Genomic DNA, 57,082 nt, shown 5'->3' on the forward strand with positions numbered 1-57,082 from the left:
CGGCGGGCCTGTGCGACGCCTCCCTCGGCACCGACGGCGCCGGGTCGATCCGGATCCCGGCCGCGTTCTGCGGCGTCGTCGGCTACAAGCCGTCCTACGGCCGCATCCCGTACTTCCCCATCGGCGCCGACCGGCTCGCCCACCAGGGCCCCCTCGCCCGCACCGTCGCCGACGCCGCGCTGCTGAAAAAGGCCCTCGAGGGCCCGCACCCGACCGACCCCGACTCCGGCCTCGGCTCCCTCGACGCGCCACGCACCGGGCAGGTCCTCAGGATCGGCTGGATCGAGTACGAGGGCACCGGCGACGAGGTCCGCCGCGTCACCGAACAGGCCCGCCTCGCCCTGGCCGGCCAGGGCCACGCCATCGAGGACCTCGAGGTGCGCTGCACCCGCGTCTACCCCGCGCTCGTCGACATCCACGCCGCGTCCGAGGCGGCCGGAGCCCGCCCCCAGGACGACGAGTGGGCCGACCCCGGCCGCCTGGAGGTGATCCGCCACGGACGCACCCTCAGCGGCGCCGACGTGATCCGCGCCGAGGAGGTCCGCCAGAGCCTGCGCACCACGCTGCGCACGGTCATGGACCACTACGACATCCTCGCCATGGCCACCGTCCCCATCGAGCCGTTCGCCGCCGACGACATCGGCCCGTCCTGGGCGGCCGACCCCCGGGACCTGCAGTGGCTGGCCTGGGCGCCCGCCTCGTACCCCTTCAACATGACCGGCCAGCCCGCCCTGTCCCTGCCCGCCGGACTCACCCGCTCCGGCCTGCCCGTGGGCCTGCAACTGGTCGGCCCCGTCGGCGCCGACGACCTGGTCGTCTCGCTCGCCGGGCGCCTGGAGTCCGACCTCGGCACGCTGCCGCCACCGACCGTGCGGCCCCTCGAACCCGCAGGCGCCCCCGCTCACCCACGCCCGTAGAAAGGACGTCCCCATGTACGCCAGGTCATGGTCCTCGCCCGCAGCACAGGGCAGCGTCGGGCGGCCCTCGTTCGTGGCCGACCACAGCCTGTGGGACCAGGCCCGGCTCGCCGCCGCCGAGCGGATCGAGGCGGCCCTCGCCGACCTCGACCTCGTCCGCCTCGTCTTCGGCGACCCGCACGGCCTGGCCCGCTCCAAGACCCTCACCGCCCAGGCCTTTCGCACCGTGCTGCGCAACGGCATGAACTTCAGCCCCGGACCGTTCCTCTTCGACACCGGGCACGCCGTCGCCGTCGACTTCCTCGGCGACCACGGCATCGGCGTCGACGAGATCACCGGCGCCGGGAACTTCATCCTGGTACCCGACCCGCTCACCTTCCAGCAACTGCCCGGCGGCGACACCCGCACCGCCTGGGTGATCGGCGACGAATACCTGCGCGACGGCACCCCGCACCCGCTCTCCTCACGGGCCGTGCTGCGCCGCACCGCCGACCGCTACACCGCACACGGCCTCGCGCCCGTCCTCGGCCTCGAAGTCGAGTGGTACCTCACCCGGCGCCTGGACGACGCGCCCGGCAACACCGGCAACGGCTTCGGCCTGCAGGGCCGGGCGCCGCGCGTGACCGCCCTGAACGCCGGCTACCAGTTCAACCTCGACGCCCACTACGACACCCTCGCCCCCCTCACCGACCCGCTCGCCCTGCACCTGCTCCGCCTCGGCCTGCCCCTCAGATCGATGGAGCACGAATCCGGGCCCGGCCAGGTCGAGACGACCTTCAGCCCGATGTCCGCCCTGGACGCCGCCGACGCGATGCTGCTCTTCCGCACGGTCACCAAGAGCTGGTGCGCCCGCCGCGGCCACCACGCCTCCTTCATGTCGCAGCCGCTCATCGACGCCGCCGACCCCAGCGGCTGGCACCTCAACCAGTCGGTCACCGACCTCGCCTCGGGCAGCAACCTGTTCGGCGCCGAGGGCCCGTCCGGCGGCCTCTCCCCGCACGGCAAGGCCTACGCCGAGGGACTCCTTGCATGGGCACGCGAACTTTTCCTGCTCTCGGTGCCCACCGTCAACGGCTACCGGCGGCTCGCCGCCGAGCACACCCTCGCCCCCACCCGGCTCGGCTGCAGCCAGGAGGACCGCACCGCCATGCTCCGCGTCGTCGGCCACGGCGCCGGGGCACACATCGAGAACCGCATCGGCGAACCGTGCGCCAACCCGTACCTCACCATCGCCGCCCAGCTGTTCGCGGGACTGGAGGGCCTCACCACCCAGGCCGCGCCCGCGGACACCGCCGCCACCCCCGCGACCGGCGGCGCCCCCCTCGTACCCCAGCAGCTGCGCGAGGCCCTCGACGCCTTCCGCGCCGGCCGCGCCGCCCAACTGCTCGGCGAGCCGCTCACCGCCTGCCTCACCAAGCTCAAGGAGAGCGAACTGCGCCGCTACGAGGCATGGAGCCTGCAGGCCGCACCCCCGCCCGGACAGGTCACCGAGTGGGAGCAGCGTGAGTACTTCGCCGCCTACTGAGCCCCACCGAACCCCGCTGCCCCCCGGTCCCGACCGACTGACGAAGGCCTCGCATGATTCCCCGATACACGCTGCCCGAGATGGCCGGCCTCTTCTCCGACCGGTCCCGCTACGCCACCTGGGTCCGGGTGGAGATCCTCGCCTCCGAGGCGCAGGCCGCCCTCGGCCACGTCCCCCACGAGGCGGTGCGCGACATGCGCCGGGCCCGCGTCCCGGACCCGCAGCGGGTCGCCGAGATCGAACGGGAACGCGACCACGAGGTGCTCTCCTTCCTCGCCGCCTACTGCGAGGACATCCCCGAGACCTCCGCACGCTGGGTGCACCTCGGCATGACCAGCTACGACCTCGTCGACACCGCACTCGGCCATACCCTGGCCCGCGCCACCGACCTGCTCACCGCCGCTGCCCGGCGGCTGCGCCGCGTCCTGACCGAACGGGCCCTGGAACACTGGGACACCGCGATGGTGGGCCGCACCCACGGCGTGCACGCCGAACCCACCACCTTCGGACACAAACTCGCCGGACACGCCTTCGCCGCCGACCGCTCGCTGCGACGGCTCGCCGCGGCCCGCGAAGCCGTCGCCGTCGGCACCGTCTCCGGCTCCGTCGGCACGTACGCGCTGATCGACCCGCGCGTCGAGGAGCACGTCTGCGCCGCACTCGGCCTGGGCGTCGAGCCCGCGCCCAGCCAGGTCGTCGCCCGCGACCGGCACGCCCAGCTCCTCCAGGCCGTGGCCACGCTGGGCGCCTGCGTGGAACAGATCGCCCTGGAACTGCGGCTCCTCCAGCGCACCGAGGTCCGCGAGGTCGAGGAGCAGCGCACCACCGCCTACCAGGGCTCCAGCGCCATGCCGCACAAGCGCAACCCCACCACCAGCGAACGCCTGTGCGGACTCGCCCGCCTCCTGCGCGGCTACGCCGACACCGCCGTGGAGAACGTGGCCCTCTGGCACGAACGCGACCTCGCCCACCAGAGCGTGGAACGGGTGATCCTGCCCGACAGCCTCGCCGTCGGCCACTTCCAGGTGACGAAGGCCGCCGACCTGGTGGCCACCCTCACCGTCGACGCGGACCGCATGCGCGCACACATCGACCACACCGACGGCCTCGTCCACAGCTCCTCCGTCCTCGCCGAACTCCTCGGCAACGGCATGGAACGCGAGCACGCCTACCGCAGCGTGCAGGCCGCCGCCGACCACACCCTCGCGACGGGCGAGCACTTCGGCGCCTCCCTCGCCAAGGAAGGCATCGACCTGGCAGGACTCGGCCCCGAGCGCTTCCTCGTCCACCACGATGTGATCCGCACCCGATTGGAGAAGCTGCATGAGCTTCAAGATTGACCGCGTCGAGGGCGCCGCGCTCGACCTGGACGAGGTCCTCGGCGTCTACCACGCCTCCGGCCTCGGCGAGCGGCGCCCGGTCGAGGACCGGGAACGGTTCGCGGCCATGGTCCAGCACGCCAACCTCGTCCTCGCCGCCCGCGACGAGCACGGCGCGCTCCTCGGCATCGTGCGAGCCGTCTCCGACTTCTCCTACGTCACCTACGTCTCGGACATCGCGGTCGTACGGGACCGCCAGCGCTCCGGCATCGGCCGCGCCCTGATCGACGCCACGCGCGACCAGGCACCGGCCGCGAAACTCGTGCTCCTGTCCGCGCCCGCCGCCGCCGGCTACTACCCGCACATCGGGTTCACCCGCCACGACTCGGCATGGGTGCTCAACCCGTAGGACCCGCAACCGGGTGAGCAGGGCTGTACCGGCCCTCGACCGCGCGTGCCTAGATTCCCTGTCAGGGCGGGCCCCGGCCCCGCGGGGCCCGCGTCCGTGCCGCACCGCCGCCGCACGCGCTCCGCGCGCACCGCACAGGACCCCCCGGGGGAGGCATGACCCACACACCGGCACAGGCGCTCCTCGACATCGGCACGCCCGCCGCACCCGCCCCGGCCGTCCCACGGCCCGCAGGGGACGGCGAGCCGGCGGCCACCGGCCCCGGCGCGGCCGTCTCCATGCCCTCCGGACGCCGCTTCCTCGTCGTCGACGCCGACGCCGGCTGCGCCGACTCCCTGGTCACCCAGCTGCGCCGGCACGGCCACGAGGCCTTCGGCGTCAGACGGGGCGGGGCCGCGCTGCGCGCCCACGAGGACGCCGACCTGGTCCTGCTCGACCTCGAACTGCCCGACCTGGACGGCCTGGAGGTCTGCCGCGCCATCCGCTCCGTCAGCCGCGTGCCCGTCATCATCGTCACCGCCCGCGCCTCCGAACTGGACTGCGTCCTCGGCCTGCAGGCGGGCGCCGACGACTACATCGCCAAGCCGTACGGCCTGCGCGAACTGATGGCCCGCATCGAGGCCGTGATGCGCCGCGCCCAGTGGCAGCCCGCCGCCCGCGAGATCCGGCACGGCCGCCTGCACATCGACGTCGGCTCCCGCGAGGTCCTGGTCGGCGGCGAGGAAGTCGCCCTGACCCGCAAGGAGTTCGACCTGCTCTGCCTGCTCGCCTCGCACCCGGACACGGTCATCCCGCGCAAACAGCTCCTCCAGCAGGTCTGGGGCGACTCCTGGTCACGCCGCACCGTCGACACCCACGTCAGCAGCCTGCGCGGCAAACTGGGCGACAGCGGCTGGATCGTGACCGTCCGGGGCGTGGGCTTCATGCTGGGGAACCCTTAGCGAGTGTTTTCGACCCCGGGCACGGGGCGCGTACCACTCGTCCCGCGCCGCGGATGATCCCGGGACTTCCTGGCCGCGAAACAGCCCCGACTGACGAATCGAACCTCGCGGAGCGCCCGGCCGAGCGCCCGGCCACAGCCAGTTGACCACTTGTGCTGCAACGGCCCTGGAATCCGCCTGAGGGCGGGGCTTCGCGGGGGCGTGGGCAGCGGGCCAACGGCCGCTGCGGGCGAACTTCCCGGGACGAACCTCCATGCGGTACTGAACTTCCTGCACAGCGGCGCGGGCTTCCTGCCGGCAGCTGTACAGGGTGGCCTCGCGCCGGCCGGCCCGCCCGCTCATGATCCGGTCCCGCGTCCCATGATCCGGTCGGTGCTCAGGTTCGCAGCCCACTCGACGTACTCCTCCAGGGTCTGGCCCTCCTCACGGGCCGCGGCCTCCAGGGCCTGCCTGTACTGGGGGAGGATGTTGCCGATGCGCACCCGCCACCGGAAGAGGTCCCCGGTGCTCATTCAGGGCCGGCCTTCTGGTCCGCGGACCCCGCCCCCGCGTACCGCGCCCGTGCGCCCGTGGGCGCGAGCCCGGACCGAGCCCGGACCGAGCCCGGACCGAGCCCGGTCCGAGGCGTCCTCGAGCCGCTTTCGAGCCGATCTCAGGTGCCCCGATCGAATCTGGGTGAGGCGTGATCACAAGACGCGCCACTTCCGTAGCCGTTTCGCACCCACTGGGGAGACGAACATGCAGATCCGCTCGCGTCTGACCAAGGCCGGCATGCTGGGCGCCGCCGCCGCGGCCGCCCTCGCCTTCTCCGCGGCCCCGGCCTCCGCGGCCCCGGCGGTGACCGCCTCGCCCAGCACCGGCCTGGCCGACGGCCAGGCCGTGACCGTGACCGGCACCGGCTACCCCGCGGGTACCGAGATCGCCGTGTCGCAGTGCAGGGAGAACACCACGTGCACCGACACCCTGGCGACGGCCACCGTCGGCGCCGACGGCAGCTTCACCGCCCGCTACACCGTGAAGAAGGCGTTCACGGCCACCGACTGGAACACCGGTTCCACCGTGACCGTGGACTGCGCCGTGCAGCAGTGCCGGCTGGTCGCCTACCACGAGGCCACCGGCCCGGTCGGCACCGACATCTCCTTCGGCTGAGGGCAGGCTCGTCCCCCGGGGCCCGGCACCGGCCGGGCCCCGCAGGGGGGCGCCGCCTCGGGACCCGACTGCCCGAGGGGCATCCAGGCCGACGGCGGACGCGGCGGGGTGCCCTTCCCGGCGCGGCGCCGCGCGGCCGCCCGCGCCCGCCGGGGTCCCTCCCCACGCCGCCCGCCGCCGGCTCGCGGGGGGTGATCGCCGCGCCCACCGGAGCGCCGGCCTCAGCCCGCCGCTTGCCTGATGAGCGCGCTGATGCGCTTCTCCTCGGCGGCGGACAGCCTCGTCAGCGCGTAGGCGGTCGGCCACATGGCGCCGTCGTCGAGCGCCGCCTGGTCACTGAAGCCGAGCGTGGCGTACTTCGACTTGAACTTCTGCGCGCTCTGGAAGAAGCAGAGAACCTTGCCGTTCTTGGCGTACGCGGGCATCCCGTACCAGAGCCTCGGCGTGAGGTCCGGGGCGCTGGCCTTGACGATGTCGTGGATCCGCTCGGCGAGAACCCGGTCCGCCTCCGGCATCTCGGCGATCTTCGCGAGCACTTCGCCCTCCGCATCCGCCTTGGCCCCGCGCGGGCTGCGCCGCGTCGCCTTCAGCTCCTTGGCGCGCTCCTTCATCGCCTCCCGTTCATCGGCGGTGAACCCGTCGTACTTCTCGGTGGCCGTGCCGGAGCTCTCGGCGGACGACTGCGTGCGCTTCATGGCAGTTTTCCTCTCTTGCGGTTGTTGACCGTGGCCATCGCGTGCGGGGACGTTCCCGAACGGCGGTCAGGACGACGTGGAGGTCACGGACGCGGCCTCCCAGGCGAAGCCGTCCGGGTCGGTGAAGGACCCGGCGGCGCTGCCCAGCACGATCCGGTGCGATCCGGTGCCGTCGGCGGGGACACCGACGTCCTTGGCCAGGCCGCGGCGCTTGTACAGCGCCAGCTTGACGGGACTCGACTCGTCGGCGGCGAATTCGACGTACTTGCCGCCGAAGCTCTTCGCCACGGCCAGGCCCTGCTGGACGTAGAACTGCTTGCTGGCCTTCACGTCCTCGACTCCCAGCAGGAGCACGAGCTCGCCGATCTCCCGGGTGGCCGGGCCGGTGTCCTTCTTCGACGAGGTCGCGACCTTCCAGATCGTCCCGTCCGGGGCCTGTACGACGCCGCCGTGGCCCCACAGGGACTTCGAGACCGGCTTCAGCGACGTGGCACCGGCCTCGAGGGCGGAGTCGATGAAGAGGCTGACGTCGGCCGGCTGGGAGACGGTGATCGAGAGGGTGAACCCGCGGAAACCGGTCGTCGGCGCGTCGCCGGCCCGCAGGCGTAACCGGGAGCCCAGCCCGAAGGCGGCGGTGTAGAAGCGTTCGGCGGCCGTGGGGTCGGCCACCTCGAGGGTGACGGATGTGAGGGAAGTCATGACGATCACGGTAGCCGCGGGGTCGTCGCCGTGACTTCTTCAATCCTGCTCGATGCCGGAGCCGGCTTCCTCACGTACCACGGCAGCCCCGCCCCGGCGACCGCCGCGCGGCGCCGGTAGGCGCTGGGCGACATGCCGGCCAGCTCCGTGAAGCGGGTGCTCAGGACGGCCGGCGACGAGCAGCCGACCGCGCGGCAGACCTCGGTCTCGCTGAGGCCGCCGTGCCGCAGCAGCGCCATCGCGCGCTCGACGCGACGTGCCGTCAGATAGGCGTAGGGCGACGCGCCGTAGGCGAGACGGAACTGCCGGCCGAGGTGCCCGGGCGGCATGCCCGCGTCGCGGGCGAGCGCCTCGACGTCCAGCGGCCGCGCGTACTCGCGGTCGATCCGGTCGCGGACCCGGCGCAGACGCGCGAGGTCGCGCAGGCGCTGCGCGGCGATCTGCGCACGCCTCCACGCGGGATGACACATGGAAGACCCCTCTCGTGCGATGTCGGGAGAACCTCGCCGCGTGCCGGGAGCGAAAGCGGGCGGACCGGCCGCCGAACGGCTCAGCGCAGCTCCCGGACGCGGACCAGGTTGCCCGCGGGATCGCGGAACGCGCAGTCGCGGACGCCGTAGGGCTGGAGCATGGGCTCCTGGACGACCTCGACGTCGGCGGCCTGCACCTTGTCGAAGGTGGCGTCGAGGTCCGGGGTGGCCAGCAGGATCCAGCCGTAGGTGCCCTTGGCCATCATCTCGGTGATGGTGCGCCGCTCGTCCTCGGTCACCCCGGGATCGGCGGCCGGCGGCGCCAGGAGGAGCGACGTGCCGGGCCGGCCGACGGGGCCGACCGTGATCCAGCGCGACCGTCCCTGGCCGACGTCGCTGCGGACTTCGAAGCCGAGGACGTCGCGGTAGAAGGCCAGAGCGGCGTCCGGGTCGTCATGCGGCAGGGAGCTCGTATGAATGGTGAGGTCCATGGCCGTCACGTTAGCCGCGGCCGGTGCCCGGGGCTTCTCGATTCCTGATCCGCCGACCGCCCGCCGGGAGACGCCGCGGCGCCTCTTCGCCCCGGCCCGGATACCCCGGCCCTGTGCCGGATCTCAAGCGCCGCTCGAGCCGGTCTCGATGCCCGCGAGCCACTCTGCTGAGTGGATCGATACCGGGTGAGGTGCGTTGTGGACGAAGCAGTGGAAAGGGCGGCCGGCTACATTCGCGAGCGTTTCAGTGATCCGCTGACCGTCACGGAGATCGCCGGAAGTGCTCCGCTCAGCCGTTTCCGTTTCTCACGGATATTCAAGGAGGAGACCGGGATCAGCCCCGGGAGATTCCTCGCCGCGGTCCGTATTCACGAGGCCAAGCGGCTGATCGAGAACACCTCGATGAGTATCGCCGATGTCTCCGTCGCGGTCGGATACACCAGCCTGGGTTCGTTCACCCGTTCCTTCACGGCCTGCGTCGGAGTCTGCCCCAGCCGGTTCCGCCGGCTGTCCCGGGACGCGGGGGAGTGCCTGCCGGGACCGGAGCCGGACCCGGCATCGGGACGCGGCGCGCTCGCCGGCACGGTCCGCCTGCCGGAGGGACACGGGAACGCGCGCGTGTTCCTGGGCGCCTTCGGCACGGCCGTCGTCCAGCACCCGTCCGTCGCCTCGGCCGTCGTCGACGTGCCGGGCGGCCGTCCGTGCTGCTACTCCCTGGAGAACGTCCCCGAGGGGAACTGGTATCTGCTCGCGGTGGCGGTGGCCGCCGGCCCGGGCCCCGATCCGCGGGCCGGGCGGACCGCGCTCGTCGGGGGGCACGGCCCGACGCCCGTGACCGTCGCCGCCGACACCGTCACCAGCGCGGCGGTGCGTCTGCGCCCGGCACGGCCGGCCGATCCGCCGGTCCTGCTCGCGCTGCCCGGACTCGAACCCCCGGCCACCGCCGTGGCGCGCCCCGGGTGCGCCGCCGCCACCCCGGCCTCGGCCATTGCGGGGCGCCGGGCCGCGGGCCACCTGCGGCTGGTCCCCCCGGCACCGGTGCCGTCACGGCCGTGACCCCGAGGGATCGCGGCACGTCTCCTGCCTGGCCTTGAGCCGCTCGGCGAGCAGGCTCCACTCCCGGCCGACGTGCTCGGCGATCGGGGCGATGACGCCGAGCCAGTGCGGCGGGACCGCGTCGACCAGCCGCCGCCAGTCCTCGCCGGGCCCGGCGGCGTGCACCTGCATCCAGCGCAGGAACTCCCGGCCGTCGGCGGTGTAGCGGACGGCGGGGTCGGCGGCCATCTTGGCCGCCACGGCCGCCCATGTGGGCGGTGTCTCGGTGTGGTTCCTGCGCCGCGCGGGCGCGGCGTCGGCGCTCGGAGCCACCCGCAGCGGCACCCGGTGTCCGTCGTCGGCAACCACGTCCGCCGCCGTCGCCCCGTCGGCCGGCCGCACGGACACGGACTGCACGGACTGCACGGGCCGGACGTGCTGCGGCCGCGCGGCGTGCGTGCGGCGCCCGTTCCGCTCGGGACCCTCGCCGCGCCGGAGCCGCGCGCTCACGTCGTGCACCGTGCCGAGGGACACGTCGGTCTCCCTGGCGACCTGACGCAGCGGGGCGTCCGGATGGGTGGCGATGTACTCGGCGGCGCGCCGCCTGCCCTCGCCGGCGTCCACCGGACGCCGCCTTCCGTCCTGGCCGATGCGCTTGCCGCCCAGCGACGTCCCGCCCGCCGACCGGTCGCGCAGCGACGCGATCGTCTTGGCGCTCAGCCCGGTGATCCCGGCGATGGCGCGGTCGGACCAGTCGGGGTGGGAGCCCAGGACCCGCTGGGCTCCCACGACGCGGTCGGCCTTCGACAGCGGCAGCCCGTGCGAGCCGTTCGCCTGCATGGCGATGACGAGCGCCTCGGAGTTGGAGCAGTCGAGGAACCGCGCCCTGATGCTGTCGTCGCCCATGAGCCTGGCGGCCTCCAGCCGGTGCAGCCCGTCGATGACACGGCAGCCGTCCACCTGGACGAGAATGGGGGGGAGTTCCGCCGAGTCCGCCGCGTCGATGAGAAGCCGGATGTGCGCGGCGTCCGTTCCGCCCTGACGCAGGGACACCCCGGGCGACAGCGCGGCAATGGGGACTTCACGCGCCGGAAGTCTCTCGAAGTTCCTCGGATCGAATTCGCTGCGGGGCGAAGAGTCGACGCCCTCCACGCGGGCGTGGCTGAATGCACTCGTTATCGAGACGGCTTGCGCATTGCTCTGAGCCATTCCTGATACTCCCTCTCTGCTGCCGCTGCCGACGAGCGTCGCAGGAGGGTCTCCAGCTGCAGTGGAGAGCAGGTCGACGTTCCCTGGAAACACGACCGGCGCGGGTGTCCGCCGGACCGGCGGACACCCGCGCGGGATCAGGCGTCCCTGCGCCGCAGCTGCACCACCGCGAGAGCCAGCAGGGCGGCGGTCCAGAGCGCGAGCACCCCCAGGCCCTGCCACGGCCCCAGCAGGTCGCCCGCGCGGGAGTGCTGCTGGGTGATCATGAACCCGGCCTCCGTGGGGAGGTAGGCGTAGATGTGCTCGCCCACGCTGCCGGGCAGCAGACCCGCCATCGGGGTGAGCACCAGGACGAAGCCGATGACGACGGTGATGCTCGCCGCCGTGTGCCGGATGACCGCGCCGGCGGCGAGCGCGAACAGGCCGAGCAGCGACAGGTAGAGACCGCAGCCGACGACGGCCCGCAGGACGCCCGGGTCACCGATGGCGACCGGCGCCTTGCCGTCGAGGATCGGCGCGCCGATGAAGAAGGAGGCGAACGCGGTCAGTTCGCCCACCGCCAGGACCAGCAGCCCGAACACCGCGCTCTTGGCCGCCAGCATCGGCACCCGCCTGGGCACCGCGAGCAGGCTGGCACGGATCATGCCGGTGGAGTACTCGGAGGCGATGGCCATCACGCCCAGCACGCACACCGCCAGCTGGCTGAGCAGGATGCCGCTGCCCAGGATGGTGCCGGTCGGATCGGTCCTCATCTCGGCCTGCTGGGACGGGCTGGTCCTGTCCCAGTTCGCGACGCCCATCTGCATGAACAGCGCGGTGAACACCACGGTGAGCAGCACCAGGACGACGAGCGACCAGACGGTGGAGCGGACCGAACGGATCTTGGTCCATTCCGAGAGCATCAGCCGCCCGAAGCTGGGCCGGTGCGCCCCGGCGACCGGGGCGGACGCGGGGGCGAGCGCGGTCGTGGCGGTCACTTCACACCTCCGGTGGCGGGCACGCCGGCGTCGTATTCGACGGAGTCCCTGGTCAGTTCCATGAAGGCGTCCTCGAGGGAGCCGCGCCGGGTCGACAGCTCGTGCAGCACCAGGCCGCCGGCAGCGGCGAGTTCGGCGATGCGCGGTGCCTCGAGCCCGGTGACGTCCAGGTCGCCCTCGTCGGTGGCGGTGACGGTGGCGCCCTCGCGCTCCAGCAGCCCGGCGAGCTGCGTCCCGTCGGGGGTCCTGACCAGGACGGACTGCTCGGTGCTGCGTTCGATGAACTCCTCGGTGGAGCAGTCGGCGACCAGCCGGCCGCGGCCGATGACGATGAGGTGATCGGCAGTGACGGCCATCTCGTTCATCAGGTGGCTCGAGACGAAGACGGCGCGGCCCTGTGCCGCGAGCGACTTCATCAGGTTCCTGATCCACACGATGCCCTCGGGGTCGAGACCGTTGACCGGCTCGTCCAGGACCAGCGCCGCGGGGTCGCCGAGCAGCGCGGCGGCGATGCCCAGCCGCTGCCCCATGCCGAGCGAGAAGCCGCCCGCCCGCTTGCGGGCCACCGGGGCCAGGCCGACCTGCTCGATGACCTCCTCGACCCGGCGCCTGCCGAAGCCCTGGGTCTGCGCCAGGCACAGCAGGTGGTCGTAGGCGCTGCGGCCGGTGTGCACGGCGCGCGCCTCCAGCAGCGCCCCGACCGCCCGCATGGGCTGAGGCAGATCGCGGTAGCGCACGCCGTTGACGGTGGCCTCACCGGCATCGGGACTGTCGAGTCCCAGCAGCAGTCGCATCGTGGTGGACTTGCCTGCGCCGTTGGGGCCCAGGAAGCCGGTGACCCGGCCGGGCTCGACCGTGAACGACAGGTCGTTCACGGCGGTCTTGTCGCCGTAGCGTTTCGTGAGGTTCTTGGCCTCGATCATGGTCACCTCGGTTGAATGGACTGCGAGAGTTCCGCCGGGGCCAAAGTGCTCCCCGCCCACCTGTGATATCAGGACGGTTATTCCGTTCAGTAGTCGCGGCCCGGGCCGGTTCTGAACATGGCCCCCGCCTCACAGCATGGATATTTTGGCAGCCATGACGGTGCGCGGCAGCTCGTGTTTCATCTGCTTACTTTCCTCGGTTGAACCCGCAAACCCACGAGGGTGGTCATGAATTCAGTCACGAACGGTCCGGCGCGCGCCGGGCGGCGGCCGGTGATCGGGATCTGCGCGCGGACGGCGCCGGTCACCCTCCAGGGCGGCGACCTGGTCGTCACCCTGGCGCTGCAGTCGCACGTGGCCTACCTGTCCGAGGCGGGCTGCACGCCGCTGCTGCTCCCGCTGCTGCCCGGGGCCGAGGCCCTGGCCGGCCGGCTCGACGGCCTGCTGGTCCCCGGCGGCCCCGACCTGGATCCGGCGCTCTACGGCCAGGACGCGCACCCGGCGACCCGGGCGGTGGGCCCGGACGCCGATCGCACCGAACTGGCGCTGGTCAGAACGGCACTTGACGCCGGGTTGCCCGTCCTGGCGATCTGCCGCGGCATGCAGCTGCTCAACGTGCTGCACGGGGGCACCCTCCACCAGCACCTGTCGGACGTCACCGGCCACGACGGCCACCGTCCCAACACGCCGGCCTTCACCCTCGGCCGCCACCCGCTGAAGCTCCGGCCGGGCAGCCGGATCGCCGCCGTCCTCGACGAGGACGAGCCGGAGACGGCCTGCCACCACCATCAGGCGGTCGACCGGCTCGGCGACGGCCTCACCGTCACCGGATGGGCCGGGGACGGCACCGTCGAGGCCGTCGAAGTCACGGACCATCCCTTTGCGATCGGCGTGCAATGGGAATCCGGTCAGACGGCCGACAAACGACTTCATCAAGCACTTGCTCAAGCCGCCGGAAGCCCGAAGAACAAGCAGACCGCCGAAATCTCGGATTCTTGAGAGAAGGCGACCTGCGAGGGCAGACTGTTTTTTCGATCCCCATGCGAAGGAGAATTCCAGATGTCGCCGCGGATGCCTAACCCGTCGTTGGTCGTTCCCGATGTTCTTCCGCCCATGCGCGCGCTGGTCAAGGCCGTCAACAGCGTCGGCGTGCCGCTGCGGACGCTCGTGCTCGTCCACCTGCGGGTGAGTCAGATCAACGGCCGTGCGGTCCAGATACCCGTGAAGAAGCGCGAGTTCGAGGAGGCGGGGGAGGAGGACCACCGCCTGCCCCTGGTGGAGACCTGGCGGGAGCAGACCTGCTTCACCGGCGCCGAGCGCTCCGTGCTGGCGCTGGCCGAGGCCGCCACGCGCATCGACGGCCGCGAGGACCCGGTGTCGGACGAGGTCTGGGCCGAGGCCGCCGCGCACTTCGACGAGCGGCAACTGGCCGCCGTGGTCCTCCACATCGGTCTGGTCAACCTCTGGAACCGCGTCAACGTCGCCACCAGGCAGGAGCCGGTGGACTGGCGGATCAACCCCAAGAAGTGGACCCCGATGACCAGCCGGCTCACCGCGGCCCAGTAGCCCCTGCGTTGCCCGGGCCCTGTCCGGTGGATCCCCACCGGACAGGGCCTCGTGGTGTCCGCGGACCCGCACGGACGCCGGGGCCGGCCGGCCCCGGCCCGGCTCAGGCCGACCGGCCCCGGCCCGGCTCAGGCCGGCCGGCCCCGGCCGCGCGAGAACCCCTGCCCGGCCGCGCCCGCTTCCCGGGCCGCCGCGTCGATGGTCAGGACGGCGAGCAGGGTCCTGGCCTGCACGTTGACGTAACGGCTGTGCCCGGCGAGCCAGTTCAGCTGGCCCGGGGTGACCCAGTGGAATCCCGGGGGCGGCTGGGTGGGCGTCGTGGTCTCGTCGGTGTCGACGATCAGATAGCGGCTCTCGGCGTTGAGGAACCGGCCGCCCTCCTCGGAGTGGACCGCCGCATAGCGGATGCGGTCGGGGGAGGCGTTGAGCATCAGGTCGAGGAAGGGCGGGCGGTGCTCCGCCGGCAGACGGGCGTAGTTCGCCGGAACGCACTGCACGGTCGGCGCGAGCTCGACGGTGTCGAGGAAGCCGCCCTCGACGCGGGCGTGCACCAGGACGTGCGGGACGCCGTCGAAGACGCGGTGGGCGAAGCCGACGATCCCGGGAGCCACCGGTTCGATGATCGGCTGGGTCCAGCCGGCGACCTCGCGGCCCGCGCCCTCGACCGACACCGCCACCACCCGGAAGAACCTGCCGTCGGCCCGGCTGACGGAGTGCTCGTCGGCCTGCCACCCGGCGACCTCCCGCAGCGGCATGCGGCGGGCGCTGACGTCGTGACGGGCCCGTTCTCCGGTGAACCAGGCCAGCAGGCCGGAGTCGGACGACAGCGCCCGGAGCGCGACGGGGGCCACCGGAGCGCTCGCCAGCACGGTGCGCGCGTCCATGTTCACGACGTTGTCCAGGCGGAGCAGCTCCATGATCTGTCCGAGGGTGAGCCAGCGGAACGCGTCGTCGGCGGGTACGTCGCCGTCCACCTCGACGATCATGTTGCGGTTGCGCTTGTGGTAGAACCAGGCGCCGTGCTCGGACTGCAGGACGTCCGTGAGCACCCGGTCCCTGTCCGGTTCGAGGAAGTGCTCCAGGTACTTCACCCCCGCCCCGCCGTGGGCCTTGGTGTAGTTGCTGCGGGTGGCCTGCACGGTGGGGGAGAGCTGCACCAGGTTGGGGTTGCCGGGCTCCATCTTCGCCTGCATGAGGAAGTGCAGGACCCCGTCGAACTCCTTGGCCAGGATGCCGAGGATGCCGATCTCCGGCTGCACGATGATCGGCTGCTGCCACTCGCCCTCCGGCCGCACCACGTGCAGGCCCTCGACGGAGAAGAACCGGCCGCTGCTGTGCCGCAGGTCGCCGGTGTCCGGCGCGAAGGACCAGCGGTCGAGTCCGGCGAACGGGATCCGCCGGACCGCCGTCCCGCCGGATCGCCGGTGCCGATCCAGCCAGCCCGGTATCCCGGACGTCGTGGTGTGCGCGCCCCGGGCCGTCGCGGCGGACAGGGCCAGTCTCCCGGAGATCCCGGCCCGGGAACGCGGGACCAGCCGTGCCGGGGCGCTCACGGCCGGCCACCGCTCTCCTTGAGCGGCTTCCACCACCGGGGGTTGTCCCGGTACCACGCGACGGTCCGCGCCAGCCCCGCGTCGAACGCGGTCAGCGGCCGGTGCCCGAGCTCCCGCTCGATCTTGCCCTGGTCCAGGGCGTAGCGCCGGTCGTGGCCCTTGCGGTCGGTGATGTGCCGGATCATGTCGGGCTCCGCCCCGCACAGTTCGGCGATCCGGTGGGCCAGCGCCAGGTTCGGCAGGGCCGTGCCGGCGCCGATGTTGTAGACCTCGCCGGCCCCGCCCCCGGTGAGGACCCGGTGCACCGCCCGGCAGTGGTCGTCCACGTGCAGCCACTCGCGGATCTGCCCGCCGTCCCCGTACACGGGTATGGGGCGCCCCTCGAGCAGATGGGTGACGGCGAGGGGTATGAACTTCTCCGGGTACTGGTAGGGGCCGTAGTTGTTGGAGCAGCGGGTGACCGAGACGTTCAGCCGGTGGGTGCGGAAGTAGGCCAGGGCGATGAGGTCGGACGCCGCCTTGGACGCGGCATAGGGGGAGTTGGGCAGGAGGGGGGACGCCTCGGTCCACACGCCCTCCTCGATGGAGCCGTACACCTCGTCCGTCGAGACGTGCACGACCCGCTCGACGCCGGCCGCCAGGCAGGACTCCAGCAGCGCCTGCGTGCCCTCGACGTTGGTGCGGACGAACGCCGCGCCGCTCTCGATCGAACGGTCCACGTGGCTCTCGGCCGCGAAGTGCACCACCGCGTCCTGACCGTCGAGCACGGTGCCCAGGAGGCCCCGGTCGAGGATGTTCCCGCGCACGAAGGTGAGCCGCGGGTGGGAGGCGGGGAGGTTGTCACGGTTTCCCGCGTAGGTCAGCTGGTCCAGAACGGTGACGTGCGCGTCCTCGAACCCCGGATAACCTCCCTCGAGCATGGTCCGTACGTAATGCGAGCCGATGAATCCGGCTCCGCCGGTGACGAGGATTTTCATGAGGCCTCGCATTCGGAATTCCGCACTCGAAGCATGTGTCTTTCCCTTTTTGAGGAGGGGACGGGTTTAAGTGCCGTGGCCCTGCCGGCCGATGTAGGCCGCGAGGTGTTCGCCGGTGAGGGTGGAGCGGGCGGCGACGAGGCCGGCGGGGGTGCCCTCGAAGACGATCCGGCCGCCGTCGTGTCCGGCGCCGGGGCCGAGGTCGATGATCCAGTCGGCGTGGGCCATCACGGCCTGGTGGTGTTCGACGACGATCACGGACTTGCCCGCGTCGACGAGGCGGTCGAGCAGGCCGAGCAGGTTCTCGACGTCGGCGAGGTGGAGGCCGGCGGTGGGTTCGTCCAGGACGTAGACGCCGCCCTTGTCCGTCATGCGGGCGGCCAGCTTCAGCCGCTGGCGTTCGCCGCCGGACAGCGTGGTGAGCGGCCGGCCGATGCCGAGGTAGCCGAGCCCCACGTCGCACAGGCGCTCGAGGATCCGGTGGGCGGCGGGGACGCGCGCCGGGCCGGCGCCGAAGAACTCCCTGGCCTCGTCGGCCGGCAGGGCGAGGACCTCGCTGATGTCGAGCCCGCCCAGGCGGTGGTCCAGGACCGACGCGTCGAACCGCCTGCCCTCGCAGTCCTCGCAGGTGGTGGTGGCATCCGCCATCATCGCCAGGTCGGTGTGGATGACGCCCACGCCGTTGCACGTGGGGCAGGCGCCCTCGGAGTTGGCGCTGAACAGGGCGGGCTTGACGCCGTTGGCCTTGGCGAAGGCGCTGCGGATCGGGTCGAGCAGCCCGGTGTAGGTGGCCGGGTTGCTGCGGCGTGAGCCCTTGATCGGCGACTGGTCGACGGCCACCACGCCGTCCCTGCGCGTCACCGAGCCGTGGACGAGCGAGCTCTTGCCGGAGCCCGCCACGCCGGTGACGACGCACAGCACACCGAGGGGGATGTCGACGTCGACGCCCCGGAGGTTGTGCGTCGAGGCGCCGCGGATCTCCAGCCGCCCCCGCGGCTCGCGCACCGTGTCCTTCAGGGCGGCCCGGTCGTCGAGGTGGCGGCCGGTGAGCGTGCCGCTGTCCCGCAGCCCTTCGAGGGTGCCCTGGAACACCACCCGTCCGCCGTCGGCGCCCGCGCGGGGGCCGAGGTCGACGACGTGGTCGGCGATGGCGATCGTCTCCGGCTTGTGCTCGACGACGAGCACGGTGTTGCCCTTGTCGCGCAGCCGCAGCAGCAGTTCGTTCATCCGCTGGATGTCGTGGGGGTGCAGGCCGGTGGTGGGCTCGTCGAAGACGTAGGTGGTGTCGGTGAGCGCGGAGCCGAGGTGGCGGACCATCTTCACGCGCTGTCCCTCGCCGCCCGACAGGGTGCCCGCGGGGCGTTCCAGGGAGAGGTAGCCGAGGCCGATCTCCGCCAGCGAGTCCAGGGTGTGCAGCAGCTTGGCCAGCAGCGGCGCCACCGTCGGCTCGTCCAGGGCGCGCACCCACGCGGCCAGGTCCCTGATCTCCATCGCGCAGGCGTCGGCGATGGAGACCCCGCCGATCCTCGACGACCTGGCCTCCTCGCTGAGCCGGGTGCCCCCGCACTCGGGACAGGAGGTGAAGGTCACCGCCCGCTCCACGAACGCCCGGATGTGCGGCTGCAGCGAATCCGGGTCCTTGGACAGCATCGACTTCCGGATCTTCGGGATCAGCCCTTCGTAGGTCAGGTTGACACCGTCGACCTTCACCCGGGTCGCCTCGCCGTGGAGGAAGTCGTGCATCTCCTTGTCGGTGAACTCGCGGATCGGCTTCTTCGGGTCGAGGACGCCCGACTCGGCGTAGACCCGGGTGGTCCAGAAACTGTCCTGCTTCCAGCCGGGGATCGTGAACGCGCCGTCCCCGATCGCCCTCGAGTCGTCGTAGAGCTGCGTGAGGTCGATGTCGGAGGACGTGCCGCGGCCCTCGCAGTGCGCGCACATGCCGCCGTGGTAGACGGCCTTGCGCACCACGACCCGCTTGCCCTTGCCCCGGTCGACGTTCATGGCCCCGCTCGCCGTCCGCCGCGGGACGTTGAAGGCGAACGCGCTGGGCGGGCCGACGTAGGGCCGCCCGAGCCGGCTGAACAGGATCCGCAGCATCGCGTGGGCGTCGGTGGCGGTGCCGAGCGTGGAGCGGGGGTCGGAGCCCAGCCGCTGCTGGTCGACGACGATCGCGGTCGTCAGTCCTTCCAGGACGTCGACCTCGGGACGCGCGAGCGCCGGCATGAAGCCCTGCACGAAGGCGCTGTAGGTCTCGTTGATCAGCCGCTGCGACTCCGCGGCGATCGTGCCGAACACCAGCGAGCTCTTGCCCGAGCCGGACACCCCGGTGAACGCCGTCAGCCGGTGCTTCGGAATCTCGACGCTGACGTCCCTGAGGTTGTTCACACGTGCTCCGTGCACGCGGATCACATCGCCACCGCGGCGGGTGCCGTGCGCCCCGGACGGGGACGTGTCCGTACCGGTGTCCTTGCCCATCGTCTCGTCTCTCCCTCTCCCGAAACGGCAATGCCCCCGTTCCCTTCCCGTCCGGCGGGCCCGGGGCCGCCCCCGAAGCCCTCCCCGGCGCGAACCGGAGGGGACTTCGAGGGCGGTGGGGAACAACTGTGCCGTCAGCTGTCCTGCAGCAGTCCCAGAACGTTGCCGTCCAGGTCGGTGACGGTGGCCACCCGGCGGCCGCCGCCGACCTCCTTCACGGGGCTCGCCACCGTGGCGCCCGCGGCGGTCACCTCGGCGATCTTCGCCTCGATGTCGGGCACGTGCCAGTAGGCGACCTGCGACGTCATGTCCTGGGCTCCCGCCGGCACCAGCCCGATGTGCTGACCCGCGAAGTCGAAGCCGACGTAGAAGTCCGAGTCGGTCTGCGGCTCGATGCCGAGCAGGGCGACGTACACCTTCTTGGCCGCCGCCACGTCCGCCACCGGATGCAGCACGGTCTTGATTCCCTGGATGGCCGAGTCAGCCATTCTCACTCCCGGGGGTTGGGATTTCGTCGCGCCATGCTAAGGAAATTTGCGGACGCATTGCATCTCGGCGTCTTTTCGCTCAAGTGGTTTTCGAGACGGTCTTGAGCGGGGCCTCCGAGGCCCGTGCCAGGCTGCGAGCGCGCTGAATTCAGGAGGGGAATCAGGTGAAAAAGCTCGCATTGGTCACATCGGTGATCGTGGCCGGTTTGGTGGGTTCGGCCGTCACCCCGGCCGCGTCGGCGAAGGAGGCGGCCGTCCCGGCCGCCGGCAGCGTCGACTGGTCGCCGTGTCCGGACAACGACCCGGTCCTCGGCAACATGCTCAAGGACCTCGAGTGCGGCTCGGTGCGGGTGCCGCTCGACCACGCCGACCCCGGCGGCAGGAAGATCAGCCTGGCGCTGACCCGGGCCACGCACACCGCCCCCGACAGCGAGTACCGGGGCGCCGTGGTGCTCAACCGCGGCCAGTGGCCCGGCGGCATCGGCCGTGACCTGCCCGTCCGGTACGCCCAGGGCACGACCGGGCTGGCCAGGGACGTCGGCGCCGCCTACGACTGGATCGGCTTCGACCCGCGCGGCGTCGGCGCCAGCGAACCGGCCGTCGTCTGCGACAGCGACTACGTCTACCCCGGGCACGCGCAGCCGGACCCCGTGCCCGGCACGCCCGCCGCCGAGCAGGAGTGGGTGGACCGGGCCCGCGCGTACGCCGAGAGCTGCGGCGACGCGTACGGCGACACGCTCGAGCACCTCGGCACCGAGGACGCCGCGCGCGACCTCGACCGGATCCGGATCGCGCTCGGCCAGGAGAGGATCACCTACTTCGGCACCGACTGGGGCACCTACCTCGGCTCGGTCTACGCCTCGATGTATCCCCACCGGGTGAACCGGATGGTGCTGGACAGCGTGGTGCGTCCCAGCGGCGTGGGGTACCGCAACAACCTCGACAAGAACGTGACGTCCGAGCACAACGCCGGGATCTTCTTCGCCTGGGTCGCCGAGTACGACGACGTCTACCACCTGGGCACGACCGCGGCCGAGGTCGAGGCGAACTACTACAGGGGACAGGACGCGCTCCGCGCGGCGCCCCTGGACGGCGAGATCGGCCCCTCCGAGTGGGCGGACGTCTTCGAGCCGGTCGTCTACCGCAGCTGGACCTGGATCTCCCGCGCGAAGGTGCTCTCCGACTGGGTGGTGCGCAACGACCCGGCGTCACTGCGCGCCGGCTACTCCGCTCCCGGCTTCCCGCACCAGAACAGGCACGCGATGACCAACGCGGTCAACTGCGTCGACGGCCCCTGGCCGCGGGACTGGGACCGGTGGCACACCGACTACTCCCGCCACCACGACGCGGGAAACCGGTTCCTGACCTGGACCAACGCCTGGTACGGCGCGCCCTGCGCCTTCTGGCCGGTGCCCGCGCAGAAGCCGAAGAAGGTCGGCAACGGCACGGTCGACGTCCTGCTGGTGCAGCCGGAGTTCGACACCGCGCACGGTGTCGCCGGCGCCGTGGAGACGCACGCGCTGTTCCGCAACTCCCGGCTCGTCCTGGAGAAGGGCGGCCACAACGTCGGCGCGGCGCTGTCGGCGAACAACAACCCCTGCCTCAACGACTACGTCGGCGACTACCTCAGGGACGGCACCCGTCCCGCCTCCCGCAAGGGGGCCGACGCCACCTGCCAGGCGTCCGCGGACCCGGTCCCGGCGCCCTGATCCGCCACGCGACGGGCCCCGCACGGTCATCGTGCGGGGCCCGTCGCCTTCCCGGGGTCAGCGCGGCGCGCCCACCGGGCCGGCCCGGCGGGCGGCGACCATCTCCTCCAGGGTGCGCGCCAGTTCGTTGGGGGCGGGCATGGCCAGCATCTCCCGGCGCAGCCGCCGGGCGTTCGCCCGGACGGCCGTGTCCCCCAGCAGGCGGACGAGTGCGGCGCGGACCGCGGGCCCGTCCGCCTCGGAGGGTCTCATGGAGAGCCCCGCGCCCGCCCGGTCGAGGCACTGGAACTTCAGCGGAGCGTCGAACGCCTGGCCGATCAGCAGCTGGGGCACCCCGTAGCGCAGCGCGCAGCCGAAGGACCAGGTGCCGCCGTGATGCACCACGGCCGAGCAGGTCGGCAGCACCTCGGAGAGCGGAACGGACTCCACGACGCGGGTGTTGGCCGGCACCTCGCGCAGTTCCCGCCGGGAGTCCGGCGGCAGGGTCAGGACCAGCTCCATCTCCAGGCCCGCGACCGAGTCGAGGATCTCCTGGATGCGTTCCACGGGCAGCAGGAGCCGTACCGGCCCGTCGTTCACCGAGTCGCCGAACGTCATCAGGACCCGGGGCGCGCGCGGCGGCGCGGCGAGCCACCGCGGCACGACGGCCGGCCCGTTGTAGGGAACGAACTGCACGGGAAGCGTGGTGGGCCGGGGGTCGGGCCGGAACGCCTCGGGGAGCGGGGCGATGGTGAACTGCCCGTTGACCAGGTCCTCGGAGAACCCGCAGCCGTACCTCCCGGCCCAGCCCGCCAGCCAGTCACCCAGTGCGTCGACGCGCTCCCGCGGCGGCCGCAGCGCCTTGGCGTGCAGGAAGTCCTCCCGCATGCGCGTGTAGACGTCGACGGAGTACAGCACCCGGGCGTGCGCCGCCCCGACCGCGGCGGCGGCCACCGCACCCGCGAACGCCTTCGCCCCCCAGAGCACCAGATCCGGCCGCCACTGCCGGGCGAACGCGACCAGGTCCTCCATCATCGGGTCGTTGAACCGCCGCGCCTGCGGCAGCACGAGGTCGTCGAAGACCCCGGTGACCTGCTCCCAGCCCAGCCGCTCGCGATCCGGCCGTACGTCGAACAGCGGGCCGAGCCCGTCCCGGGGCGACCTGCCCGCGGCCGCGGCGCGGGCCGGCCCGCGCCGGTCCCGTCCCTCGCGCACCTGGGGCGTCTCGCCCGGACCGACGCCCAGGCCCGTCAGCCCGGCTCCGGTGACGGCGTCGAGGAGGTCCGGCCACCCGGCCACGCGTACCTCGTGCCCGGCCGTCTGCAGCGACCACGCCAGCGGAACCAGATTGTAAAGATGAGTCTTCCAGGGAAACGGCACGACGAGAACTCGCACGACGCACTCCATTCGAATCGCGGGCGGTGGAATTCACGGGCGAATGCCACACTTTCCGGCCTTCCCGGCATGAACAGGTGTTCCGCCCTGGGTCTCTCCCTGTTTACCGGTACCTGTCCGCCGGAAGGCGCCGCAGCCGACTTCACCAGGACGGTGGCCTTTGAACCCGCCGTTCAACCGCCGACCCGCCGCGGTTGAACAAGCAGACCGGCTCGGTCAACAACACGGAAAAACAGTGGACTTGACAGAGCCGAGCACTCAACGGGACCGTCGATGTCCTCGGTTGCCGATGCTTCCCGAGGAGGTGAAACAGATGAAGACGCTTCGCCAGTGGAACGCACTGCGCTCGCAGCGCAAGGGCGGTGTCCGCCCGGCCGGTACGCACTTCAAGTGGGCGGCCTGATCGGGTCGATCTCTTAGTCTGTGGAGGGCCATATGGCCCTCCACAGACTGGGTTTCGGGCCTCAGAAATCTCCAACCATGGCAATCGAGGTGGGAACAGTGCACCGATGGAGTTACGAGCGCTTTGCCGTCGAGCAGAAGATTTTGAGCGGGCTGGTGGATCGTTTCCTGGCCCTCGAGATATGGCAGAAATCGCGCGATCCGCTGACCGACGGGGAACGCGCCGAACTGCGTGAGACGATCGCGGGGCTCCGGCATCCCAGGGTCGTCGAAGAACTCTGTGCGCTGGCGGCGACCCACCCCCGTGCGGATATCCGCCTGTCGGTGCTCGAGGGGGTCGAGCCGTTCCTGGCCACCCATCCCGCGGCACGGGAGTTCCTGGTCTGGCTGCTCGGCGACGACGAGGACTTCATCGTGTTCTCCGCCGCGAGGATCGCCGGCCGGCATCGCATCGGCGAGGCCTACGAAGAGCTGGTGCACATCACCGGACCGGCCGAGGCCGGCCTGTTCCGCAGCACCAAACCGGTAGGCATCGGCGCCGCCGTCGTGGCCAAGGCGATGGACCGGATACTGGGTGCCGAGGACCGTGCGGCCCGGCTGGAGCTCGAGCGGGAGCACGCCAGGACCGGGCAGCTGCCGCCGGGAACCGCACTGGGCGAGCACTGGGACTACGACCCGGAGGGTCTGCCACGTCCCGTCCCCGACGGCATGGTGCACATTCCGGCGTCGGAGTTCGTCGTCGGAATCGGCATGAACGACGTCGTCCATCCGCTGTACGACGTGGACGACGCGGTCCCCGGGCAAACCCGCTACCTGCCCGACTTCCTGATCGACCGGTACCCGGTGACCAACCGGCAGTACGACCGGTGGGCGGACAGCCCACCGGCCGCCGAGCACGCGCTCTGCCACCCCGACGAGCCCGAGGGCAAGGAGCACCGCCGCGGAATCATCGGCGATGCCCGGTTCGGCCCCGACCACCCCGCGACCGGTGTCGACTGGTTCGACGCCTACGCCTACCTCGCTCACCTCGGGAAACGGCTGCCCACCGAGCTGGAGTGGGAAAAGGCCGCACGTGGCGAGGACGGAGCCCGCTATCCGTGGGGTGACGACTTCGACCCGGACGCCCTGCGGTGGTTCGGCGCGTCCTTCGGCACGCCGCAGAGCCTGGAGCACTGGCGCGACACCCTGAGCACCTTCGACGAGCGTACTCCCGAGGTCACCACCGTCCCGGTCGGCACCCACCCCAGGAACGTCAGCTCTTACGGGGTCGCGGATCTGGTGGGGAACTGCTGGGAGTGGACGGACACCAACTTCTTCACCCGCGACCGGATGAAGCCGATGATCTCCGGCAGGCCCCGTACCGAATGGGCGACGGCCGAGGAGACCTCGGTGGTCATCCGGGGCGGCGCCTGGACCTCCATGCGGGAGCAGGTCACGACGTACTTCCGCGGCAAGGATCTCTTCACGGACCGGCACAACGAGATCGGATTCCGAGGAGTGATCCGGTGAGTTCGCCGCAGCGCATCCCGCGGTTCCGGTACGACGGCACGGTGACGGCGGAACAACGCGCCTTCTACGAGCAGTACGGGTTCGTGATCTACCGCGGTGTGTTCGACGCGCAGGACGTGGAGATCATCCAACGCGATGCCCAACGCCTGGAGCGCGACACGCTCGAGGGGAAAGTACCGGCCGAGCACCGCGACCGGGTGATCAAGCCGTCGTACGACGAGGAGGGCCGGGCGACCCTGCACCGGCTGCCCTATTTCACGCTGCACTGCGCGAACACCCGGGACCTGATCGAGCGACGGAAGCTGGACGCGCTCGGCCCCGGTCTGCTGGGACGGCCGACATGGCGGTTCGAGGACGCCATCGACGGAGCCGTGTGGCAGATGAAACGGGGCAGGCGAAGCTCCTACAGCGCGCTGGACTGGCACCTCGACTTCCCGCACGACCTCCCGGTGACTCCGCTGGTGAACGTGGGCATCTACCTGGACGCCGCCACCATCCGGAACGGCTGCCTGGTCCTCGTGCCCGGATCCCACCGCTATCCGCCGCGGCGGCTGGAGGCCGTGGGACTTCCCCTCGAGGCCGAGGCGGGCGACGTCATCTGCCACACCTACAACATCCTCCACCGTTCCGGGCCGGTGCTGGACGAAACCAGCCGGGCGACGCTGTACGTGTACTACTCCGCGGGACAGAAGCCCTCGGCGGGCACGGCGTACAGCCACCGGGCGGGCGAGGATTTCGCGAAAATGATCACCGGAGCGGAGGCCGGCACGCGATGACCGCCACCGAGCAGTTCTCCCCCGAGCCTCCCACCCCGGAAGTTCCCCTCGAGGTCATGCAGATCGCCGGCTGGACCGAGGGGACGGCGGCGGAACGCGACGCCCTGCTCGGCGGCTATCTGCGCACACTGGAACGGCTCACCGACCCGCGACTGCTTGAGGAATGCCTGGCGGTCGGCCTGCTGCACGACACGCCCGAGATACGCCGCCAGGCCCTCACGGCCGCCGTCGGGCTCAGCCCGGAACTGGCGGCCGAGGCCGTCGGATGGGCGCTGGCCGACCCGGACGAGACCGTGCGGGGGCCCGCACTCGCGTCCCTGGCCGGGACCCCGGCCCTGCGGTCCGCGGGCGGCCCGTCGGCCCTCGGCGCCCTGCTGGCCGTACTCGGCCGGTCACCCGACCAGATCGCCGCGGGCGTCGGCAACTATGTGACGGTGGCGGACGCGCACGCACTCGCCTCGGCACGGACGCTGCTCGCCGACACGGCACTGGCCGGCACGGTCCTGGGCGACCTGCCCGTCCCGCTGTCGGCCGACCGGCTGCCCAGCCGGCTCTCCCTGGACGGGATGCGGCACGTCCCGTCCGGACGGCTGCGCCGCGGGACACGCCCCGGCCAGGAACGCTCCTGGGGCGACCCGGCCGAGCCGGCGGTGGACGAGGTCGTGGTGGAAGGGTTCTACCTGGACACCTGGCCGGTCACCAACGACGAGTACGACGCGTTCGTCGCCGACGTCGGTGCACACGGCCACCTGTGGTGCCATCCGGACGAGCCGAGGAACACCGATCACACACGCTCCACCGCCGACGATCCGCGCTGCGCCGGTGACCACCCCGTGACCGGGGTCAGCTGGTACGACGCGGTCGCCTACGCCGACTGGTGCGGCAAGAGGCTGCCCACCGAGGACGAATGGGAGCGGGCAGCGCGGGGCGACGACCACCGTCGTCACCCGTGGGGCGCGCAGTTCCGGCCGGACCGGGTGCGGGGCCTGCACTCGGTACTCGCGTGGGACGGTGACACCGACCTGGACCGCCAGGCGTGGCTGCGCCGGCTCGCGGACCTGCGCGTCGCCGAGCCGCCCGCGCTGACCGGCCCGGTGAACGACCTGCCCGGCAACGAATCTCCCTTCGGAGTGCGGGACATGTGCGGCAACGTATGGGAGTGGACGTCCACCCGGTTCCTGGACGGCCTCCCGCTCCGGCCGCGCTTCGGCACGATGGACCCGGGCGACCTGTGGGGCGAGTGGTCGGCCGAGGTCAGCGTGCGCGGCGGGGCGTGGAGTTCACCTCCCGCGCTGCTCACCGCGGTGAGCCGGGCGGGAAAGACGCTGGTGACCAGAAGTCCGGAGATCGGGTTCCGCTGCGCGGTGAGCGAATCCGAGGCGCCGGAGTGACGACCGGAGCACGGCGGATCCAGCGGGTGCTGCCCGAGGGCTACACCCGCTGTCTCGCCAACCCCGACTTCCGCCGGCTGCAGCCCGGCTTCCTGGTCTCCTTTCTCGGCGACGGCATGAGCTTCGTCGGTGTGGCGTGGCTGGCCGTCGAACTGGCCGCTCCGGCCGACCGGTCCCTCGTGGTGGGGCTGGCCGTCGCCGCCTACAGCCTCCCCGCCGCGATCGGCTCGCTCACGCTGGGACGCTGGCTGAGCGGGCGCAACGCCAGGAGCCTGATCCTGCTGAACTCGCTCCTGCGCGGAGCCGTGTTCGCACTGATCCCGGCCTTGTACTGGACGGGGCTGCTGGACGTCACGACCTACATCGCCCTGCTCGCGGTCTCCTCCGTCCTGCATGCCTGGGGGATCGCCGGCCGGCAGACGTTCGTCGCCGAGACCCTGCCGGCCGAGGACCGGCTGGCCGGCCACTCGCTGGTGGGCAGCCAGGAGCAGTTGTCGTTCATCACCGGACCGCCGCTGGCCGGTCTGGTGTCGGCCGCGTTCGGGCCGGCCGCGGTGCTGGCCGGTGACGCGGTCAGCTATCTCTACCTCGCCCTCGTGACGGCCCGGGTACGCGGCGACAGCACCGTCGGCCGCCGTCCTGCGGTCCCGTTGCGGCGCAGCGGCAGGACCCTCGCCCGCCACCCGGAGCTGATGGGCCTGCTCGCGCTCACGTTCGTGTTCTACCTGCTTTACGGGCCGATCGAGGTGGCGGTCCCGGTTTTCGTGGCCGAGCGGATGGGCGGAGACCCCACCGTGCTGGGGTGGATCTGGGGCGCGTTCGGCGTCGGCGCGGTGATCGGGGCCCTGGCCGCCGGAACGCTGCGGCGGCTCCCGCTGTGGCCGACTGCGCTGGCCGTCGTGGCCGGTTGGGGTCTGGCGATCCTCCCCTTCGCACAGTTCGGTACGCTCGCCGCGGGAATCGCGGGCTTCGGCCTCGGCGGGCTGATCTACGCGCCCTACGGGCCGGTGACGATCACCCTGCTGCAGCGGAAGGCGCCCGTCGATGAGCTGGTCAGCCTCAGCGCCTTCCGCAGCGCGATCCTGGTGATCGCGACTCCGCTGGGCGCGGTGCTCGGCGGGCCCCTGGTCGGCGCGCTCGGGGCGGCGGGCACGATTCGGCTGTCCGGCCTGACCACCGTCGGCCTCGCCGTCCTGGGCGCGGTCGTGATCCTGCTGGTACGGCTGCACCGGCACCGCGGGGCGCCGCAGGAACCCCCGGTGCCCGGCAAGCGGCACGTCGATCAGACCTGAGCAGCCTCCAGCAGGCCCCGCACCACGCCGAGCGGCACCCGGCCGGGGCACGCCTCCTCACCACTGCACCGGCGCGGCGCGTCCCCGCACAGTGCACCCGTCCTCGACCGGGACCGAACAGACCCATGCCAGGCTGCGAGGACAGCGCACCGGCGCCGCGACCTCGACATCGTCATTCTCAGCGCCAGGGACAAGGAGCGGTGATGAAACTCGGGCAGGACGAGATGCGAAGCCGGTTCGAGCGGGAGCGAGTCGTCCGGGTGGCCACGGTCGACGAGCGCGGGCGCGCCCATGTGGTGCCGGTCATATTCGTGGTCGACGGCGACACCTTCTACTCACCGACCGACAAGCCGAAGAGCCGGAATCCGCGGCCCAAGCGGCTGCGCAACCTGGACCACGACCCACGGGTCACGGTCCTGGCCGACGTCTACGACGAGGACTGGCTGAACGCGTGGTGGGTACGGCTGCGCGGCACCGGCCGGGTGGTCGACGAGAGCCCGGAGCGCACGCATGCGCTCGGCCTGCTGGACCGGAAGTACGGGCAGTTCGACGGCCCCCGGTACCTCGAGGACGGCGGACCGGTGCTGGCGGTCGACGTCAAGGACTGGCTCGGCTGGGCGTTCAGCGATCGATCCGCGGAAGCCGGCCGGCGGCGGCCCTGGCACAACCGGCCCTGGCACAACCGGCCGTGGCGGCGGTCCCGGTGACCGGCGTGCGGTGCTCGTAGAGTTCGCGCCGGCCACCGGCCGCCGTCGGCGGTCTCGCGGAGTCCACCCGTCCTTGACCGGAGTTGGACAGACCCTTGCCATGCTGCGAGCAGTATCAAGCCCGGCAAATACGGCAGTTCCCGCTCCCGATACGCAACGCCGGTGCGGGTCTGTCTGTCACCTTCCGAAAGGACGAACATGGGATCAGTCGAGGTTCCGGTCCTGATCGTGGGCGGCGGCGGATGTGGTTTGTCCGCCTCCGTTTTCCTGTCCGACCAGGGCGTCGATCATCTGCTGGTGGAACGGCACCCGGACACATCGAGGGTTCCGAAGGCGCACTATCTCAACCAGCGCACGATGGAGATCTTCCGCCAGCACGGAATCGCCGGGGACGTGCTCGCGCAGGCGGCGCCGCTGGAGAAGTTCGGCAAGGTGCGCTGGCAGACCACGCTCGCGGGCGACGGGCCGCTGGACCGGCGCCTGATCCACGAGATGGACGCCTTCGGCGGCGGTGAGCTGCGCGAGAGCTACGCCGCGGCCGGGCCCGTCCTGCCCGCCAAGCTGCCGCAGATGTGGCTGGAGCCGATCCTGCGCCGCCACGCGGAGGAGCGCAATCCCGGGCGGATCCTCTTCCACCACGAGGTGACCGCCTTCCGCGACGAGGGCGACCACGTCGTCGCCGAGGTGCGCAACGCGGAGACCGGCGAGACCACCACGGTCACCTCGCAGTACCTCATCGGCGCCGACGGCGGCCGCATGGTCGGAGCCGCGGCCGGCATCGAGATGCAGGGCCCGCCCGGACTGGTCAACACCACGACCGCGTACTTCTCCGCCGATCTGTCCCAGTGGTGGCAGGAGGGCACGCTCATCACGCACTTCCTCAGCCCCGAGGACCCCGACCTGTCCAGCAACCTCATCGAGATGGGGCCGAGCTGGGGCAAGGACTGCGAGCAGTGGGGCCTGCACTTCGCCCCCGGCCCGCCCGGACGCTGGGACGAGGAGACGGTCGTCCCCCGGATCCGCGAACTCCTGCGCCTGCCCGACCTGGAAGTGACCGTGCACAAGGTGACGGACTGGATCGTGCACGCGCACCTCGCCGACCGCTACCGGGCCGGCCGGGTGCTGATCGCCGGTGACGCCGCACACCGCCAGCCCCCCGCCGTCGGACTCGGCCTCAACACCGGCATCCAGGACGTGCACAACCTCGCGTGGAAGCTGGCCGCCGTGCTCGGCGGCCGCGCGGCCGACAGCCTGATCGACACCTACGAGGCCGAACGCCGGCCCGTGGGCCGGGAGAACGTCGACTGGGCGGTGTCCGCCGCCACCCACCACCAGGCGGTCATCGACGCCATCGGCGCCGGCCACAACATCCCGGCGGGGCGCCGCAAGCAGCGGCTCGAGGCGTACTTCGACCCGTCCCCGCTCGGCGACACCGTGCGGGCACGCGCCCTGGAGATCTTCCACACCCACCGCGCGGGATGCCAGTCGCTCGACATGGAGATCGGCTTCTCCTACGAGGACGGCGCGCTCGTCCCGGACGGCAGCGCGCGCCCGGCCCGCGTCCCCATGCGCGACGAGCACCGGCCGACGACCCGCCCCGGGCACCGGCTGCCGCACGCCTGGATCACCCGGGACGGCCGGCGCCTGTCCACTCTCGACCTCACCGGCAGGAACGGCTTCACGCTGATCACGGGCCCGGAGGGGACGCCGTGGTGCGAGGCGGCCGCGCGGGTGGCGGAGAAGTTCTCGGTCCGGATCGCCGCGGCCCGCATCGGCGCCGGCGCCGAGTACGCCGACGTGGACGGCGGGTGGGAGGCCGTCCGGGAGATCACCGGCGCCGGCGCGGTCCTGGTGCGTCCCGACCAGCACGTCGCCTGGCGCGGCACGGGCGCAGGCGAGGACCCGGAGCAGGTTCTGGCGGAGGTGTTCGCCGCTCTGCTGGATCGCTGACCGCGCGAGGGGAAACGAGAAGTGGCCGTGCCCGACGACCGGGCACGGCCACTTCCGTGTTCTCGGGGACCCCTCAGGCTCCGACCGCCACCGAACCGGCCGCGGTGTTCTCCCTCACCCAGGCGAGGACCTGGTCGGCGGCCTTGCGCGCGGAGGCCATGCACACACCGACGCCCACACCGTCGTACAGGGCGCCGCACACCGCGAGCCCGGGCTGGGCGGCCACCGCCTCACGGATGCGCCGCACCCGCTCCAGGTGGCCGACGGTGTACTGCGGCAGGGCGTCCTCCCACCGGCTCACCCGGGTCGCCACCGGGACGCCGCTCACGCCGGTGGCCTCGGCCAGCTCGGCCGCCGCCAGCGCGACGAGATCGGCGTCGTCGCGCCGCAGCAGGTGCTCCTCGCCCAATCGCCCGATCGAGCAGCGGACGATCTCCACCTCGCCCGCCAGGTGCGGCCACTTCACGGTCGTGAACGTGACCTCCTTGACCGCCTTCCCCTCCACCGCGGGCACCCGGTACCCGGCGTAGCCGCGGCCGGAGAGCCCGCCGGGGAACGCCGCGCGGGGGTAGGCGAGCGTGACCATCGCCACGCTCGAGTACGGCACCCCGGCGAGCGCCGCCACGGCGGAGGCGGTCCCGGGGACCCCGGCGAGCAGGTCGCTCGCGGGGCCGGCCGGAACGGCCACGACGACGGCGTCCGCGTCGATGTACTCCGGGCCGGTGACCGGGCCCACGGTCACCCGCCAGCCGCCCGCGCCGCGCGTGAGCCCCGTGACGGGGGCGCCGGTGCGCACGGACGCGTCCGGCGCGGCCGCCAGCACCTCCCGCACGAGCACGGGGGGCAGCGAGCCGAACCCGCCGTCGAGGGTCGCGACGCTCACGGGCGGCGGCTTCTCCCCCTCCGCGAGCCGGGGCGTCAGCGAACCCGCCGCGTCCGCGAGCGAGACGTGCGCGCGGGACGCCTTGGCCAGCGGCGTCAGCGTCGCCTCGAACGACAGGTCCTCGGCACGGCCGGAGAACACACCGGCGAGGAACGGATCGACGAGGCGGTCCACGACCTCCTGGCCCAGGCGCCCGGCGACATAGGACGCGACCGAGACGTCGCCGTCCCGGTCGAACGCCGGCAGCACCAGGTCCTGCCGTGCCCGGTCCAGTCCCGCCGCGGACAGCACACCGGACCTGCCGAGGTCGTCCATGTCGCAGGGCACGCCCATGAACTGGCGGTCGGGCTGCTGCCGGATCCCGCCCCCGGTCCAGATCGCCGAGGCGGTGACGCCCGCCGACATGATCCGGTCGCCGAGCCCGGCGTCCTTGATCAGCCCGGTGGTCCTGCGCCGGTTGGCGTACAGCGACTCGGCACCCTCGTCGACCGCGACCCCCGCCACCTCGGAGACCGACAGCTTCCCGCCGAGCCGGGACGATCCCTCCAGGACCGTCACCCGGACCGGCTCGTTGCGGAGATGGAACGCCGCCGCCAGTCCCGCGATACCACCCCCGATGATGACCACATGGCGCTTTCCACTCACCCGATCCCGTTCGGTGCCAGCCATTCCACCAGATCCTTCGCGGTTAGTGCCGTAGAGGCCGCCTCGTCGACGGCGCCCGGCGTCAAGACAGGTCCTGGCAGTCTGGCCGGGGGCCCCGGCCCCCCGGTCGAGAGTGCCTAGAGGGCCGGTGGCCGGTGCCGAACCAGCGCTCGAGGGCCTGGGTGAGGTCGTCGGTGCTGCCGGGGGAGGTCCAGGCGACGTAGCCGTCGGGGCGGACGAGGACCGCGTCGAGTGCGGGGTCGTGGCCGGTGGTCCAGGTTGCGGTGATGACGTCGATCCGGTCGGTGTGGTGCCGGGCGGGGTGTCCGGTGGCGTCGTCGGTGGTGATGAGCAGGCCGTGTCCGGTGTGCAGGAGGTCGGCGACGCGGGTGCGGGTGCCGTCGGGCAGGGTGAGTCCGCGCTCGGGCGGCATGCGCCGGCCGAGCAGCGGGTGGTCGCCCTTGCCCAGGTCGTAGCGGACACCGAGATTGCTCAGCATCCCGGCGACGTACTCGGCGGCGTCCTTGTGGGCCAGCAGCTCACCCATGACCTCGCGGACCGGATCCATGTCCTCCCCGGTCAGCCGCAGTTCGATCGCCGCACGGGCGTTGCGCGCCAACTGCTCGCCCACGGGGTGGCGTTCGGCGTGGTAGGTGTCCAGCAGGCCCTCCGGGGCCCAGCCCCTGACCGCCGCCGCCAGCTTCCAGCCGAGGTTTACCGCGTCCTGGACACCCACGCTCAGCCCCTGCGCCATGGCCGGGGGCTGCACGTGCGCGGCGTCGCCCGCCAGGAACACCCGGCCGCGCCGGTACTCGGCGGCGGCCCGTGAGGCGTCGGTGAAGCAGCTGATCCAGCGGCACTGTCCGTGGTGGATGGACTCGCCGGTGAGCCGCTGCCAGGCGTCGGCGAGGTCGCAGTAGGTGAGGGAGGCGCGATCGCGCGGCGGCGTCCCGGCCTCGTGGACGACGACCCGGGTGACGCCGTTCTCCAGGTCCATCGCCATGACCATGCTGCCGCCCGGCAGGTTCTCGCCGATGCGCCGCCTGCGTGTGTCGATCCCGGTGACGTCGGCCGTGAGGAAGCCGCGCCGGCCGTCGGAGCCGGGGAAGCCGATTCCGGCGAGTTTACGCACGGTGCTGCGCCCGCCGTCGCAGCCGACCAGGTAGGCGGCGCTCTCCTCGGCGGGGCCGCCGGGGCCGTCTACGGTCACCACGACACCGTCGGCGCTCTGGCGGAAAGCGGTCACCCGGTAGCCGCGCAGGATCGGCACGCCGAGCCCGCTCACCCAGTCCTCCAGCATCCGCTCGGTGCGGAACTGGGGGACCCCCCGGTGCCCGTGGTGGTCCTCCGCCAGCAGCGCCAGGTCGATCGGCACCCCGCCGAAGTGGCTGTCGGCGGGCTCGGTGCCGCCGAGCCTGCCGAGCAGGCCCCGCTGGTCGAAGCACTCGGCGGCGCGTTTGGTGAAGCTCGCGCCGCGCGACTCCCGGGGCGGGGCGGGGAGCCTCTCGTAGACGGCGACGTCCACGCCGCCGAGCTTGAGTTCGCCCGCCGTCATCAGCCCGACCGGGCCCGCGCCCACGACGATGACATCCCTGGCCATGTGTTCGTTCCTCTCCGATCGACGGCGCCGGGCTCACCGGCCGGCGGACTGCGGGACGCGGCCGGTGCCGAACCAGCGCTCGAGGGCCTGGGTGAGGTCGTCGGTGCTGCCGGGGGAGGTCCAGGCGACGTAGCCGTCGGGGCGGACGAGGACCGCGTCGAGTGCGGGGTCGTGGCCGGTGGTCCAGGTTGCGGTGATGACGTCGATCCGGTCGGTGTGGTGCCGGGCGGGGTGTCCGGTGGCGTCGCCGGTGGTGATGAGCAGGCCGTGTCCGGTGTGCAGGAGGTCGGCGACGCGGGTGCGGGTGCCGTCGGGCAGGGTGAGTCCGCGCTCGGGCGGCATGCGCCGGCCGAGCAGCGGGTGGTCGCCCTTGCCCAGGTCGTAGCGGACACCGAGGCCGCTGACGATCCCGGCCACGTACTCGGCGGTGTCCTTGTGGGCCAGCAGCTCACCGATGACCTCGCGGACCGGATCCATGGCGTCCTCGCCGAGGTAGAGCTTCGATGCCGCACGGGCGTTGCGGATCAGCTCCCGCCCCACCGGGTGGCGTTCGGCGTGGTAGGTGTCCAGCAGGCCCTCCGGGGCCCAGCCCCTGACCGCCGCCGCCAGCTTCCAGCCGAGGTTCACCGCGTCCTGCAGTCCGGCGCTGAGCCCCCACGCGGCCAGCGGCGGGATCTCGTGCGCGGCGTCGCCCGCCAGGAACACCCGGCCGCGCCGGTACTCCCCGGCCAGCGCGGCGGCGTTGCCGCAGGCCCACACCCACTGGGGTTCCGCGTGGTCGATCGACTCGCCGGTGAGCCGCCGCCACGCGTCGGCGACCTGCGCGAACGTCAGCGCACCCGGGACCGGGCGGGCGGGCAGGCCCGGGTCGTGGACGACCACGCGCCAGCGGCCCTCGCCCAGCGGGGTGCACACCACCATGCTGCCGCCGGGAAGACGCTCGCCGATGGGCCGCGGGCGCAGGGTGACACCGGTGATCTCCGCGGTGTACATGCCCCGGGTGGCCTCCTGGCAGGGAGCCGGGATTCCGGCCAGCGCACGCACCGTGCTGCCCGCGCCGTCGCAGCCGGCCACGTACGCGGCGGTCTCCTCGCCGGGCCCGCCGGGACCGGCGAAGGAGACCACGACGCCCTCCGGGGTCTCGCGCAGCCCCGTCACCTCGCGGCCGCGGCGCACCGGCACGCCGAGCTCGGCCAGCCAGCCGCTCAGCGCCTCCTCGGTCCTGGCCTGGGACAGGCCCAGCACCCCGCTGTGGTCCTCGTCGAGCATGCCGAGGTCGAAACGGACACCGCCGAAGTGCCCCATCGGGCCCCACCGGAACCCGCCCAGGCGGGAGAGCAGCCCGCGCTGGCCCAGTGACTCGGCGGCCCGCCGGTTGAAGCCCAGCGCCCGGGACTCCCCGGTCGCGGCGGGCAGCTTGTCGTAGACGACCACGTCCGCTCCGCCCAGGCGGAGTTCCCCGGCCAGCATCAGGCCGACCGGCCCCGCACCGACCACAATGACGTCAGTTGTTTTCATTTCATAAGGCCCTCTGCGCTGTGGCAATAGTTGGCCATGGTGAAGCTACTCAGCACGATGTCCGGCCGCAACGAGTTGAAATTCGCGAGCGCCGGGGGAAGCGTTCGACCGGTGAATCGGCATCCTTGAACGCGGCAGTGAACACTTGAACGCGCAGTCCGCACCGCAGCAATATCGGAGGTGCCTTCGGGTTTCGCTTCTCCCCGAGGTGAATGCGCGCACAATCAGCCCCAGGAAAATCGGCGCGCCCGAAAAGCGGAACCCCCCATCACGAAGGGAAGCAGACGTGACGGTCGAGAGGATCGCGCTCATCACGGGTGCCAACAAGGGCATCGGTCTCGCCACCGCGCGGCAACTCGGTGAGCGCGGGATCACCGTCATCGTCGGCGCGCGGGACGAGGTGCTCGGCAAGCAGGCCGCCGACGCGCTGGCCGCCGACGGCATCGCCGCGACGCCGCTCCGGCTCGACGTGACGGACCCGGCTTCCGTGGCCGGGGCCGCCCGCGAGATCGAACGGCGGCACGGACGCCTGGACATCCTGGTGAACAACGCCGGCACCGCGGGCGGCTTCACCGGCACGCCCGGCGAGGCGACCGCCGCCGACCTGCGGGAGGTCTACGAGACCAACGTCTTCGGCACGGTCACCGTGACCCGCGCGATGCTGCCGCTGCTGCGCCGCTCCCCGGCCGGCCGCGTCGTCAACCTGTCCAGCCACGCCGGGTCGCTGACCCTGAACTCGGATCCGGGCTCCCCGCTGGCGGGCGTCAACATGATCGCCTACCAGTCCTCCAAGACCGCGCTGAACGCGGTCACGGTCGCGTACGCGAAAGAGCTGCGCGGGACCCCGGTCAAGGTCAACGCCGCCCTCCCCGGGGTGGTGGCCACGGACATCAACCACCACCGCGGGCACCGGACCCCCGCCGAAGGGGCCGCGATCGTGGTCCGGCTCGCCCTGCTGGACGAGTCCGGCCCGTCCGGCGCGTGCCTGGCGGACGAGGGCCCCGTCCCGTGGTAGCCGGAACGCCCCCACGGGGAGGAGGCCGCGCCGCGCGGCCGACCACGCGGCCGCTCGCGGCCGTCACATCCGATCGCACCTGCCGGCCGGGACCCCGGCCGGCAAGAGACATGGAGACAGACAGTGGCGCTTGAAGGAACGATCCTGGTGCTGGGCGGGACCGGCCGGCAGGGCGGGGCGGTGGCCCGCGAACTGCTGCGGCGCGGGCACACCGTGCACGCCCTGGTCCGCGACCCGGCCAAGGCCGAGGCGAGGGCGCTGAAGGAGGCGGGCGCGGTCCTCGTCCGCGGTGACATGGACGACGCGGCGTCGCTGGCGGCGGCGATGAAGGACGTGCACGGGGTGTTCAGCGTCCAGACCTTCCGCGGACCCGGCGGGGTCGAGGCCGAGGAGCGGCAGGGCAGGGCGGTGGCCGACGCCGCGGTCCGGGCCGGGGTGAGGCACTTCGTCTACAGCTCGGTCGGCGGCGCGGACCGGGACACCCGGGTCCCGCACTTCGAGAGCAAGCTCAGGATCGAGCGGTACCTGCGGACACTCGACCTGCCGACGACGGTGCTGCGGCCGGTCATGTTCCACGACATCCTCCTCGACATCGCCCCGCGCCCGGTGCAGGGCGAACTCGTCCTGGCCATGTGGCTGGACCCCAAGACCCCGGTGCAGCTCATCGCGACCAGCGACATCGGAGTGTTCTCCGCGGACGCCTTCGAGAACCCGGACGCCTGGCTCGGCCGGGTGGTCGAGATCGCCGGTGACGCGCTGACCGGACCGCAGATGGCCGCGGCGTTCGAGGCCGCCTCCGGCGTCCCGACCCGCTTCCGGCAGCTGCCCATCGAGCCGCTGCGCGCCGCCCGCCCCGACCTCGCCAACATGTTCGACTGGTTCGAACGAGACGGTTACCGCGCCGACCTGGCCGAACTCCGCCGCAACAGGCCGGGCCTGGTCACCCTGGAGGCCTGGCTGCGCGACAACTGGACCGCCCCCGTGGCCGGGTCGCCGCGCTGACCGCGGATCTCAGGTGAAGACCGGCCCCTGGACGCGGGTGCGCTTGAGCTCGAAGAACCCGTCGGTCCCCGCCACGGCGAGCACACCGTCCCAGAGCCTCGTCGCGGCCTCGCCGCGCGGGGCCGGGGTGACCACCGGGCCGAAGAACGCCACGTCCCCCACGGCGACGACAGGCGTTCCCACGTCGGTGCCGACGCGGCCGATGCCCTCGTGGTGCGAGGCGCGCACCGCGCCGTCGTACGCGTCGGACCCGGCAGCCTCGGCAAGGCGGGGATCGAGGCCCGCGGCGGCCAGGGCCGCCGCGTAGGTGGACCGCTCCTTGGGCGCCTTCTCGAGGTGGAACCGGGTACCGAGCTCCGTGTACAGCCGCCCCAGCACCTGCCGGCCGTACTCCCGCTCGGCGGCGGCGCAGACCCGCACCGGCTCCAGCCGCACCGCCAGGTCCCGGTGCCAGCGCTCGGGCAGGCCGGCGCGCCCCTCGTTGAGCACGGTCAGGCTCATCAGGTGCCAGCGCAGTTCGAGGGGCCGTTGCCGTGCGACCTCCAGGATCCAGCGGGAGGTCAGCCACGCCCAGGGGCAGGTCGGGTCGAACCAGAAATCCACCGGGGTCGGGGTACCGTGCCGCACCGGGGCCTCCTCGATGTGTCCGTGGGATCGCGATCAGCGCTGTCCGCCGGATCACCCCGGTATTTCGGGGTCCGGAGCCGGAACAATGTGACAAGGAGAGCCGGATTACCGGTGGAGCAGCGCTCGAATTGGCCTGTTCAACCGCTCAAATTCCCCGGTTGAACGTTCGGCGGGCAATTGCGTCAATACCTGGGTTGCGGGTTCGAGAAGCGCCTGCCTATCGTCTGCAATCCACGAAAAGAGGCACTCTGAAAGGAACGGCATGCCCGTGCTGCCCGAGGTTCGTGACCAGTCCGACTCGTACGCGCTGCTCCATCTCATTCAGGGTGCTGTGATCACCCAGGCGATTTCCGTCGCGGCCAGGCTCGGCATCGCGGACGTCCTCGCCGCCGGCCCGCTGCCCGTCGAGGACATCGCCAAGAGGGTCGGATCCGACCCCGGGGCGACCCACCGGCTCCTGCGCACGCTCTCCGGCCACGGGGTGTTCGAGGTCCGCCCGGACGGCCGGGTCGGGCACACGCCGCTGTCCGACAAGCTCCGTGAGGACGTACCGGACTCGATGCGCGGCTTCGCCCTGCTGATGAACCACCCCGTGCTGTGGGAGGAGTGGGGGCATCTGTTCAGCACCGTGGAGACCGGCGAGCCCAACCTGCCGAAGCTCCGCGGCATGGGCGCGCTGGACTTCTTCCACGCGAACCCCGGCTACGCGAGCGTGTTCTTCAGGGCGTTCGGCGAACTCTCGGCGTCGGAGACCGACCCGATCCTGGCCGCCTACGACTTCTCCCGCTTCGGCACGGTCGTGGACGTCATCGCCGGCCGCGGCAACCTCCTGGCCGGCATCCTCGAGCAGGCGCCCGCGGTCAAGGGCGTGCTGTACGACTCCGAGGTCGCGACCGTGGACTCGCCCGCGCTCTTCGAGGCGGCCGGAGTGGCGGACCGGCTCACGATCGAGCACGGCGGCTACCTCGACAAGCTGCCGGCGGGCGGGGACGCCTACCTGTTCAAGCACATCATCCACGACTTCTCCGAGGCCGACGCCGTCACGGCCCTGCGCAACGCGCGCGAGGCGATCGCCCCCGGCGGCAAGCTGCTCGTCATCGAGTACGTGATCCCGGAGAACAACGAGAAGCACCTCGGCCACACCATCGACCTCTGGCTGATGCTGATGCTCGGCGCCCGGGAGCGCACGCTCGCCGAGTACACCGAACTGTTCGCCAAGGCCGGCTTCGAGCTCACCAGGGCCGTCCCCACCAGCGCGCCGATCTCGGTCATCGAGGCGATCCCGGTCTGACACCCGGCGGGCGAAGCCGGCGCGGCGCCCCCGCCACAGGACGGCCCGCCGCCCGCCCGCGGCCGCGGTGGACCGCGCGAGTCCGCCACAGGCAATCGGCACAGCACATTCCCCCGGTGATTCACACACGCTCATCGCACAGGAGAAGACCCGATGATTCCACGGATGGACAACCCTTCCCTGGTCGTTCCCGGCGCCCTGCAGCCCCTGCTCGACCTGACCGAGGTCATCGGCAAGGTCGGCGTGCCGCAGACGACCCTCGACCTCGTCCGGCTGCGCGTCAGCGAGATCAACGGCCGTGCCTACACGTTCCCGGAGGAGACGGGGAAGGCGGACGAGCGCCTCCCGCTGGTGGCCGCCTGGCGGACCGAGTCCTGCTTCGACGGGGCCGAGCGCTCCGCGCTGGAGATGGCCGAGGCCATCACCTTGATGACCGACCCGCAGGACATGGCGCCGGACGAGATCTGGGAGAAGGCCGCCCAGTACTACAACGACGAGCAGCTCGGCGCCCTCGTCATGCACATCGGCCTGGTCAACTTCTGGAACCGGGTGAACGTCGCCACCCGCCAGGAACCCGCGGCCTGGCGCTGAGGAAGGGGACGGCACCGTGCTGAAACTCATCAACGCCGGCCTGGGCAGGACCGGCACGACATCCCTGAAGGTGGCCCTGGACCGGCTCGGTCTCGGCCCCTCCTTCCACATGTTCGACATCGTGGGCGACGCCAAGCGGCTCGAGCAGTGGGAGAAGATCGTCTGCGACGGACAGCGCCCCGACTGGGCGGCGGTGTTCGACGGTTACCGCTCCGCGGTGGACGGCCCCTGCGCCGTCCACTACCGGCGGATCAGCGAGGCGTTCCCCGAGGCCAGGGTGATCCTCACGGTCCGCGACGCCGAGAGCTGGTACCGGAGCACCCACGACACGCTGTACCAGTTCGCCCTCCGCAGCATGCAGAACCCGCCGGAGCCCGGATCCCCGCAGGCCCGGCTGTTCCGCATCACCAGCACCATGGTCTGGGACGGCCTGTTCGGCGGCCGGTTCTCCGACAAGGACCACGCCATCGAGGTCTACCACCGGCACAACGAGGAGGTCGTGCGCGCCATGGGCGCGGACAACGTCCTCGTCTACGACGTGGAGCAGGGATGGGAGCCGCTGTGCGCCTTCCTCGGCGCCGACGTCCCCCGGGAGGAGTTCCCGCACGCCAACGACAGCGCGTCCATGCGCCGGCGGATCGCCCGTGCGGCCGGAGCCGGGCCGGTCTCCACCGGCTGAGACAACGAGGAGCATTCGGTGCTGATCTCGGAAATGACGATCCCCGGCGCGTACCGCGTCGAACCCGAGCCCCTGAGCGACCGCCGGGGGTATTTCTTCGAATCGGTGAAGGCCAGCGCCCTGCTGGCCGACAGCGGCTGGGACTTCACGGTCCGCCAGGTCAACTTCTCGGTGTCCAGGCGGAACACCCTCCGGGGCATTCACGGCACCAAGGTGCCGCCCGGGCAGGCGAAGTTCGTCACGTGCGTGCGGGGCAGCGCGCTCGACGTCGCCGTCGACATCCGTGTGGGCTCGCCGACGTTCGGCCACTACGACGTCACCTACCAGAGCCCGGAGACGGGGACGGCCGTCTACCTGCCCGACGGGGTCGGCCATGCGTTCCTCGCCCTGACGGACGACACGTGCATGAGCTACCTCTGCTCCCAGGAGTACGTGCCGGGAACCATGATCGATGTCGACGCTCTCGACCCGGACCTCGCACTGCCGTGGGGGCTGGAGGAACCGCCGATCCGCTCGGACAAGGACGCCGCGGCCCCCACCCTGGCCGAGGCGGCGGCCGCCGGCCTCCTGCCCACCTACGGCCAGTGCCCGCCGCGCCGGCTCCCCGTGCTGCTGAACGGTCCGGCCGGGCGTCGCGGCGGATGACCGCGGCCCGGGTCCCGCCGGCGCGGGAACGGCGGCAGCCGGCGTCCCAGGACGCCGACCGCCGCCGTTCCCGCAGCGCCTCAGCCGCTCCCGCTCACCGCGTCCCCCCGCCCAGGGCGTGCGCGCGGATCCGGGCCATCAGCCCGGCCTGCCGCACCAGTTCGCGGTGGTGCGCCGCCCGCGCCGCCGGATCGCGCACGGCGTCGTGGAACGCGGTGAACACACCGAGGAACTGGTCCGACGCCGGGGCGAGGATCCGGGTCTCCCGGTCCTTCTGCTGCAGGCGCAGTACCGGACGGGCACTGCGCGAGGGCGTGAACGCCCATTCCAGGACCAGGCGCCCCTCGCTGCCCCAGAGGTCGTAGGTCGACCGGTAGCCGTGGGACAGGCCGAAGGAGCAGTTCGCGGTGACACCGTCGTCGTCGCACAGCAGCGCCACCCCGGAGACGTCCACACCCAGTTCCGGATCGGACTTCAGCCCGGCTCCCAGCACCCGCGGCGACGACGCGAGATACTCCTGGGCCGCGCGCACCGGATAGCAGCCGACCTCCCACAGCGCCCCGCCGCCGAGGTCCGCCTGGTACTTGATCCCGCGCGGGTCGGTCGGCGGAATCCCGAACACGCCGTTGTAGGAACGCAAGTGCCCGATCGCTCCGCCGGTCACGAGGGACCGCGCCAGGTCGTGCTGGGGGTGCCGGAGGAACGCGAAGTTCTCCATGACGAGCAGTCCGCGCTCCTCGGCGAGCGTGACGAGTGCCCGGGCGGTCTCCTCGCCGGGCACCGCGGGCTTCTCGATCAGGACGTGCTTTCCCGCCTCCAGCGCCCGGCGTGCCCACAGGGCGTGCTCACTGTTCGGCAGCGGGATGTAGACCGCGTCGATGCCGGGCAGCTCGAGGAGCCGCTCGTAACCCGCGACGGCCGCGCAGCCATGAGCGGCCGCGACGCCCTCGGCCTTCTCCCGGGAGCGGCTCGCGACCGCCATCAGCCGGAACGGCGACTCCCGGATCGCCGGGAGGGCCCGCCGTACGGCGATGTCGGCGCACCCGATGATGCCGATACCGGCCCTTCGCTCGGATTCGGGAACGGGCGTCAGATCTTCGATTCTCACAAGTCCACCTAAACGACGATGGGAATTCGTATGCCGAACCGGTGTGGCGTCAGCCTGGGTAAAGCGACCCCTGTTTGTCAACATTCACGCTATTCATTGGACAGTGGATTGGAGGAGGCTTTCGGCCGGGTGTTGCCCGGATATAAAGTGCGGGCATCACCCAATTGGCACGAAGCCACTGAGGAGGTGCCACGGTGAAGGGAATCATCCTGGCCGGCGGTAATGGCACGAGGCTCCATCCGATCACTCTCGGTGTCTCGAAGCAAATGCTGCCGGTCTACGACAAGCCGATGATTTACTACCCGCTGTCGGCCCTGATGCTGGCCGGGATCACCGAGATCGAGATCATCACCACCCCCGACGACAAGGAGATGTTCCGCCGGCTGCTGGGCGACGGCTCCTGGCTCGGCATCTCCCTGACCTACGCGGAGCAGGACAAGCCCCGGGGACTCGCCGACGCGTTCCTGGTCTCCGCGGACCACATCGGCGACGACTCCGTCGCCCTGGTGCTGGGTGACAACATCTTCCACGGATACGAGTTCGGGCCCCTGCTCCAGCGGGCCTCGCACGACATCGAGGGCTGCGTCCTGTTCGGCTACCCGGTGCGCGATCCGGAGCGCTACGGCGTCGGCACGGTCGACGAACAGGGCAGACTCATCGCCCTCGAGGAGAAGCCCGCGCGTCCGCAGAGCAACATGGCGATCACCGGGCTGTACCTCTACGACAACCAGGTCGTCGACATCGCCCGGCAGCTGCGGCCCTCGGAGCGCGGCGAGCTGGAGATCACCGACCTCAACCGCGTCTACATGGAGCGGGGCCGGGCCAGGCTGATCCCGCTCGGCCGCGGATTCGTCTGGCTGGACACCGGAACCCACGACGCGCTCATGGAGGCCGGGGACTACGTCCAGGTCCTGGAACACCGCCAGGGCGTGCGCATCGCCTGCCTCGAAGAGATCGCCTGGCGCATGGGATACATCGACCAGGCCTCCTGCTACCGGCTCGGAAGCCGCCTCGCCCACTCCTCCTACGGGCAGTACGTCATGGAAATGGCCCGGGCGGGCTGACGCCGGACGGGATACCGCAGCGCCGCATTCACCTCCTCACCGGAAGAAGTGCAATCGCCATGAAACTCTTGTTCACCGTCGGTGGCAGCCAGGCGGCTGTCTTCGGTGTCGCCCCCCTCGCCGCGGCCGCGCGCAACGCGGGCCACGAGATCCTGCTGGCCGCCGACGAACCGATGATGGCGTCCGCACAGTCCGTCGGGCTTCCCGCGGTGTGCGTCACCCCCGAGCGCATGCGCTACGGCCAGGACGCCATGACGGCCACCGTCCGGCTCGACGCCCTGCTGGAGCTGACGCGGCAGTGGACCCCCGACCTGGTCGTCGGCGGCCTGTCCCACGTCCCCCGGGTGCTCGCCGCCCGGCTCAAGGTCCCCTACGTCCGTCACATATGGCACATCGCCGCGATGGCGCGCCGGGACCGCACGGCCGTGGCGGAGCTCCAGCCGGAGATGGAGCGGCTCGGCGTCACCGAACTGCCGGCTCCCGACCTCTTCATCGACCTGTGCCCGCCGTCCCTGCGCCCGCCCGGCGCCCCCGCCGGACGGCCGATGCGCTGGGTCCCCCGGGTGCGCCAGAGCCGGATCGAGCCGTGGATGTACACCCGTCCCGGGGGACGCCGCCGGGTGCTGATCACCGCGGGAACCCGCAACCTCGTGCTCGACACCCCCGGCAGCTCGCTGCACCGGCTGGTGGACGAACTGACCGGGTCGGGAGCCGAGGTACTGATCGCCGCGCTCCCCGAGGCCGCCGAGCGGTTCGGCCCGGAACTGGGCGGCGTGCGCATCGGCTGGATCCCCCTGGACGTGGTCGCCCCCACCTGTGACCTGGCGGTCCACCACGGCGGCGCGTCCACCGCCATGACCTTGATCAACGCGGGCGTCCCCCAGCTGATCGTCCCCGACAACGGCTACGGCAAGGCCGTCGCGGAGGCCGTCAGCGGCTTCGGCGCCGCCGTGATGGTGGACGGTCACCGGCCGGAGGCGGGCCAGGACCCGGACGAGGTGACGGCCGCCCGCTGCCGGGAGGTCCTTTCGGACCCCCGGTACGCCGAGCGGGCACGGATCCTCGCCGCGGAGGCCGCCTCGCTGCCGACCCCCTCCGAGGTGCTGTGCGAGATGGAAGCCCTCGCCGCACGCTGACCGGCGCCGCACGTCGGCAGGCGCCGCACGCCGGCCGGCGGCCCGCCCGGCCGCGGACACGCGAACCGCCCTGAAACCGACGGAGGGAGCCTCCGCGGTCTCAGGGCGATCCGCGTTGCCGGGGCGATGCGCCTACCGGGACGCCAGCGCCTCCAGCCTGGGCACGATCTCGGCGGGCGTGGGGAGCGTCGAGATCTCCTTGGCGAGGAACTGCACCCGCTCGGTGTAGCCCGGGTTCTCCAGCAGCTCCCGGCAGGCCGCGGCGATCACTTCGCCCGGAGCCTTGTCGGGCTCCTGCGCCTGCGGCCACAGCGTCTTGCCGGCCCCGAAGCCGCTGACGGCGGCGGCGATGGCCTCCCGGTGGTAGTTCGGGGGGAACTCCGGCGGGTTCTCGGGGATGATCAGCTGCGGCACGCCGTTGGCCATGAGAGTCGTGGCGGTGGTCGCGCCGCCGTGGTGGACCGCCAGGTCACAGGTGGCGGCGGTGACGTCGATCGGGATCCAGCCGACGCGCGCGTCGCCCAGCTCCGAGCCGAACCGCTCGGCGGCACCGGGGGACGCCGCGATCAGCACCTCGGCCCCCAGCTTGCCCAGCTCGCTCACCAGCAGCGGCATGGACCAGCCCGGGTCGCGGAACATGAGGCTGCGGAAACCCGAGGTGATCAGCACGCGGCGGCGCCCCTCGGGGCGGGTGTACATCCAGCGCTCGAGCCGGCGCTGCGGGTTGCTGGGGATCCAGCGCAGCGGCTGCGCGGCCGGGTCGTGGGCCGGCCGCAGCGACGGCGGGGTCGAGTCCAGGAGCAGGTCGGGCTTGAGCAGCCCGTCCACTCCCAGCCGCTCCAGCTCCGGCCGGAGTTCCTCCTCGGCGCCCGGGTCGATACCGGTGAGGGGAATCCCCAGGTACTCGACCTGGCGCACGTACGGGACCTTCAGGTGGGCGGCGAGCAGCATCGCCGCGTAGCTCTGCGAGCTGCCGACGACCACGTCCGGGGTCCAGTCCTTCGCCAGCTCCAGGAGGGACTTCACCCCGGCCAGACCCATCTGCGCGAAGCCGCGGCCCTGGCCGAACATCTCCTCGTCCCCCAGCTCCCGGGGGAACCGCAGGCCCTTGCCCGGGTTGCTGATCCGCATGAAGTGCCGGATCGGGTCGACGGTGAAGCAGAAGGTGGGAAGGCCGATGGCCTCCGCGGTCTCCACCCACGGTTCGTGGGCGGCCAGCATGACTTGGTGGCCCGCGTTCCGCGCGGCCGTCGCCAGCGGAGCGGCGGCATAGTAGGTGGCCTGGCTGCCCGTGGTTATGAACAGGATTTTCATGGCACTCCGGATGCTTTTCGAGGGACGCGGCCTAAAGCATTTACGAACAGCACCGATGGTCCGCAACGCGGCCTTTTCCTGTCAAACAGCTTCAATTGACAAGCCTGTTCAATCGCGGATTTCCCGCAGTTGAACGAGGCGTACGCCGGACCTCATTGCGCAGCCCTTGGCGGCTGACCATCATGAGGTCGGTACGTGTGGCCAGGAAGCCTCAGGAAAACGGACATCGAAAGTCGGTGGCACGCATGAACAATCTGATCTACAACGCCCGAATGGCTCTCCGTGACGTCATGGAAGTGAACATCTTCACCCAGGGAAACGACAAGGTCTATCTGACTGTTTTCCCTGAGCTGGTCTGGGAGGGCTCGGAGAAGGCGCAGTCGGAAAAGGTCGTCCAGTCCGTCATCGACCGCCTCCACGACATGGACCTGGACGTCGCGGGCGGCGAGTCGGCCGTCCAGACCCTCCTGGACTCAGGATCCGTGGAGATCATCCGCAAGGCCGCCTGAACGAGTGCCCGCGCCGGCCCCCGCCGCGGGCACTCGCCGTTCTCGTCAGTGATGGCCGCCCGCGTGCAGATGGGCGGCCGGGCCGACCACGAGGGGACGCACCATGTGCTGCTCGTGCTCCAGCATGTGGCAGTGGTGGACGCCCCTGCCGACGACGGGGAAGCGGACGGCCACGGTGACCAGCTCGCCCGGGGTGCCGTTCGGACCGGGTCTGATCTGGCCGGCCGTCCCCACCCTGATGGTGTCCTTCTCCCCGAGCTCGTGCGGTTCGAGCTCCGCCACCGCCTGGAACGCGACCGGCCTGGCCGAGCCGCGGACGGCCTGGTCGAACCCGGTCACGTCGTAGTTCTCCCGGGAGAGGACCTGGAAGTGGGCCAGGTGGATGTGCATGGGGTGGGGGGAGGCGGCGAGGTTGAGGTACTTCCAGATCTCCACGCCGCCGTGCGCCGCGGTGAACGTGTTGCCGTCGTCGTAGCGCATGGCCGTCCTGCGCAGCGTGGTGACGGTGCCCCCGGCGTCCCGCACCTGGACGATCCCGGCGGCGGGAAACGTGATCCCCTCCGCGCCGGTCTCCTCCATCTCCCAGAGCTCGGGCACGCCGGCCGGGCCGGGACCGACCAGCACCACCCACCGGGGGGCCCGGTCGTGCGGCAGGTCGTCGTGGGCGGGCCGCTTGAAGGCGGGGGAGACGACCTCGGGCAGCGTGAAGCGGGTGGAGGGTCTGCGGTCGGCGACGCGGAACTGCATCACGTCGGGTTCCAGCAGGTCGTGGCGCTTGCTGGAGCCGCCGGGCGTGACGCCCTCCAGCGTGTTGACCAGTTTGAGCGACCGGCCGGGGAACGCGCCGAAGTCGACCAGCACGTCGGCGCGTTCGCCGGGGGAGAGGTTGAGCGCCCCGTCGACCGGCAGCGGCTTGCCGATCAGGCCCTGGTCGGTGCCGATCACCTGGAACGCCCCGGGGACGGGACGGCCGTCGGCCAGCAGCATCAGCCGGTAGATACGGGAGTTCGCCGTGTTGACGATCCGGAACCGGTACCAGCGCGGGCCGACCTCGAGATAGGGCCAGATCACGCCGTTGACCAGGGTGTAGGGGGCCGCGTGCGGACGCATGAGGCGCTTGGCGCCGACCATCTCCACCTTGTGCACCAGCCGGCCGGTGAGGGCGCCCGATGCGTCCAGCCCGAAGTTGCGGTCGCTGAGGACCAGCGGCACCTCGTGTCCGCCCCTGGGGAGGTCCAGCGCCCGCTCCTCCGCGTCGCGGGAGACGAACAGGCCCGCGAGACCGGCGTACACGCTGAAGCGGCTGACGTGGTGGGTGTGGTCGTGGTACCAGAGCGTCGTCGCGGCCTGGTCGTTCGGGTACGCCGACAGCTGTACGTCGCCGGGCGCGAGAAGGTTCTCCATCCAGCCGTCGTTGCCGCCGCCGGTCAGCATGCCGTGCAGGTGCACCGCGGCCCACGGATCGAGGCCCGCCACACCGGGGACCTCCTGACAGCCCTGCGTGCCGGGGTAGTTGGAGAGCGGATCGGGGGAGGGGCCCCCGGGCAGGCCGAAGTCGACGGCGGTGACCGGGATGTTCCCCGTCAGCCGGTTCTCCCAGGCGACCCGGAGCCGGCGGCCGCGGACCGTCTCGATCGTCGGACCCGGGTAGACACCCTCGTACGTCCACATCGGAACCGGCGGGAGCTCGGAGTGCAAGGTGACGTCGGCGGTGCGCATGCGCACGGTCAGCTCGTCGTGGCCGCCGTGGCCGCGGGGGCGGAGCACCGGCGGCTCTCGCAGCGGGTCCTTGAACTTGGTCAGCCTCAGTCCGTCCGCCGACGGCTCGGGCCCGCCGGGGGCCGCGTCCCTGGGCACGGCGAAGGCGGGGACCGAGGACATGAGTGCGCCCAGGCCGGCGACGGCGCCACCCCGCAGCAGCGCACGACGGTTGACTCCGGACGGGTCCGGTATTTCGGCAGATGCAGTCTCCACTCGCCGGATGTTAGGGAGTGACCCCTCCAGAAAGGCTTGAAGTCCACTTCACCACACAGCAGTTGGTTCCTGGCGCCGCGCCCTCGGCGGCCGGGACCTGCACGTTCTGCGCCCGCGGGCCGCGCCCTACACGACCGCCGCCTCGGTGTCCCGGTGGACGAGCGTGGCGTAGCGGCCGCCGAGGCCGAGCAGCTCGTCGTGGGTGCCGCGCTCGACGATCCTTCCCCGTTCCAGCACGATGATCTCGTCGGCGTTGCGGACGGTCGACAGCCGGTGGGCGACCGTGATGGTGGTGCGGCCCGCGCTCGCCGCGTCGACGGCCTTCTGCACGGCCTGCTCGGTGCGGGTGTCCAGGGCGCTGGTGGCCTCGTCGAGCACCAGGACGGGCGGGTCGCGCAGGATGGCACGGGCGATGGCCAGCCGCTGCTTCTCCCCTCCCGAGAACCGGTAACCGCGCTCACCGACCACCGTGTCGTAGCCGTCGGGCAAGGACATCAGGTAGTCGTGGATGTGCGCGACCCGCGCCGCCGCGACCAGTTCCTCGTCGGTCGCGTCGGGCTTGGCGAACCGGAGGTTGTCGGCGACCGACGCGTGGAACAGGCAGGTCTCCTGGGAGACGACGCCGACCGCGGCGGCGAGCGTGTCGAACGACAGGTCGCGCACGTCGACACCGTCGATCGTGACGACGCCGCACGTCGCGTCGTACAGGCGCGGGATGAGGTAGCTCAGCGTGGTCTTGCCCGAGCCGGTCTCCCCGACGACGGCGAGGCTGCGCCCGGCGGGGACGGTCACGTCGACGCCGTCCAGCGTCGGCCGCTCCGCGCCCGCGTAGGAGAAGCCGACCCCCTGCAGGCGCACCTCGCCCCGCAGGCGCGCCGGCGTGACGGGCCGCTCCGGCTCGGCGACGTCGACGGGCATGTCGAGGTACTCGAAGACGCGCCCGAACAGTTCGAGTGAGCTCTGGATGTCCAGGCCGATGGTCAGGAGCCGCTGCGCCGGCCGGTACAGGATCTGCTGGAGGGTGGCGAAGGCGACCAGGGCGCCGATGGAGATGGACATGCGGCCGCCGCTCGCGGTCAGCCCCGCCACCCAGTAGATCACCGCGGGCATGGCGGCCATGACGATCCAGATCGTGGACTGGTACCACAGGCCCGTCGTGCTCGCGCGCACCTCGATGTCGGTGAGCCTGCGGGACTGCTCGGCGAACGCGTCGCTCAGCGAGCGCGAACGGCCCATGGTGTGGCCGAGCATGATGCCGCTGACCGACAGGGACTCCTGCACGTTCGACGACAGGTCGGCGAACTGGCGTTGCCGGGCACGGGTGACGACGCGGAGTTCGTCTCCGACGTGGCGGCTCACCCAGACGAAGCCCGGGAGCACGATCAGCGACGCCAGCGTGAGCCGCCAGTCGAGCAGGAGCATGGCGGTGACCGTGGTGATGACGGTCGTCACGTCCGACACCAGCGCCGTGGCGGTGGTCGTCACGGTCACCTGCATCCCGCCGATGTCGTTGGCGATGCGCGACTGGACCTCACCGGTGCGGGTCCGGGTGAAGAAGGCCAGGGACATGCGCTGGAGGTGGGAGTACACGGCGGTGCGCAGATCGTGCATGACGAGCTGGCCGACCCTGGCGGAGAGATAGGTCTGCCACACGTTGAACGAGCTGGTGGCGACCGAGACGACGATCATTCCCAGGGCGAGCAGCGACAGCAGCCCGGTCCTGCCCTGAGGCAGCGCCACATCGATGATCTCGCGGATCAGGAAGGGATTGACGAGGGAGACCAGGGACGAGCCCGCGACCAGGAACGCGACGCACAGCAGGTTCTTGCGGTAGGGGCGGAACAGCCTGAGGATGCGCCGCTTGTGCACGGGAAAATGAGCAGTGGCCGACCCGGTGGTGGTCACCCTGGTCTCCTTCTCTTCGGTCGTGTCCGGTCGATGGCGCCGCAGGACGGGCACAGGGCCGGACCCGCCGTCGCCGCGCGCCGGTCCGGTCGCGCTCCGGGGCGCCGGCGGGGCCGCGGTGCGAGCCCCCCCGGGGGGCCGTGCCTGTCACAGGTACCTGACCAGCGCCGTCCACCGGGCGAGCTCGTCCTCCGGCAGGTACGGCGGCAGGCAGGGCAGTTCGGCGGGTGGGATCGCGTCGTCCGTCCACGCGTGGGGCGGACACACACCGGTCCACGCGAATCCCATCCACAGCAAGCTCTCGCCGAGGCGCTTGCCCATGGCTGTCACGGCGGACCTGCGCCTCGACCGCATGTCAGTCTCCATTCCGCCGGTGGACCGTCCCTCGCCACCTTGCGTGACGCACCTCAAGGGGCAACGGGTAAGCCGTCGAATATCGCTGGAGGGGACAGCGGGCCGCGCCCGTGCCCGGTCCGCGCGACGGGACCGGCCGCGGGGGCCGCGTTCCTCCTCCTCACCGGGACGGCAGGGCCTCCTCATCGCCCGGCACGGCGCCGACCACCTCCGCGGCGCCGATCCGCAGCCGGCCCGAGGCCCGCAACTCGCCGACCGCGGCGGCCAGCGCGGGCGCGATGCGGTGGCGGTGCACCTCCCAGGCGCGCAGGTCCTCCCGGAGGAAGCGGGCCCGGTCGGCCGCGGACAGCTGCTGCCACAGCGCCGCCGTGATGCGGGCGCGCGGAGGAAGTCCCGCCCGTGATCTCACTCCTTGATTCATTCGGCCTCGGCCCGATGCGCGCCGCCCGGAAACAGCGAGGGAGCGCAACGCCTCGCTGGGCATCAGGCCCATTCGTCCTCGTCGGCGGCGTCGTTGGTGCGGACGACCGCGAAGGCCTCGCCCGCCATGCCGGCGGTGAGGGTCATGCCGTCGGCCGGGTCGATCAGCAGGAACGAGCCCGTCCGGCGATTGGCGGCGTAGCTGTCGAGGGCCAGCGGTTCGGCGGTGCGCAGCACCACGCGGCCGATGTCGTTCACCCGCAACGTCTCGGCGCCGGGGCGCTGTTGGAGCGTGTTGACGTCGACCCGGTACGAGATGTCCTTGACCAGCGCGCGCACGGTCCGGGTGGTGTGCTTGAGCAGCACCCTGGCGCCGACGCGCAGCGGACGCTCGTGGAGGTGGCAGACGTGGGCCTCGACGTCCCGGGTGACCGGCGGGGCCGAGGCGGCCGGCGCGATCAGGTCGCCGCGGGAGACATCGATATCGTCGGCGAGCCGCACGGTGACCGACTGGGGCGCCCAGGCGACGTCCCTCTGCTCGCCGAGCACGTCGATGGCCGCGACCGTGGTGGTGTGCCCGGAGGGCAGGACGGTGACGGGGTCCCCGACCAGCAGCACGCCGGAGGCCAGCCGGCCCGCGTAGCCGCGGTAGTCGCGGTGCTCCGCGCCGGGCGGGCGGATCACGTACTGGACCGGGAAACGCGCGGGATCCCCGCCCGGGTCGCCGCCGACGGGGACGGTCTCCAGGTGCTCCAGCAGGGTCGGCCCGCCGTACCAGTCCATGTGGGCGGACGGCTCGACCACGTTGTCACCGGCCAGCGCGGAGACCGGGACGACCACGACGTCCGCGCACCCCAGGGAGGCCGCGTAGGCGGTGAAATCCTCGGCGATCGCGGCGAAGACGGGCTCCTCGTAGCCGACCAGGTCCATCTTGTTGACGGCGAGGACGACGTGGGGGACGCGCAGCAGGGCGGCGACGGCGGCGTGGCGGCGGGTCTGTTCGACGACGCCGTTGCGGGCGTCGACGAGGATGACGGTGAGGTCGGCGGTGGAGGCGCCGGTGACCATGTTGCGGGTGTACTGCACGTGGCCGGGGGTGTCGGCGAGGATGAATCGGCGCCGCGCGGTGGCGAAGTAGCGGTAGGCGACGTCGATGGTGATGCCCTGTTCCCGCTCGGCGCGCAGGCCGTCGGTCAGCAGCGCCAGGTCCGGGCCCTCGGCGCCGCGGCTGAGGGAGGCGGCCTCGACGGCTTCGAGCTGGTCGGCCAGTACGGACTTGGAGTCGTGCAGCAGCCGCCCGACCAGGGTGGACTTGCCGTCGTCGACCGAGCCGGCGGTGGCGAGGCGCAGCTGCGAGGCGGGGGCGGATTCCCGGGTGACGGTCATGGCTAGAAGTACCCCTCGCGCTTGCGGTCCTCCATGGCGGCCTCGGAGAGCCTGTCGTCGGCCCGGGTGGCGCCGCGCTCGGTGAGGCGGGACACGGCGATCTCGGCGACGATGTCCGCGTTGGTGGCGGCGTCGGAGTCGACGGCACCGGTGCAGGACATGTCGCCGACGGTGCGGTAGCGGACCAGCCGCCGCTGCGGCGTCTCGTGCTCCTTGGGTCCGCCCCACGCGCCGGCGGTCAGCCACATGCCGTTGCGGCTGAACACCTCGCGCTTGTGGGCGTAGTAGATCGCCGGGAGCTCGACGTCCTCCCGCTCGATGTACTGCCACACGTCCAGCTCGGTCCAGTTGGACAGCGGGAAGACGCGCACGTGCTCGCCGGGCGCGTGGCGGCCGTTGTAGAGCGACCACAGCTCGGGGCGCTGGCGTCGCGGGTCCCAGGCGCCGAACTCGTCGCGCAGCGAGAAGATGCGCTCCTTGGCCCGGGCCTTCTCCTCGTCGCGGCGGCCGCCGCCGAAGACCGCGTCGAAGCGGTGGGACTCGATCGCGTCCAGCAGCGGCACGGTCTGCAGCGGGTTGCGGGTGCCGTCCGGGCGTTCGCGCAGCCGGCCGTCGTCGATGAAGTCCTGGACGCGGGCGACGTGCAGGCGCAGGCCGTGCCGCGCCACCACACGGTCGCGGTGCCCGATGACCTCGGGGAAGTTGTGCCCGGTGTCGACGTGCAGCAGACAGAAGGAGACCGGCGCCGGGTGGAACGCCTTGAGCGCCAGGTGCAGCATGACCAGGGAGTCCTTGCCGCCGGAGAACAGGATCACGGGCCGCTCGAACTCACCGGCCACCTCGCGGAAGACGTGCACGGACTCCGCCTCGAGGGCGTCCAGGTGCGACAGCGCGAAGGGGGTCTGCGGCACCTCGGCCAGGATCCGGTCCGCGGGCGTCATGCCAGGCCCCTCTCGGTGAGGAAGGCGTGCAGTTCGGCGGAGGAGTCGGCCACCGACCGGCTCTGCGTCCGGATGCGCAGCTCCGGGATCCGCGGGGCCTCGTACGGGTCGTCCACGCCGGTGAGGCCGGAGATCTCACCGGCGGCCTGCCGGGCGTACAGGCCCTTCACGTCGCGCTCGGAGCAGAGCTCGACGGGCGTGTCCACGTGGATCTCCAGGAATTCCGTGCCGCCGGCGGCGTGCCGCTCGCGGACGGCGGCGCGGGAGGCGGCGTACGGGGCGATGACCGGGGCCAGCACCATGACGCCGTTGGCGGCCAGCTTCTGCGCCACGAATCCGACCCGGGTCACGTGGGTGTGCCGGTCCTCCCGGGTGAACCCCAGCCCCTTGGACAGGAACTCACGGATCTCGTCGCCGTCGAGCACCTCGACCTTGCGGCCCTCGGCGCGCAGGCGCTTCGCCAGTGCGCGGGCGAGGGTGGTCTTGCCCGCGCTGGGCAGCCCGGTCAGCCACACGGTGGCGCCGCGCTCGCAGGCGGCGGCTGCGGGGGCTGCCTCCGCGGTGGCCCCGGCGGCCGGGGTGTGAGCTGTGGTCACGGTGATGCTCTCCCGATCGTGAGGTGACGTTGAGGTGACGGACTGTCAGAGACCAGGGTGTGTGCCGGACCCCTCCCCGGCCCGGACACCGGCCCGTCCGCGTACGCGTCCACGTCCCGCCGGGTCCGGCGCCCGGCCGGCGCGGGGCCCGGACCGGAGGCCCGACGGTCCACGGCCTCCCCGGGCAGCAGGCCGTGGACCGCGCGGCCCGCGCCCCGCCCCGCTCTCCCGGGCGGCGGCGGCCCCGGTCGTCCACGGCCGCCCGGAGCGCGCGACGGGAGCGGGACCCGGGTCGCCGTCCCGCAGGACGACGCCGGGCGCGGCGGGAGACACACGGGCCGCGGGACCGCCGGGGACACGGGTGGCGGGACCTTCTCAGGCGGTGGCGAACTCGGCCAGGGTCCGGCCGAGCACGTCCATGGAGATCCGGTGCCAGGAACCGGGCAGTTCCAGTGACCGGGCGTTGGGCAGGGCCGCCGCGGTCGCCTGCGCCGCCGCACGCAGCCAGGCGCTGGTGTTGTCGCTGTTGAGGACCAGGGTCTGCGTCGTGCAGCCGGCGAGCCGGCCGGCCGGGACGCTGCAGTCGCCGCAGATCGCCAGGTCGTAGGCGAGCGTGTGGGCGTTCGCCTCGCTCACCGCCCAGATCGGGCCCTTGCGCCACTCCGCGACCGTGTCCGGGGTCAGACCCAGGAAGCTGCCGAGGAAATACTCGACCGCCTCCGTGCGCCGGTCCTCCTCCATGAGGACACGGAGCGTCTTGGCGACATTCCACGGGGGCTTCGGGTATCCGTCGACCCGGTAGCACGGCTCGTGCAGCGCCAGCCTGGTGATCGGGACACCGGCGAGCGCCGCCTCGACCGCCAGGTTCGCGCCCGAGGACCCGGCGAACACCACCGCCGAGCCACCGGCCTCCTGGATCACCGCCTCCAGATCCTCGATCTCTCGCGCGACGGCGTACTCGGGGCAGTCGCCGCTCTCGCCGCGCCCCCGGCGGTCGTAGACATAGGTGGTGCAGTGCGGTGTCAGCTCGGGGACGAGCGCGTCGAAGATGGTGTGATCGCGGAACGAACCGTTGAGGAGCACGATCGGCGGGCCCTCGCCCGCCTTCTCGTAGGCGATCGTCGTGCCGTCCCGGGAAACGACCTTGCGCATCACGCACTCCTCACGCCGAACGGAGGTGCTCTCACCTCCCCGCATGTCGGCATCCTCGGGCGTCTCGCTGGACCACCGGTCGAGGACCGGTCGCGGGGCCCCGGCCCTCCGCGCCCCGGCCCGGCCGCGCGGGCACCGCTCGCGTCGACGGTGCCTCCCGCGCCGGGCGCGGCACACACCGGGCACCCCGGCGCCGTCGCAGAGCCGTGCGCGGGCCCGGGGAGGACAGCGGCGCTTGCGAGGCCGAACGGGCCCGCCCCGCGCCCCTGTCCGCGAAGTCCCAGGGCAGCGGCCGCACCCGGGAGCCGCCGGGCCCTCTTCGCCGTCCGGCCGCGCACGACCTGCCGGTGCCGACGCCGGTCACCCGCACCGTTCCTGAAGACCGAGCGGGAACGAGCCGGTTCGGCCGCACGCCCCGAACGGTCCTGGGCGCACTGGTCCCCGGCGTACTCGGCCCCGGGGCAGCGGCACGGATCCTGTCCGTGGTCCGAATCCCGGGGAGGCCGGTTCCCTCACGATCCGGCCGGACGGATACGGCCAGTGGCGACGCGGAGGCCCGGACCCATCACTCCGTGGAGCGGGGCCCCGCACCCCCCGGCTACCGCTGGGGGTGCCCCCACGCGCCGTACCCGGCGAAAGGGGTTGACGGCTGCTCGCCGGGGAGTGTGCACGAGGCCGAGTCGGCCCGGTCGTGCGACGGCCCGCTTGCGTGGCGGGCAGTGCGGGCTACGGCGATCAGACGACCTGGGGGACGGCCACCCGGTGCCGGCTTCCGGGGCCCGGGGGAGTCGGCGGGCCCGACGGCGCCGTACGGGAAGTCCGCGGCTCCCCGGGCGTCCTGCGCGGCGGGCCCCAACGGCCCGGTGGCCGTGCATTTCGGTTCGCGTTTCCGGTGGCTCGTGACAGGCGGTGGGCCGGTGCCGCGGACCCGGTGCCGTCAGCGGCGCGTCAGTCTTCTGGCAGCACCCGGGGCGACAGTGGATCGGGACCGTCCCGTCCCGCCGCCGAACACCGGGAGACCGACTTGGCTTCCTCCCCCGTCCGAAGGCGGGGGATTCCAGCGGTCGCCCGCTGGGGTTCCTGCGCCACCGACGACCGCCCCGTCCGGGAGGACTCCCGTTGAGGTCCTACACCGTCTCCACAGGCCGATGCCGCCGGCCCGGCGGCAAGAATGTTGCGCGCCGCGTTCACGTCGCGGTCGTGCACGGCGCCGCAGTCGCACGTCCACTCGCGGACGTTGAGCGGCAGCCTCTCGCGGACCGTGCCGCGGCGGACGCAGCCGAACGTGCGGGACAGAAGCGGTACTTGAAAGCCCGCTCACCCTGCCGCGCACACCTCACCCTCTGTCAGCTTGCGTGTCGGCAGGGCGCGTTGGGTGGCCTGCGGCGGACGGCGATCCGTCTTGCCCTGCCCTGCTCCGCCGGAGCCCGATTCTCCCCCCGCAGGCGGGAGGTACCCCCCACCCCCGACCAAAGGCGGGGGTTTCTCGATGAGCAGCCCCTTTCCAGGACCCCGAGGGCACGCATCCCGTCCCGGTCGACGACGAGGGCCGGCACCTGCCCCGGCCGTCCTTCACCGGGGCGCCGGCCGGGAGGAGCGCCGCGCTGCCGACCACCGACCGGGACACAGCGCGCTCACCCGCCTCACGGGCACCGGGCGGGCACGTGGCCCAAGAGCCCGATCGGCGCCGTGAAGGACACAGCGGCCCGCACCGGCTCCGCCTGTCCTGCGGCGTCCTGACGGAAGCCCGCGCGGCCAGGGAGCGGTCGGCACGGCCACGGCCACCCGCCCCGCCC

Annotated in this window: 52 protein-coding genes and 1 pseudogene; 25 read left to right on the forward strand and 28 right to left on the reverse strand. The window is 72.1% G+C overall.

The genetic code is table 11. The features are described 5' to 3' along the window. The 5 genes from GUY61_RS01395 to GUY61_RS01415 all read left to right on the forward strand — a co-directional run. Positions 1–917: amidase (locus GUY61_RS01395; RefSeq protein ID WP_243766090.1), on the forward strand; the 917-nt coding region annotated here is incomplete at its 5' end. Positions 918–930: 13 nt separating this feature from the next. Next, entirely contained in the window at positions 931–2,442 is a 1,512-nt protein-coding gene (locus GUY61_RS01400; protein WP_166628171.1) for a glutamine synthetase family protein, read from the forward strand. A 53-nt stretch (positions 2,443–2,495) separates the two neighbouring features. Continuing rightward, on the forward strand, positions 2,496–3,782 hold the full coding sequence (gene purB, locus GUY61_RS01405) for an adenylosuccinate lyase (protein ID WP_166628172.1): 1,287 nt from the start codon (positions 2,496–2,498) through the stop codon (positions 3,780–3,782). Continuing rightward, complete coding sequence (locus GUY61_RS01410) at positions 3,766–4,170, forward strand: GNAT family N-acetyltransferase (protein WP_166628173.1); 405 nt, start codon at positions 3,766–3,768, stop codon at positions 4,168–4,170. The genes purB and GUY61_RS01410 overlap by 17 nt, the downstream gene beginning before the upstream one ends. Before the next feature lie 155 nt (positions 4,171–4,325). After that, positions 4,326–5,111 carry a response regulator transcription factor gene (locus tag GUY61_RS01415; protein ID WP_398953822.1) on the forward strand — a complete coding sequence of 262 codons (786 nt, stop codon included), beginning with the start codon at positions 4,326–4,328 and terminating at the stop codon, positions 5,109–5,111. 338 nt (positions 5,112–5,449) lie between these two features. Here GUY61_RS01415 and GUY61_RS01420 read toward each other — a convergent pair whose 3' ends face one another. Continuing rightward, the gene (locus tag GUY61_RS01420) at positions 5,450–5,623 is read right to left on the reverse strand and encodes a hypothetical protein (protein ID WP_166628174.1); all 174 of its coding nucleotides are present in this window, start codon (positions 5,621–5,623) and stop codon (positions 5,450–5,452) included. 226 nt (positions 5,624–5,849) lie between these two features. Here GUY61_RS01420 and GUY61_RS01425 point away from each other — a divergent pair, with 226 nt between their 5' ends. After that, on the forward strand, positions 5,850–6,260 hold the full coding sequence (locus GUY61_RS01425) for an enediyne antibiotic chromoprotein (RefSeq protein WP_166628175.1): 411 nt from the start codon (positions 5,850–5,852) through the stop codon (positions 6,258–6,260). A 221-nt stretch (positions 6,261–6,481) separates the two neighbouring features. On the opposite strand, the gene GUY61_RS01430 is transcribed toward GUY61_RS01425, so the two are convergent. The 4 genes from GUY61_RS01430 to GUY61_RS01445 form a co-directional block, all read right to left on the reverse strand. After that, positions 6,482–6,955 carry an iron chaperone gene (locus tag GUY61_RS01430; RefSeq protein ID WP_166628176.1) on the reverse strand — a complete coding sequence of 158 codons (474 nt, stop codon included), beginning with the start codon at positions 6,953–6,955 and terminating at the stop codon, positions 6,482–6,484. Between the two features lie 66 nt (positions 6,956–7,021). Beyond that, positions 7,022–7,654: a glyoxalase gene (locus GUY61_RS01435; RefSeq protein WP_166628177.1), complete on the reverse strand. Its 633-nt coding sequence runs from the start codon at positions 7,652–7,654 to the stop codon at positions 7,022–7,024. 5 nt (positions 7,655–7,659) lie between these two features. Further along, entirely contained in the window at positions 7,660–8,124 is a 465-nt protein-coding gene (locus tag GUY61_RS01440; RefSeq protein ID WP_166628178.1) for a helix-turn-helix transcriptional regulator, read from the reverse strand. A gap of 80 nt (positions 8,125–8,204) precedes the next feature. Next, the gene (locus GUY61_RS01445) at positions 8,205–8,615 is read right to left on the reverse strand and encodes a VOC family protein (RefSeq protein WP_166628179.1); all 411 of its coding nucleotides are present in this window, start codon (positions 8,613–8,615) and stop codon (positions 8,205–8,207) included. Positions 8,616–8,813: 198 nt separating this feature from the next. On the opposite strand from GUY61_RS01445, the gene GUY61_RS01450 reads away from it, so the two are divergent. Then, entirely contained in the window at positions 8,814–9,671 is an 858-nt protein-coding gene (locus GUY61_RS01450) for an AraC family transcriptional regulator (RefSeq protein ID WP_166628180.1), read from the forward strand. Here the strand turns inward: GUY61_RS01450 and GUY61_RS01455 are convergent. The 3 genes from GUY61_RS01455 to GUY61_RS01465 all read right to left on the reverse strand — a co-directional run bounded on the left by GUY61_RS01455 (position 9,660) and on the right by GUY61_RS01465 (position 12,759). Beyond that, complete coding sequence (locus GUY61_RS01455; protein WP_166628181.1) at positions 9,660–10,859, reverse strand: ParB/RepB/Spo0J family partition protein; 1,200 nt, start codon at positions 10,857–10,859, stop codon at positions 9,660–9,662. The genes GUY61_RS01450 and GUY61_RS01455 overlap by 12 nt on opposite strands. 137 nt (positions 10,860–10,996) lie before the next feature. Next, positions 10,997–11,836, reverse strand: a complete 840-nt coding sequence (locus GUY61_RS01460) for an ABC transporter permease (protein ID WP_166628182.1) — start codon at positions 11,834–11,836, stop codon at positions 10,997–10,999. Next, positions 11,833–12,759: an ABC transporter ATP-binding protein gene (locus GUY61_RS01465; RefSeq protein WP_166628221.1), complete on the reverse strand. Its 927-nt coding sequence runs from the start codon at positions 12,757–12,759 to the stop codon at positions 11,833–11,835. Before GUY61_RS01465 ends, GUY61_RS01460 begins: the two co-directional genes overlap by 4 nt. A gap of 228 nt (positions 12,760–12,987) precedes the next feature. On the opposite strand from GUY61_RS01465, the gene GUY61_RS01470 reads away from it, so the two are divergent. Both GUY61_RS01470 and GUY61_RS01475 read left to right on the forward strand, forming a co-directional pair. Further along, a complete protein-coding gene (locus GUY61_RS01470; protein ID WP_166628183.1) occupies positions 12,988–13,758 on the forward strand; it encodes a gamma-glutamyl-gamma-aminobutyrate hydrolase family protein in 771 nt (256 codons plus the stop codon). A gap of 114 nt (positions 13,759–13,872) precedes the next feature. Beyond that, positions 13,873–14,325, forward strand: a complete 453-nt coding sequence (locus GUY61_RS01475; protein ID WP_398953830.1) for a carboxymuconolactone decarboxylase family protein — start codon at positions 13,873–13,875, stop codon at positions 14,323–14,325. Between the two features lie 128 nt (positions 14,326–14,453). Here the strand turns inward: GUY61_RS01475 and GUY61_RS01480 are convergent, their stop codons facing one another. From GUY61_RS01480 to GUY61_RS01495, 4 genes are all read right to left on the reverse strand, one after another. Then, complete coding sequence (locus GUY61_RS01480) at positions 14,454–15,878, reverse strand: NDP-hexose 2,3-dehydratase family protein (protein WP_166628185.1); 1,425 nt, start codon at positions 15,876–15,878, stop codon at positions 14,454–14,456. Next, positions 15,875–16,855 (reverse strand): dTDP-glucose 4,6-dehydratase, encoded by a 981-nt coding sequence (gene rfbB / locus GUY61_RS01485; protein WP_166628186.1) that lies wholly within the window; start codon positions 16,853–16,855, stop codon positions 15,875–15,877. Before rfbB ends, GUY61_RS01480 begins: the two co-directional genes overlap by 4 nt. A gap of 66 nt (positions 16,856–16,921) precedes the next feature. Beyond that, positions 16,922–19,333, reverse strand: a complete 2,412-nt coding sequence (locus GUY61_RS01490; protein WP_166628187.1) for an excinuclease ABC subunit UvrA — start codon at positions 19,331–19,333, stop codon at positions 16,922–16,924. A 134-nt stretch (positions 19,334–19,467) separates the two neighbouring features. After that, positions 19,468–19,821, reverse strand: a complete 354-nt coding sequence (locus GUY61_RS01495; RefSeq protein ID WP_166628188.1) for a VOC family protein — start codon at positions 19,819–19,821, stop codon at positions 19,468–19,470. A 164-nt stretch (positions 19,822–19,985) separates the two neighbouring features. On the opposite strand from GUY61_RS01495, the gene GUY61_RS01500 reads away from it, so the two are divergent. Then, positions 19,986–21,530 (forward strand): alpha/beta fold hydrolase, encoded by a 1,545-nt coding sequence (locus tag GUY61_RS01500; protein WP_166628189.1) that lies wholly within the window; start codon positions 19,986–19,988, stop codon positions 21,528–21,530. 57 nt (positions 21,531–21,587) lie between these two features. On the opposite strand, the gene GUY61_RS41435 is transcribed toward GUY61_RS01500, so the two are convergent. Continuing rightward, entirely contained in the window at positions 21,588–22,904 is a 1,317-nt protein-coding gene (locus GUY61_RS41435; RefSeq protein WP_166628190.1) for a nucleotide disphospho-sugar-binding domain-containing protein, read from the reverse strand. Between the two features lie 480 nt (positions 22,905–23,384). On the opposite strand from GUY61_RS41435, the gene GUY61_RS01510 reads away from it, so the two are divergent. From GUY61_RS01510 to GUY61_RS01535, 6 genes are all read left to right on the forward strand, one after another. Beyond that, on the forward strand, positions 23,385–24,815 hold the full coding sequence (locus GUY61_RS01510; protein WP_166628191.1) for an SUMF1/EgtB/PvdO family nonheme iron enzyme: 1,431 nt from the start codon (positions 23,385–23,387) through the stop codon (positions 24,813–24,815). Beyond that, on the forward strand, positions 24,812–25,591 hold the full coding sequence (locus GUY61_RS01515; protein WP_166628192.1) for a phytanoyl-CoA dioxygenase family protein: 780 nt from the start codon (positions 24,812–24,814) through the stop codon (positions 25,589–25,591). Before GUY61_RS01510 ends, GUY61_RS01515 begins: the two co-directional genes overlap by 4 nt. Continuing rightward, positions 25,588–26,982 carry an SUMF1/EgtB/PvdO family nonheme iron enzyme gene (locus GUY61_RS01520; RefSeq protein ID WP_166628193.1) on the forward strand — a complete coding sequence of 465 codons (1,395 nt, stop codon included), beginning with the start codon at positions 25,588–25,590 and terminating at the stop codon, positions 26,980–26,982. Before GUY61_RS01515 ends, GUY61_RS01520 begins: the two co-directional genes overlap by 4 nt. Next, positions 26,979–28,274 carry an MFS transporter gene (locus GUY61_RS01525; protein WP_166628194.1) on the forward strand — a complete coding sequence of 432 codons (1,296 nt, stop codon included), beginning with the start codon at positions 26,979–26,981 and terminating at the stop codon, positions 28,272–28,274. Before GUY61_RS01520 ends, GUY61_RS01525 begins: the two co-directional genes overlap by 4 nt. Positions 28,275–28,477: 203 nt before the next feature. Further along, on the forward strand, positions 28,478–28,981 hold the full coding sequence (locus GUY61_RS01530; RefSeq protein ID WP_166628195.1) for a pyridoxamine 5'-phosphate oxidase family protein: 504 nt from the start codon (positions 28,478–28,480) through the stop codon (positions 28,979–28,981). Between the two features lie 198 nt (positions 28,982–29,179). Then, on the forward strand, positions 29,180–30,931 hold the full coding sequence (locus GUY61_RS01535) for an FAD-dependent monooxygenase (protein WP_166628196.1): 1,752 nt from the start codon (positions 29,180–29,182) through the stop codon (positions 30,929–30,931). Between the two features lie 73 nt (positions 30,932–31,004). Here GUY61_RS01535 and hemG read toward each other — a convergent pair whose 3' ends face one another. From hemG to GUY61_RS01550, 3 genes are read right to left on the reverse strand one after another with little or no spacing between them, the layout of a single operon-like run. After that, positions 31,005–32,483, reverse strand: a complete 1,479-nt coding sequence (gene hemG, locus GUY61_RS01540; RefSeq protein ID WP_166628197.1) for a protoporphyrinogen oxidase — start codon at positions 32,481–32,483, stop codon at positions 31,005–31,007. Positions 32,484–32,541: 58 nt separating this feature from the next. Then, on the reverse strand, positions 32,542–34,059 hold the full coding sequence (locus GUY61_RS01545; protein WP_166628198.1) for an FAD-dependent monooxygenase: 1,518 nt from the start codon (positions 34,057–34,059) through the stop codon (positions 32,542–32,544). A 33-nt stretch (positions 34,060–34,092) separates the two neighbouring features. Further along, entirely contained in the window at positions 34,093–35,577 is a 1,485-nt protein-coding gene (locus GUY61_RS01550) for an FAD-dependent monooxygenase (protein WP_166628199.1), read from the reverse strand. A 286-nt stretch (positions 35,578–35,863) separates the two neighbouring features. Here GUY61_RS01550 and GUY61_RS01555 point away from each other — a divergent pair, with 286 nt between their 5' ends. Next, positions 35,864–36,592 (forward strand): SDR family oxidoreductase, encoded by a 729-nt coding sequence (locus GUY61_RS01555; protein WP_166628200.1) that lies wholly within the window; start codon positions 35,864–35,866, stop codon positions 36,590–36,592. A gap of 123 nt (positions 36,593–36,715) precedes the next feature. Continuing rightward, the gene (locus GUY61_RS01560) at positions 36,716–37,594 is read left to right on the forward strand and encodes an NmrA/HSCARG family protein (RefSeq protein WP_166628201.1); all 879 of its coding nucleotides are present in this window, start codon (positions 36,716–36,718) and stop codon (positions 37,592–37,594) included. A 9-nt stretch (positions 37,595–37,603) separates the two neighbouring features. Here GUY61_RS01560 and GUY61_RS01565 read toward each other — a convergent pair whose 3' ends face one another. Then, positions 37,604–38,221 (reverse strand): DsbA family protein, encoded by a 618-nt coding sequence (locus GUY61_RS01565; RefSeq protein ID WP_166628202.1) that lies wholly within the window; start codon positions 38,219–38,221, stop codon positions 37,604–37,606. 262 nt (positions 38,222–38,483) lie between these two features. On the opposite strand from GUY61_RS01565, the gene GUY61_RS01570 reads away from it, so the two are divergent. From GUY61_RS01570 to GUY61_RS01585, 4 genes are all read left to right on the forward strand, one after another. Beyond that, a complete protein-coding gene (locus GUY61_RS01570) occupies positions 38,484–39,512 on the forward strand; it encodes a methyltransferase (protein ID WP_166628203.1) in 1,029 nt (342 codons plus the stop codon). 165 nt (positions 39,513–39,677) lie between these two features. Beyond that, on the forward strand, positions 39,678–40,103 hold the full coding sequence (locus GUY61_RS01575; RefSeq protein ID WP_243766091.1) for a carboxymuconolactone decarboxylase family protein: 426 nt from the start codon (positions 39,678–39,680) through the stop codon (positions 40,101–40,103). Between the two features lie 16 nt (positions 40,104–40,119). Beyond that, the gene (locus tag GUY61_RS01580) at positions 40,120–40,782 is read left to right on the forward strand and encodes a sulfotransferase (RefSeq protein ID WP_166628205.1); all 663 of its coding nucleotides are present in this window, start codon (positions 40,120–40,122) and stop codon (positions 40,780–40,782) included. An 18-nt stretch (positions 40,783–40,800) separates the two neighbouring features. Next, the gene (locus GUY61_RS01585) at positions 40,801–41,427 is read left to right on the forward strand and encodes a dTDP-4-dehydrorhamnose 3,5-epimerase family protein (protein WP_166628206.1); all 627 of its coding nucleotides are present in this window, start codon (positions 40,801–40,803) and stop codon (positions 41,425–41,427) included. A gap of 94 nt (positions 41,428–41,521) precedes the next feature. Here the strand turns inward: GUY61_RS01585 and GUY61_RS01590 are convergent, their stop codons facing one another. Continuing rightward, on the reverse strand, positions 41,522–42,535 hold the full coding sequence (locus tag GUY61_RS01590) for a Gfo/Idh/MocA family oxidoreductase (RefSeq protein ID WP_313896452.1): 1,014 nt from the start codon (positions 42,533–42,535) through the stop codon (positions 41,522–41,524). A gap of 194 nt (positions 42,536–42,729) precedes the next feature. Between GUY61_RS01590 and rfbA the strand changes: the two genes are divergently transcribed. Together rfbA and GUY61_RS01600 are read left to right on the forward strand one after the other, a co-directional pair. Beyond that, positions 42,730–43,599: a glucose-1-phosphate thymidylyltransferase RfbA gene (rfbA, locus tag GUY61_RS01595; RefSeq protein ID WP_166628208.1), complete on the forward strand. Its 870-nt coding sequence runs from the start codon at positions 42,730–42,732 to the stop codon at positions 43,597–43,599. Between the two features lie 59 nt (positions 43,600–43,658). Then, a complete protein-coding gene (locus GUY61_RS01600) occupies positions 43,659–44,735 on the forward strand; it encodes a nucleotide disphospho-sugar-binding domain-containing protein (protein WP_166628209.1) in 1,077 nt (358 codons plus the stop codon). 132 nt (positions 44,736–44,867) lie between these two features. On the opposite strand, the gene GUY61_RS01605 is transcribed toward GUY61_RS01600, so the two are convergent. Continuing rightward, a complete protein-coding gene (locus GUY61_RS01605) occupies positions 44,868–46,049 on the reverse strand; it encodes a glycosyltransferase (RefSeq protein ID WP_166628210.1) in 1,182 nt (393 codons plus the stop codon). A 245-nt stretch (positions 46,050–46,294) separates the two neighbouring features. On the opposite strand from GUY61_RS01605, the gene GUY61_RS01610 reads away from it, so the two are divergent. Beyond that, positions 46,295–46,558 carry a hypothetical protein gene (locus tag GUY61_RS01610; RefSeq protein ID WP_166628211.1) on the forward strand — a complete coding sequence of 88 codons (264 nt, stop codon included), beginning with the start codon at positions 46,295–46,297 and terminating at the stop codon, positions 46,556–46,558. Positions 46,559–46,603: 45 nt separating this feature from the next. Here GUY61_RS01610 and GUY61_RS01615 read toward each other — a convergent pair whose 3' ends face one another. The 9 genes and pseudogenes from GUY61_RS01615 to GUY61_RS01655 all read right to left on the reverse strand — a co-directional run. Continuing rightward, entirely contained in the window at positions 46,604–48,532 is a 1,929-nt protein-coding gene (locus tag GUY61_RS01615) for a multicopper oxidase family protein (RefSeq protein WP_166628212.1), read from the reverse strand. 126 nt (positions 48,533–48,658) lie between these two features. Beyond that, positions 48,659–50,437, reverse strand: a complete 1,779-nt coding sequence (locus tag GUY61_RS01620) for an ABC transporter ATP-binding protein (protein WP_313896454.1) — start codon at positions 50,435–50,437, stop codon at positions 48,659–48,661. A 147-nt stretch (positions 50,438–50,584) separates the two neighbouring features. Beyond that, on the reverse strand, positions 50,585–50,791 hold the full coding sequence (locus GUY61_RS01625; RefSeq protein WP_166628214.1) for a hypothetical protein: 207 nt from the start codon (positions 50,789–50,791) through the stop codon (positions 50,585–50,587). A gap of 160 nt (positions 50,792–50,951) precedes the next feature. After that, positions 50,952–51,200, reverse strand: a complete 249-nt coding sequence (locus GUY61_RS01630) for a hypothetical protein (RefSeq protein WP_166628215.1) — start codon at positions 51,198–51,200, stop codon at positions 50,952–50,954. A 74-nt stretch (positions 51,201–51,274) separates the two neighbouring features. Continuing rightward, positions 51,275–52,597 (reverse strand): sulfate adenylyltransferase subunit 1, encoded by a 1,323-nt coding sequence (locus tag GUY61_RS01635; protein WP_166628216.1) that lies wholly within the window; start codon positions 52,595–52,597, stop codon positions 51,275–51,277. 2 nt (positions 52,598–52,599) lie between these two features. Continuing rightward, positions 52,600–53,538, reverse strand: coding sequence for a sulfate adenylyltransferase subunit CysD (gene cysD, locus GUY61_RS01640; RefSeq protein WP_166628217.1), 939 nt, complete (start codon positions 53,536–53,538; stop codon positions 52,600–52,602). Next, a complete protein-coding gene (gene cysC, locus GUY61_RS01645) occupies positions 53,535–54,134 on the reverse strand; it encodes an adenylyl-sulfate kinase (RefSeq protein WP_166628218.1) in 600 nt (199 codons plus the stop codon). The genes cysD and cysC overlap by 4 nt, the downstream gene beginning before the upstream one ends. Positions 54,135–54,509: 375 nt before the next feature. Then, entirely contained in the window at positions 54,510–55,286 is a 777-nt protein-coding gene (locus GUY61_RS01650) for an alpha/beta fold hydrolase (RefSeq protein ID WP_166628219.1), read from the reverse strand. Positions 55,287–56,234: 948 nt separating this feature from the next. Further along, positions 56,235–56,564: pseudogene (locus tag GUY61_RS01655) on the reverse strand (zinc ribbon domain-containing protein); the annotation flags it as partial. Positions 56,565–57,082: the final 518 nt, after the last annotated feature.

Source organism: Streptomyces sp. GC420 (assembly GCF_009916105.1).
Classification (GTDB): Bacteria; Actinomycetota; Actinomycetes; order Streptomycetales; family Streptomycetaceae; genus Streptomyces.

Excerpts from the sequence above, each read along its gene's own strand:
- GUY61_RS01400 (WP_166628171.1), top strand. The coding sequence starts at position 931 with ATGTACGCCAGGTCATGGTCCTCGCCCGCAGCACAGGGCAGCGTCGGG.
- purB (WP_166628172.1), top strand. The coding sequence starts at position 2,496 with ATGATTCCCCGATACACGCTGCCCGAGATGGCCGGCCTCTTCTCCGAC.
- GUY61_RS01410 (WP_166628173.1), top strand. The coding sequence starts at position 3,766 with ATGAGCTTCAAGATTGACCGCGTCGAGGGCGCCGCGCTCGACCTGGAC.
- GUY61_RS01415 (WP_398953822.1), top strand. The coding sequence starts at position 4,326 with ATGACCCACACACCGGCACAGGCGCTCCTCGACATCGGCACGCCCGCC.
- GUY61_RS01420 (WP_166628174.1), bottom strand. The coding sequence starts at position 5,623 with ATGAGCACCGGGGACCTCTTCCGGTGGCGGGTGCGCATCGGCAACATC.
- GUY61_RS01425 (WP_166628175.1), top strand. The coding sequence starts at position 5,850 with ATGCAGATCCGCTCGCGTCTGACCAAGGCCGGCATGCTGGGCGCCGCC.
- GUY61_RS01430 (WP_166628176.1), bottom strand. The coding sequence starts at position 6,955 with ATGAAGCGCACGCAGTCGTCCGCCGAGAGCTCCGGCACGGCCACCGAG.
- GUY61_RS01435 (WP_166628177.1), bottom strand. The coding sequence starts at position 7,654 with ATGACTTCCCTCACATCCGTCACCCTCGAGGTGGCCGACCCCACGGCC.
- GUY61_RS01440 (WP_166628178.1), bottom strand. The coding sequence starts at position 8,124 with ATGTGTCATCCCGCGTGGAGGCGTGCGCAGATCGCCGCGCAGCGCCTG.
- GUY61_RS01445 (WP_166628179.1), bottom strand. The coding sequence starts at position 8,615 with ATGGACCTCACCATTCATACGAGCTCCCTGCCGCATGACGACCCGGAC.
- GUY61_RS01455 (WP_166628181.1), bottom strand. The coding sequence starts at position 10,859 with ATGGCTCAGAGCAATGCGCAAGCCGTCTCGATAACGAGTGCATTCAGC.
- GUY61_RS01465 (WP_166628221.1), bottom strand. The coding sequence starts at position 12,759 with ATGATCGAGGCCAAGAACCTCACGAAACGCTACGGCGACAAGACCGCC.
- GUY61_RS01470 (WP_166628183.1), top strand. The coding sequence starts at position 12,988 with ATGAATTCAGTCACGAACGGTCCGGCGCGCGCCGGGCGGCGGCCGGTG.
- GUY61_RS01475 (WP_398953830.1), top strand. The coding sequence starts at position 13,873 with ATGCGCGCGCTGGTCAAGGCCGTCAACAGCGTCGGCGTGCCGCTGCGG.
- rfbB (WP_166628186.1), bottom strand. The coding sequence starts at position 16,855 with ATGAAAATCCTCGTCACCGGCGGAGCCGGATTCATCGGCTCGCATTAC.
- GUY61_RS01490 (WP_166628187.1), bottom strand. The coding sequence starts at position 19,333 with ATGGGCAAGGACACCGGTACGGACACGTCCCCGTCCGGGGCGCACGGC.
- GUY61_RS01495 (WP_166628188.1), bottom strand. The coding sequence starts at position 19,821 with ATGGCTGACTCGGCCATCCAGGGAATCAAGACCGTGCTGCATCCGGTG.
- GUY61_RS01510 (WP_166628191.1), top strand. The coding sequence starts at position 23,385 with ATGGCAATCGAGGTGGGAACAGTGCACCGATGGAGTTACGAGCGCTTT.
- GUY61_RS01520 (WP_166628193.1), top strand. The coding sequence starts at position 25,588 with ATGACCGCCACCGAGCAGTTCTCCCCCGAGCCTCCCACCCCGGAAGTT.
- GUY61_RS01530 (WP_166628195.1), top strand. The coding sequence starts at position 28,478 with ATGAAACTCGGGCAGGACGAGATGCGAAGCCGGTTCGAGCGGGAGCGA.
- GUY61_RS01535 (WP_166628196.1), top strand. The coding sequence starts at position 29,180 with ATGGGATCAGTCGAGGTTCCGGTCCTGATCGTGGGCGGCGGCGGATGT.
- hemG (WP_166628197.1), bottom strand. The coding sequence starts at position 32,483 with ATGGCTGGCACCGAACGGGATCGGGTGAGTGGAAAGCGCCATGTGGTC.
- GUY61_RS01545 (WP_166628198.1), bottom strand. The coding sequence starts at position 34,059 with ATGGCCAGGGATGTCATCGTCGTGGGCGCGGGCCCGGTCGGGCTGATG.
- GUY61_RS01550 (WP_166628199.1), bottom strand. The coding sequence starts at position 35,577 with ATGAAAACAACTGACGTCATTGTGGTCGGTGCGGGGCCGGTCGGCCTG.
- GUY61_RS01570 (WP_166628203.1), top strand. The coding sequence starts at position 38,484 with ATGCCCGTGCTGCCCGAGGTTCGTGACCAGTCCGACTCGTACGCGCTG.
- GUY61_RS01575 (WP_243766091.1), top strand. The coding sequence starts at position 39,678 with ATGGACAACCCTTCCCTGGTCGTTCCCGGCGCCCTGCAGCCCCTGCTC.
- GUY61_RS01600 (WP_166628209.1), top strand. The coding sequence starts at position 43,659 with ATGAAACTCTTGTTCACCGTCGGTGGCAGCCAGGCGGCTGTCTTCGGT.
- GUY61_RS01605 (WP_166628210.1), bottom strand. The coding sequence starts at position 46,049 with ATGAAAATCCTGTTCATAACCACGGGCAGCCAGGCCACCTACTATGCC.
- GUY61_RS01610 (WP_166628211.1), top strand. The coding sequence starts at position 46,295 with ATGAACAATCTGATCTACAACGCCCGAATGGCTCTCCGTGACGTCATG.
- GUY61_RS01625 (WP_166628214.1), bottom strand. The coding sequence starts at position 50,791 with ATGCGGTCGAGGCGCAGGTCCGCCGTGACAGCCATGGGCAAGCGCCTC.
- GUY61_RS01635 (WP_166628216.1), bottom strand. The coding sequence starts at position 52,597 with ATGACCGTCACCCGGGAATCCGCCCCCGCCTCGCAGCTGCGCCTCGCC.
- cysD (WP_166628217.1), bottom strand. The coding sequence starts at position 53,538 with ATGACGCCCGCGGACCGGATCCTGGCCGAGGTGCCGCAGACCCCCTTC.
- GUY61_RS01650 (WP_166628219.1), bottom strand. The coding sequence starts at position 55,286 with ATGCGCAAGGTCGTTTCCCGGGACGGCACGACGATCGCCTACGAGAAG.